Annotated in this window: 51 protein-coding genes (1 of these 51 running past the window's edge); 19 read left to right on the top strand and 32 right to left on the bottom strand. The window is 68.8% G+C overall.

The genetic code is table 11. The annotated features are described in order from the left end of the window. The 4 genes from PV766_RS20615 to PV766_RS20600 form a co-directional block, all read left to right on the top strand. Window positions 1-178, top strand: the 3' portion of a protein-coding gene (locus PV766_RS20615; RefSeq protein ID WP_016935504.1) for a DUF3263 domain-containing protein. It extends 173 nt beyond the left edge of the window; only the last 178 of its 351 coding nucleotides appear in the window; its start codon lies off the left edge, out of view; its stop codon occupies window positions 176-178. A gap of 77 nt (window positions 179-255) precedes the next feature. Further along, window positions 256-891 (top strand): LytR C-terminal domain-containing protein, encoded by a 636-nt coding sequence (locus tag PV766_RS20610; protein ID WP_421097762.1) that lies wholly within the window; start codon window positions 256-258, stop codon window positions 889-891. A gap of 91 nt (window positions 892-982) precedes the next feature. After that, on the top strand, window positions 983-1630 hold the full coding sequence (locus tag PV766_RS20605) for a superoxide dismutase family protein (RefSeq protein WP_064062663.1): 648 nt from the start codon (window positions 983-985) through the stop codon (window positions 1628-1630). Between the two features lie 99 nt (window positions 1631-1729). Next, entirely contained in the window at window positions 1730-2851 is a 1122-nt protein-coding gene (locus tag PV766_RS20600; RefSeq protein WP_026002921.1) for a glutamate--cysteine ligase, read from the top strand. A gap of 25 nt (window positions 2852-2876) precedes the next feature. On the opposite strand, the gene mnhG is transcribed toward PV766_RS20600, so the two are convergent. The 13 genes from mnhG to PV766_RS20535 form a co-directional block, all read right to left on the bottom strand. Continuing rightward, window positions 2877-3206, bottom strand: a complete 330-nt coding sequence (gene mnhG / locus PV766_RS20595; protein ID WP_421097761.1) for a monovalent cation/H(+) antiporter subunit G — start codon at window positions 3204-3206, stop codon at window positions 2877-2879. Then, entirely contained in the window at window positions 3203-3463 is a 261-nt protein-coding gene (locus PV766_RS20590; protein WP_016932485.1) for a monovalent cation/H+ antiporter complex subunit F, read from the bottom strand. Before PV766_RS20590 ends, mnhG begins: the two co-directional genes overlap by 4 nt. After that, on the bottom strand, window positions 3460-4008 hold the full coding sequence (locus PV766_RS20585) for a Na+/H+ antiporter subunit E (RefSeq protein ID WP_421097778.1): 549 nt from the start codon (window positions 4006-4008) through the stop codon (window positions 3460-3462). Before PV766_RS20585 ends, PV766_RS20590 begins: the two co-directional genes overlap by 4 nt. Further along, window positions 4008-5597 carry a Na+/H+ antiporter subunit D gene (locus PV766_RS20580; RefSeq protein ID WP_016932483.1) on the bottom strand — a complete coding sequence of 530 codons (1590 nt, stop codon included), beginning with the start codon at window positions 5595-5597 and terminating at the stop codon, window positions 4008-4010. Before PV766_RS20580 ends, PV766_RS20585 begins: the two co-directional genes overlap by 1 nt. Continuing rightward, the gene (locus PV766_RS20575; RefSeq protein WP_421097760.1) at window positions 5594-6205 is read right to left on the bottom strand and encodes a Na(+)/H(+) antiporter subunit C; all 612 of its coding nucleotides are present in this window, start codon (window positions 6203-6205) and stop codon (window positions 5594-5596) included. Before PV766_RS20575 ends, PV766_RS20580 begins: the two co-directional genes overlap by 4 nt. Then, window positions 6202-9039 (bottom strand): Na+/H+ antiporter subunit A, encoded by a 2838-nt coding sequence (locus PV766_RS20570; protein WP_255161523.1) that lies wholly within the window; start codon window positions 9037-9039, stop codon window positions 6202-6204. Before PV766_RS20570 ends, PV766_RS20575 begins: the two co-directional genes overlap by 4 nt. A 202-nt stretch (window positions 9040-9241) precedes the next feature. Continuing rightward, window positions 9242-10435 carry a hypothetical protein gene (locus tag PV766_RS20565; RefSeq protein WP_421097759.1) on the bottom strand — a complete coding sequence of 398 codons (1194 nt, stop codon included), beginning with the start codon at window positions 10433-10435 and terminating at the stop codon, window positions 9242-9244. Between the two features lies 1 nt (window position 10436). Continuing rightward, on the bottom strand, window positions 10437-12650 hold the full coding sequence (locus PV766_RS20560) for an AAA family ATPase (RefSeq protein WP_421097758.1): 2214 nt from the start codon (window positions 12648-12650) through the stop codon (window positions 10437-10439). A gap of 46 nt (window positions 12651-12696) precedes the next feature. Further along, on the bottom strand, window positions 12697-13614 hold the full coding sequence (locus PV766_RS20555; protein ID WP_129977483.1) for a CDP-alcohol phosphatidyltransferase family protein: 918 nt from the start codon (window positions 13612-13614) through the stop codon (window positions 12697-12699). Continuing rightward, window positions 13611-14333 carry a phosphatidylserine decarboxylase gene (locus tag PV766_RS20550; RefSeq protein ID WP_026002919.1) on the bottom strand — a complete coding sequence of 241 codons (723 nt, stop codon included), beginning with the start codon at window positions 14331-14333 and terminating at the stop codon, window positions 13611-13613. The genes PV766_RS20555 and PV766_RS20550 overlap by 4 nt, the downstream gene beginning before the upstream one ends. Before the next feature lie 117 nt (window positions 14334-14450). After that, window positions 14451-14915: an SRPBCC family protein gene (locus tag PV766_RS20545; protein ID WP_129977482.1), complete on the bottom strand. Its 465-nt coding sequence runs from the start codon at window positions 14913-14915 to the stop codon at window positions 14451-14453. A 92-nt stretch (window positions 14916-15007) separates the two neighbouring features. After that, entirely contained in the window at window positions 15008-18487 is a 3480-nt protein-coding gene (locus tag PV766_RS20540; protein WP_421097757.1) for a TM0106 family RecB-like putative nuclease, read from the bottom strand. Between the two features lie 55 nt (window positions 18488-18542). Further along, window positions 18543-19061 (bottom strand): DUF1707 SHOCT-like domain-containing protein, encoded by a 519-nt coding sequence (locus PV766_RS20535; protein WP_129977480.1) that lies wholly within the window; start codon window positions 19059-19061, stop codon window positions 18543-18545. A gap of 108 nt (window positions 19062-19169) precedes the next feature. On the opposite strand from PV766_RS20535, the gene PV766_RS20530 reads away from it, so the two are divergent. Continuing rightward, the gene (locus tag PV766_RS20530; protein WP_129977479.1) at window positions 19170-19718 is read left to right on the top strand and encodes a PadR family transcriptional regulator; all 549 of its coding nucleotides are present in this window, start codon (window positions 19170-19172) and stop codon (window positions 19716-19718) included. Here the strand turns inward: PV766_RS20530 and PV766_RS20525 are convergent. Continuing rightward, window positions 19693-20943 carry an NAD(P)/FAD-dependent oxidoreductase gene (locus tag PV766_RS20525; protein ID WP_064062657.1) on the bottom strand — a complete coding sequence of 417 codons (1251 nt, stop codon included), beginning with the start codon at window positions 20941-20943 and terminating at the stop codon, window positions 19693-19695. The two genes, PV766_RS20530 and PV766_RS20525, sit on opposite strands and share 26 nt — an antisense overlap. 122 nt (window positions 20944-21065) lie before the next feature. Between PV766_RS20525 and htpG the strand changes: the two genes are divergently transcribed. The 5 genes from htpG to PV766_RS20500 all read left to right on the top strand — a co-directional run bounded on the left by htpG (window position 21066) and on the right by PV766_RS20500 (window position 27579). Beyond that, window positions 21066-22991 (top strand): molecular chaperone HtpG, encoded by a 1926-nt coding sequence (gene htpG / locus PV766_RS20520; protein WP_421097756.1) that lies wholly within the window; start codon window positions 21066-21068, stop codon window positions 22989-22991. A 44-nt stretch (window positions 22992-23035) separates the two neighbouring features. Next, window positions 23036-23812 (top strand): HAD-IIA family hydrolase, encoded by a 777-nt coding sequence (locus PV766_RS20515; protein ID WP_421097755.1) that lies wholly within the window; start codon window positions 23036-23038, stop codon window positions 23810-23812. 114 nt (window positions 23813-23926) lie between these two features. Next, entirely contained in the window at window positions 23927-24451 is a 525-nt protein-coding gene (locus PV766_RS20510; protein ID WP_129977476.1) for a DUF6764 family protein, read from the top strand. 255 nt (window positions 24452-24706) lie between these two features. Then, complete coding sequence (gene groL, locus PV766_RS20505; RefSeq protein WP_016932760.1) at window positions 24707-26332, top strand: chaperonin GroEL; 1626 nt, start codon at window positions 24707-24709, stop codon at window positions 26330-26332. A gap of 230 nt (window positions 26333-26562) precedes the next feature. Beyond that, window positions 26563-27579 (top strand): alpha/beta hydrolase, encoded by a 1017-nt coding sequence (locus PV766_RS20500; RefSeq protein ID WP_421097754.1) that lies wholly within the window; start codon window positions 26563-26565, stop codon window positions 27577-27579. A 600-nt stretch (window positions 27580-28179) separates the two neighbouring features. Here the strand turns inward: PV766_RS20500 and PV766_RS20495 are convergent. Both PV766_RS20495 and PV766_RS20490 read right to left on the bottom strand, forming a co-directional pair. Then, window positions 28180-28383 (bottom strand): PspC domain-containing protein, encoded by a 204-nt coding sequence (locus PV766_RS20495; protein ID WP_064062654.1) that lies wholly within the window; start codon window positions 28381-28383, stop codon window positions 28180-28182. 210 nt (window positions 28384-28593) lie between these two features. Then, window positions 28594-28935, bottom strand: coding sequence for a PASTA domain-containing protein (locus PV766_RS20490; RefSeq protein ID WP_064062653.1), 342 nt, complete (start codon window positions 28933-28935; stop codon window positions 28594-28596). Between the two features lie 160 nt (window positions 28936-29095). Here PV766_RS20490 and PV766_RS20485 point away from each other — a divergent pair, with 160 nt between their 5' ends. Continuing rightward, window positions 29096-29953: an alpha/beta fold hydrolase gene (locus PV766_RS20485; protein ID WP_421097753.1), complete on the top strand. Its 858-nt coding sequence runs from the start codon at window positions 29096-29098 to the stop codon at window positions 29951-29953. Here the strand turns inward: PV766_RS20485 and PV766_RS20480 are convergent. From PV766_RS20480 to PV766_RS20465, 4 genes are read right to left on the bottom strand one after another with little or no spacing between them, the layout of a single operon-like run. Beyond that, window positions 29939-31768 (bottom strand): TIM barrel protein, encoded by a 1830-nt coding sequence (locus tag PV766_RS20480; RefSeq protein ID WP_421097752.1) that lies wholly within the window; start codon window positions 31766-31768, stop codon window positions 29939-29941. The two genes, PV766_RS20485 and PV766_RS20480, sit on opposite strands and share 15 nt — an antisense overlap. Next, window positions 31768-32634 carry a shikimate dehydrogenase gene (locus PV766_RS20475; protein ID WP_421097751.1) on the bottom strand — a complete coding sequence of 289 codons (867 nt, stop codon included), beginning with the start codon at window positions 32632-32634 and terminating at the stop codon, window positions 31768-31770. The genes PV766_RS20480 and PV766_RS20475 overlap by 1 nt, the downstream gene beginning before the upstream one ends. Beyond that, window positions 32631-33101, bottom strand: a complete 471-nt coding sequence (gene aroQ, locus PV766_RS20470) for a type II 3-dehydroquinate dehydratase (protein ID WP_064062649.1) — start codon at window positions 33099-33101, stop codon at window positions 32631-32633. The genes PV766_RS20475 and aroQ overlap by 4 nt, the downstream gene beginning before the upstream one ends. Continuing rightward, a complete protein-coding gene (locus tag PV766_RS20465) occupies window positions 33098-34456 on the bottom strand; it encodes an MFS transporter (RefSeq protein ID WP_129977472.1) in 1359 nt (452 codons plus the stop codon). Before PV766_RS20465 ends, aroQ begins: the two co-directional genes overlap by 4 nt. 101 nt (window positions 34457-34557) lie before the next feature. Between PV766_RS20465 and PV766_RS20460 the strand changes: the two genes are divergently transcribed. Continuing rightward, on the top strand, window positions 34558-35562 hold the full coding sequence (locus tag PV766_RS20460; protein ID WP_064062647.1) for a LacI family DNA-binding transcriptional regulator: 1005 nt from the start codon (window positions 34558-34560) through the stop codon (window positions 35560-35562). A gap of 52 nt (window positions 35563-35614) precedes the next feature. Here the strand turns inward: PV766_RS20460 and PV766_RS20455 are convergent, their stop codons facing one another. Next, a complete protein-coding gene (locus PV766_RS20455) occupies window positions 35615-37633 on the bottom strand; it encodes a prolyl oligopeptidase family serine peptidase (RefSeq protein WP_421097750.1) in 2019 nt (672 codons plus the stop codon). Here PV766_RS20455 and PV766_RS20450 point away from each other — a divergent pair. Next, complete coding sequence (locus tag PV766_RS20450) at window positions 37632-38966, top strand: wax ester/triacylglycerol synthase domain-containing protein (protein WP_129977470.1); 1335 nt, start codon at window positions 37632-37634, stop codon at window positions 38964-38966. The genes PV766_RS20455 and PV766_RS20450 overlap by 2 nt on opposite strands. 30 nt (window positions 38967-38996) lie before the next feature. Next, window positions 38997-39842, top strand: a complete 846-nt coding sequence (locus PV766_RS20445; protein WP_129977469.1) for an SDR family oxidoreductase — start codon at window positions 38997-38999, stop codon at window positions 39840-39842. Between the two features lie 37 nt (window positions 39843-39879). On the opposite strand, the gene PV766_RS20440 is transcribed toward PV766_RS20445, so the two are convergent. The 3 genes from PV766_RS20440 to PV766_RS20430 form a co-directional block, all read right to left on the bottom strand. Continuing rightward, window positions 39880-40170, bottom strand: coding sequence for a hypothetical protein (locus PV766_RS20440; RefSeq protein WP_421097749.1), 291 nt, complete (start codon window positions 40168-40170; stop codon window positions 39880-39882). A 106-nt stretch (window positions 40171-40276) separates the two neighbouring features. Beyond that, entirely contained in the window at window positions 40277-40960 is a 684-nt protein-coding gene (locus tag PV766_RS20435) for a hemerythrin domain-containing protein (RefSeq protein ID WP_129977467.1), read from the bottom strand. Between the two features lie 211 nt (window positions 40961-41171). Beyond that, entirely contained in the window at window positions 41172-44438 is a 3267-nt protein-coding gene (locus PV766_RS20430; RefSeq protein WP_421097748.1) for a BTAD domain-containing putative transcriptional regulator, read from the bottom strand. 52 nt (window positions 44439-44490) lie between these two features. On the opposite strand from PV766_RS20430, the gene PV766_RS20425 reads away from it, so the two are divergent. The 5 genes from PV766_RS20425 to PV766_RS20405 all read left to right on the top strand — a co-directional run bounded on the left by PV766_RS20425 (window position 44491) and on the right by PV766_RS20405 (window position 49475). Continuing rightward, entirely contained in the window at window positions 44491-44793 is a 303-nt protein-coding gene (locus tag PV766_RS20425; RefSeq protein WP_421097747.1) for a hypothetical protein, read from the top strand. Further along, entirely contained in the window at window positions 44790-46193 is a 1404-nt protein-coding gene (lpdA, locus tag PV766_RS20420; protein WP_421097746.1) for a dihydrolipoyl dehydrogenase, read from the top strand. Before PV766_RS20425 ends, lpdA begins: the two co-directional genes overlap by 4 nt. Before the next feature lie 317 nt (window positions 46194-46510). Next, the gene (locus PV766_RS20415) at window positions 46511-46843 is read left to right on the top strand and encodes a cupin (protein ID WP_129977464.1); all 333 of its coding nucleotides are present in this window, start codon (window positions 46511-46513) and stop codon (window positions 46841-46843) included. Window positions 46844-46912: 69 nt separating this feature from the next. Further along, window positions 46913-48010 carry a ferredoxin reductase gene (locus PV766_RS20410; protein WP_421097745.1) on the top strand — a complete coding sequence of 366 codons (1098 nt, stop codon included), beginning with the start codon at window positions 46913-46915 and terminating at the stop codon, window positions 48008-48010. Window positions 48011-48038: 28 nt separating this feature from the next. Beyond that, the gene (locus tag PV766_RS20405; protein ID WP_421097744.1) at window positions 48039-49475 is read left to right on the top strand and encodes a fatty acid desaturase family protein; all 1437 of its coding nucleotides are present in this window, start codon (window positions 48039-48041) and stop codon (window positions 49473-49475) included. Between the two features lie 13 nt (window positions 49476-49488). Here PV766_RS20405 and atzF read toward each other — a convergent pair whose 3' ends face one another. The 8 genes from atzF to urtA all read right to left on the bottom strand — a co-directional run bounded on the left by atzF (window position 49489) and on the right by urtA (window position 57404). Continuing rightward, complete coding sequence (gene atzF, locus PV766_RS20400) at window positions 49489-51213, bottom strand: allophanate hydrolase (RefSeq protein WP_129977586.1); 1725 nt, start codon at window positions 51211-51213, stop codon at window positions 49489-49491. 112 nt (window positions 51214-51325) lie between these two features. Next, window positions 51326-51856 carry a carboxymuconolactone decarboxylase family protein gene (locus PV766_RS20395; RefSeq protein ID WP_421097743.1) on the bottom strand — a complete coding sequence of 177 codons (531 nt, stop codon included), beginning with the start codon at window positions 51854-51856 and terminating at the stop codon, window positions 51326-51328. A gap of 66 nt (window positions 51857-51922) precedes the next feature. Continuing rightward, window positions 51923-52609: a GntR family transcriptional regulator gene (locus PV766_RS20390; RefSeq protein WP_421097742.1), complete on the bottom strand. Its 687-nt coding sequence runs from the start codon at window positions 52607-52609 to the stop codon at window positions 51923-51925. Continuing rightward, a complete protein-coding gene (gene urtE, locus PV766_RS20385; protein ID WP_371053390.1) occupies window positions 52609-53301 on the bottom strand; it encodes an urea ABC transporter ATP-binding subunit UrtE in 693 nt (230 codons plus the stop codon). The genes PV766_RS20390 and urtE overlap by 1 nt, the downstream gene beginning before the upstream one ends. Further along, window positions 53301-54083: an urea ABC transporter ATP-binding protein UrtD gene (urtD, locus tag PV766_RS20380; RefSeq protein WP_421097741.1), complete on the bottom strand. Its 783-nt coding sequence runs from the start codon at window positions 54081-54083 to the stop codon at window positions 53301-53303. The genes urtE and urtD overlap by 1 nt, the downstream gene beginning before the upstream one ends. Then, entirely contained in the window at window positions 54080-55222 is a 1143-nt protein-coding gene (gene urtC / locus PV766_RS20375; RefSeq protein WP_421097740.1) for an urea ABC transporter permease subunit UrtC, read from the bottom strand. Before urtC ends, urtD begins: the two co-directional genes overlap by 4 nt. After that, on the bottom strand, window positions 55222-56106 hold the full coding sequence (gene urtB / locus PV766_RS20370) for an urea ABC transporter permease subunit UrtB (protein ID WP_421097739.1): 885 nt from the start codon (window positions 56104-56106) through the stop codon (window positions 55222-55224). Before urtB ends, urtC begins: the two co-directional genes overlap by 1 nt. 26 nt (window positions 56107-56132) lie before the next feature. After that, a complete protein-coding gene (gene urtA / locus PV766_RS20365; RefSeq protein ID WP_421097738.1) occupies window positions 56133-57404 on the bottom strand; it encodes an urea ABC transporter substrate-binding protein in 1272 nt (423 codons plus the stop codon). Window positions 57405-57671 lie beyond the last annotated feature (267 nt).

The following is a 57671-nucleotide window of genomic DNA, read 5'->3' as shown; positions in this document are numbered from 1 at the left end:
CGCCATCAAGGAACTCTTCGGTCTCTCCGCCACCCGCTACTACCAGGTGCTCAATGCCCTGGTGGATCGTCCCGAGGCGCTCGCCGCCGATCCCATGCTGGTCAAGCGGCTGCGGCGGTTGCGTGCGAGCCGTCAGAAGGCCCGCGCGGCCCGCCGTCTCGGTTTCGACACCCGTTAGTCCGGGCACCTCGTAGGAGGACACGGCGAAGTCGACACGCACGGCCGGTCGGCAGCGCTGTGTGTGCTCGGGCAACTATGGTCGAGGTCGTGAGCAGAACCCCCGAGATCCCCAGCCGCGCGCCCACACCCTCGGGACCGCCTCTGCGTGCGTTCGCGATGGTCCTGATCGCCCTGGGCATCCTGTTCGCCGGTCTGGGTTTCGCCTCCCTGGGTAATTCGGACGACGAGCCTGCTCCCACGGCCGCACCCACGACCACTGCCGCACCGGCCGCGCCCTCTCCGCGCTCGGCCGCGGTGCCCTCCGCGCCTGCTGCCGGGAACGGGGCTACGTCCGCCCCGGCGCCGGCCGGCGCGAGCACCTCCGCTGCCGTGTCCTCGGTTCCCTCCCTGCCCGCGGCGAGTGGAACCTCGCTCGCCGCCGGCACGTCTCCGGCCGCGACGGCTCCGATACGCGTGTTCAACAACTCGGAGGTCGCGGGCCTCGCCGCGCAGACCGCGGCCTACCTCGAGGACGAGGGATACACCATCAGTGAAACGGGCAACTACAGCGAGGGCCTGCTCCCGCAGACCTCGGTGTTCTACGGGTCGTCTCCCGGAGAGCAGCAGACCGCGACAGCCGTCGCCGAGTCGCTCGGTGTGACCGCGCAACCGCGCTTCGAGGGCATCCGCGACGCCGCCCCCGGAGTGATCGTCATCGTCACTTCGCGTTAGCGCCGGAACCGTGTCGGTCCGCCACCGGGTGGGCGCCGGAGACGCCCGGTTATGATCGGGTGACTTTTCGGCACTTCGAAGGAGCGGTTTGATGGTCTCCAGTTCCACCCGTCGCATGTCCTGGCGTGCTCTGGCCCCGATCGTCGCGATCGCCGCGGTGGGCCTGACTGCGTGCTCGAACAGCGAGGAGGCGAGCACCGAGCCGGGGACGACTCCGCCGGTGTGGACGGGATCCGCCGCGCCCGCTTCCGAGGCCCACGGCGACGACCAGGGCACCGAGGGCGGAAGCGAGTCGCCGGCCGGTGGTGCTGCTGCAGCTTCCGCCGCTGCGCTCACCGCCGAGCTGACCACGGTCGACGGTGCCTCGGCCGGCACCGTGTCGTTCGCCGAGAACGGCGGCGACGTCGAGGTGACCATCGAGGTCGAGGGTCTCGAGCCCGGCTACCACGGTGTCCACATCCACGAGTTCGGCCGGTGCGAGCCCCAGTCCACCGCGCCGAACGGCGGCGAGCCCGGCGCCTTCCTGTCGGCCGGTGCCCACCTGCAGGCCGGTGGCAACACCTCCGTCCCGGAGAGCGGCGACCTGGTCTCGCTCGTCGTCCACGAGGACGGTACCGCCACCGCCACCGTCACCACCTCGGCCTTCGGCCTCGAGGACCTCGAAGGTGAGGACGGCGCCTCTGTGGTCGTGCACCAGGACAACCTCGGCGCCCGCCTCGCATGCGGCGTCATCGGGTGAGCAGGGGCCGAATCCCCTGAAGCTCGGTACCCGGGTAATTCCTGACACAGGGCCCCGCGACGGACATCCGTCGGCGGGGCCCTGTGGTTGGATCGAGACGTGGCAGTCGCGTTTCCGGGATCACCTCGTCCCACGATCGGCGTGGAATGGGAGATCGCTCTGGTGGACAAGACCACCCGCGATCTCTCGAACAGCGCGGCGGTCGTCTTCGACAGGGTGGAGGAGATCGCCGGGGAGACCCCGCGGCTGACCAAGGAGTTCCTGCGCAACACCGTCGAACTCGTCACCGGTGTACACGACACCGTCGCCGAGGCCGTCGACGATCTGTCCGAGTCGCTGTCGTTGCTGCGCCGCGCCGCCGATCCGCTCGGAGTGGACCTGATGTGTGCCGGCACCCATCCGTTCGCGCAGTGGACCGACCAGACCGTCACACCCTCCCCGGACTACGAGGAGATGATCAACCGCACCCGCTGGTGGGGACGGCAGATGCTCATCTGGGGAGTGCACGTCCACGTGGGAGTCTCCTCCGCGGAGAAGATCATCCCGATCCTCAATGCCATGCTCGTGAAATATCCCCACATGCTCGCGTTGTCGGCCTCGTCGCCGATCTGGGCGGGCTACGACACCGGCTACGCGAGCAACCGTGCGCTGATGTTCCAGCAGTTGCCGACTGCCGGCCTGCCCTATCACTTCGCCGACTGGCCGCAGTACGCGGAATTCATCGCCGACCAGCTCGAGTCCGGTGTCATCAGCCATCCCGGAGGCATGCACTGGGACATCAGGCCCGCGCCGAAATGGGGCACCCTCGAGGTCCGGGTCTTCGACGGCATCACCAACCGCGCCGAACTGGCCGCCCTCGTCGCGTTCGTGCATTCACTCGTCGTCTACTTCGACGAACGTCTCGAGCGGGGTGAGGAACTTCCTGTGCTGCAACCGTGGCACGTCAAGGAGAACAAGTGGCGTGCGGCGCGGTACGGACTCGATGCCGAGGTCATCCTCGACCCGGTGTGTACCGAACGGCTCGTCACCGACGACCTGAACGATCTGCTCGAGCAGATCATGCCCACCGCGGTACGGCTCGGATGCGCCGACGAACTCGCGCGGGTCGCGGACATCCCGGTGCGGGGAGCGTCCTACCAGCGTCAGCGGCGGATCGCGGAGCAGACGGACGGCGATCTCGTCGCGGTGGTGGACTCGCTCGTGGAGGAACTCGAGCAGTGATCGGTCGAGAACCGGCCGATCACCGTCAGCCTCCGCCGGGAGCGTCCTCGTCGAGCAGGCCGTCGCGACCGAGCTGCTCCCGGTAGGCGACGCGACCGACGCGGTGCGCGATCACCGGTGCCGTGAGGACCATGAACATGCCCGCCAGCGCCATCATCCAGATGTCGACGGAACTGCGCAGGATGATCATCGCGCCACCCAGCACGAACAACAGACCCACCACCTGCGGCTTGGTGGCCGGATGCATGCGCGACAGGGTGTCGCGGAAACGGACCACGCCGATCGCGGCGGTCAGCGAGATCACCGTGCCGAGGATGATCAGGATGTGGGCGAAGGTGTCGAGGACGGTTGTCATTGTTCGTCACGCACCCGGAATCGAGCCACGGACACCGAACCGATGAAGCCGACCAGCGACAGCGCCACCGTCGCCGGCAGCACCGTGGTGTCGCGCGTGTACACCGCCCAGATCGCGATCCCGCAGATCCCCAGCGCGAGCAGCGCATCGAGGCCGACGAGCCGGTCGAGAGAGTTGGGACCTGCGATGACTCGGTAGGTGATCAGAAGCGCGGAGACGAACAACAGCGCCCCGGCGATCACGAGTGCCACGGTCATGTCAGCTCCTCCGTTCCGCTGCGCCAGGGGCTGGCCTGCCACTCCGACTCGCGTTCGAAAGTCCGGATGAGCAGGTGTTCGATCAACCGGGCGGAACGGTAGAAGTCGGTCACGGCCTTGTCGGTACTCACGTCGAGGACGTGCACGTACATGATCCGCCGTAACTGGTCGATCTCGAGCACCATGGTGCCCGGGATGTTGTTCATGATGTCCGTCCACAAGGTCAGCACGAGGTCGGACTTGATGATGAGCCGGCAGCGCAGCACACCGGTGACCGGCGGCGGTGCCGGCCGGATCGCGAGCCAGGCCACGTTGATCGTCGAGCGGATCGTCTCCACGAAGATCACCGCACCGAGGCGCAGGGCGGCCCCCACGTGCACGCGACCTTCGACGGGCACGCGCGGCAGCGGCAGCACGAACATCACGACGAGCGAGACGACCATGCCACCGAGGATGTTGGCGATGCTGAAGGTGCCCCACAGCAGCACCCAGACCAGGGTCGTCCATCCCAGAACGAACAGCCGCAGGACATTGGCGCGTTTCATCATTCCTGCTCACCCCCCAGTACGGCCTGGATGTACACCGAGCGGTCGCGCAGGTTCTCGGCGGCACGGTTGCTGATGTCGAGCAGCGGACCGGCGAAGACCGTCAACGACACGCCGATCACGACGAGCCCGATCGTGGGGACGAGCATCGCGGCCGGCATCCGACCGACGTCGGGGCGGTCCTCGAAGGAGATGTCCGTGGTGGATTCGTCGATCAGGGCCGACGGACCGATGTCGGCGAGGTCGCCCTCGGGTGCGTCGGCGCGAGCCCGCCAGAATGCCTTCGTCCAGATCCGGGCGACGACGTACAGCGTCAGCAGGCTGGTCAGCACACCGCCACCCACGAGGATCCAGGCGAGGACGGATCCGTTCTGCGCGCCGGCCTGCAACAGGGCCACTTTCCCGATGAATCCGGAGAACGGCGGGATACCGCCCAGGTTGAGCGCCGGGATGAGGAACAGGACCGCCAGCAGCGGACTCATGACCGCGAGACTGCCCAGGCGACGCAGGGACGCCGATCCGGCCTGGCGTTCGATGAGACCCACCACGAGGAACAGTGTGGTCTGCACGAGGATGTGGTGCCCCACATAGAAGACGGCTCCCGCGAGGCCGGTCTGCGACGACAGGGCGACACCGAAGACCATGTACCCGATATGGCTGACGAGAGTGAAGGACAGCAGACGCTTGGTGTCGTTCTGCGCGATCGCACCGAGAATGCCGACGATCATCGTGAGCAGCCCGGCGACGAGCAGGACGTCGTCGAGTTCGCCCCCCGGGAACAGCAGAGTGTGCGCCCGGATGATCGCGTAGACACCGACCTTCGTCAGCAGCCCGGCGAAGACCGCCGTGACCGGGGCCGGGGCGGTGGGATAGGAGTCGGGCAGCCACGACGACAGCGGGAACACCGCGGCCTTGATGCCGAAGGCCACGAGCAGCACGCCGAAGATCGCCGCCCGGGTGCCCGGTGTGATCTCGTCCATCCGCAGCGCCATCTGGGCGAGGTTCAGGGTGCCCGTGGCGGCGTAGGCGAAGGCGATGCCCAGCAGGAAGATCAGCGAGGACACCATCGAGACCATGACGTACGAGACGCCGGCGCGTACGCGGTCGGCGCTCGCACCCAGGGTCAGCAGGACGAACGATGCGGCGAGCAGCACTTCGAAGCCGACGAAGAGGTTGAACAGGTCACCGGCGAGGAAGGCGATGTTGACGCCCGCGGTGAGCGCCAGATAGGTCGGCAGGAAGATCGAGACGGGCTGTTGCTCGTTGCCGTCGTGGATACCCTGACCGACGGCGAACAGCATCACCGCCAGCAGCACGATCGCCGAGACGACCAGCATCAACGCGGACAGACGGTCGACGACCAGCGAGATGCCGATCGGCGCTTCCCACCCGCCGATCTGGAGTACGGCGATGCCGTCGGCGTCGGCGTAGTACAGCAGGGCCGCACACACCACGAGGGAGGCGACCAGCGCGACGACGGTGATCCACCGCTGGGCGCGGGGACGCCGGCCGACGATCAGTGTGGCAGCCGCGGCCAGCAGCGGGACGAGCACGGGAAGGGGAACGAGGTTCGCGACACCGAGGTTCATCGGCGTTCCCCCTTTCCGGTGCTCTCGTGGTTCCGGTCCGTCTCGTCGCGGTTCCGGGCGTAGGCCGAGTCGGTGGGATCGTCGAAATCCCCGTCGTGCAGATCCTCGTACGCCTCGAGATCCTCGATGTTCTTGAGCTGGTCGAGCGGGATGGGATTGCCCTCGGCGTCGAACGCGTCACCGCCCTTGCTCGGGATGCCGGTGAGGGGGTCGTCGGATCGGTCGCGCGAGGGCAGGTCGGCGATGCTGCGTCGCTTCGACACGAGGGTGTCCTCGGGGTCGTTCTCGATCTCGTCACGTGCCCGGAAGGTGTAGGAGCGGTAGGTCAGTGCCAGGACGAAGGCTGCGATACCCATCGTGATCACGATCGCGGTGAGGATCATCGCCTGGGCGAGGGGATCGGCCATGCCCTCGTTCAGGTTGCTCTCGACGCCGACGATCGGGGCATGGCCCGCGGGACCGCCGAGGGTGAGCAACAGCAGGTTGATGCCGTTGCCGGCCAGCAACAGGCCCAGCAGCATCTTGATGATGCTGCGTTCGAGCAGCAGGTACACACCGGACGCGACGAGTACACCGACGACGGCGAGGAGCGTGATGTTCGCGGTCATCGGCTCTCACCCACGGTCTCGGCGTCGAGGCGCGCACCGAGGCTGCGCAACACGTCCAGGATCAGGCCGACCACGATGAGATACACCCCCAGGTCGAAGAACAACGCGGTCACGAGTTTGATGTCACCGAGCACCGGCAGGGTCAACTCGACCGTGGCGGACGACAGCGCCGGGGCGCCGAGGAACATCGATACCAGTGCCGTTCCGGCGGCGAAGGTGAGTCCGAGGCCGAGGATCTTGCCGGCGTCGATGGGAACCGCCTCTCCGAGCTCGTAGCGTCCGCCGGCCAGGTACCTCAGGACGAGCGCGAGACCGGCGACGAGACCGCCCGCGAAGCCGCCACCGGGAGCGTTGTGCCCGGAGAAGAAGAAGTACACCGACAGAATCATCAGGGTGGGGAAGACCAGCCGGGTGGTGACCTCGAGGACCAGCGAGCGGTAGCGCGGATCGATGAGATCGCCGCCGAGCAGCCAGGTCGTCTCGTTGCTGGCGGAAACCGCGTCGAGCTGCGCTGCGGGAGCATCCGCCACACGCGGGGCGGTGCCGAAGCGGCGGGTGCGGAACACCAGGCTGGCCACGCCGGTCGCGGCGACCAGCAGCACCGAGATCTCGCCCAGGGTGTCCCAGGCGCGGATGTCGACGAGCAGGACGTTGACGACGTTCTTGCCGTCGCCACCGTAGTAGGCGGCATCGGGCAGCAGCAGCGAGATCGGATCGGTGGTGCGTGCCGCGACCGCGTAGGCGCCGATGCCGACGACTACCGCACCGACCGCGATGCCGAGCAGGGCGCGGGCGAACTTGCTGCCCATCACCGCAGCCGGGTCGGTCTCGGCGGGCAGCTTGCGCAGGACCAGCACGAACATCACGAGGGTGACGGTCTCGACGAGGAACTGGGTGAGCGCGAGGTCGGGGGCGCCCTGGAGCGCGAACAGCACCCCGAGCCCGTAGCCGGTCACGCCGACGACCAGCAGGGCGGCGAGGCGGTTGCGCAGTATCGTCGTCGTGATCGCGGCGACGATCATGAGCAGTCCCACGGCGAGCTGCCAGACCGAGTCCCATGCGCGTGTCGCGGGCATCACGCTCGTTCCGAAGAAGAACATCAGCACGGTCGGGAGTGCCACCAGGGTGACGAGGATCGTCGCCTGGGTCAGCGGCAGCGAACCGCGCTGCAGGAAGGCGGTCAGGCGCAGGGACAGGGTGTCCATGCCCTGCAGGGTCGCGTCGTACATCCGGTCGGCGTTGCCGAGCGGGGGATGCTCGAAGCGCAGGCGCGCGATGGTGCGGTGCGCGAGGAACAGCGCCGTGCCACCCGCGATCACCACGACGGTCAGGCCGAGCGGCAGAGTGAATCCGTGCCACAACGCAAGGTGGTACGGCTTCGCGAGGTCGGTGGGCAGTTCGTCGGCGTAGGGGGCGATCAGGTGATCGATCCACGAGCTCGCGAAGCCCGCGGCGAGACCGGCGAACGCGAGGACGCTCGGCGCGGTGAGCAGCAGCGGTCCGGGGGCGTGCAGGTTCTGCACCGAGGGGCTCGGCCGTTTGAGCTGCTTGCGGCCGAAGGCGCCCCAGATGAACCGGATGCTGTACGCGAGGGTGAGGATCGAACCCACCACGATGCCCGCGGTCATGGCGATCCGTGCCCAGTCGGGCAGCACCTCGGCCACCAGAGCCGACTCCAGCGCGGCTTCCTTCGCCACGAAACCGATGAACGGCGGTAGTCCGGCCATGCTCGCCGCCGCGAGTATCGCGATCACCATCAGATAAGGGGCAGCGGAACCGAGATGCGCGAGTTTGCGAATGTCGCGAGTGCCGGTGGAGTGGTCGATGATGCCGACCACCATGAACAGGCACGCTTTGAACAGTGCATGAGCGATGACCATCGCCAGGCCGGCCAGCGCCGCTTCCCGGCTGCCCGTGCCCACCAGGGCCGTGAGGAAACCGAGCTGGCTGACGGTGCCGAATGCGAGGATGAGCTTGAGGTCGAAGGCGCGGAACGCCCGCCAGCCGGCGAGGATCATCGACGCGAGACCGAGACCGATGACGATGGGGCGCCAGGCTGCGCTGTCGGCGAAGCCGGGTGCGAGCCGGGCCACGAGATAGATGCCGGCCTTGACCATCGCAGCGGCGTGAAGATATCCGGAGACCGGGGTGGGAGCGGCCATCGCGCCGGGCAGCCAGAAGTGCAACGGGACGACGGCGGACTTCGACAGTGCGCCGACGAGAACGAGCACCACCGCTACGCCGGCGAGCCACCCGTGGGGTGCCGCGGCGACGACGTCGGAGAGGTTGTAGCTGCCGACCATCTCGCCGAGGATGATGATGCCGACCAGCATCGCCAGGCCACCGGCTGTAGTGACGAGCAGGGCCTGGGTGGCGGCGCGCCGACTCGACGCTCGCTCGGCGTAGTGGCCCACGAGCAGGAACGACAGGACGGTCGTCAGTTCCCAGAAGATGTAGAGCAGCAACATGTTGTCGCTGACGACCAGGCCGAACATCGCGCCCGCGAAGGCGACCATCTCGGCGGCGAAGATTCCCAGGCGGGGCTCGTCGTCCTCGAAATAACGCGAACAGTAGAGCAGGATCAGCGAGCCGATGCCCAGGACGAGCACGCACATGATCGCCGCGAGCGTGTCGAAGCGCAGATCGATGTTCATCGACAGAGTCGAAGCCCACGCGATCTGCAGTTTCTGCTCGGTTCCCCAATTGGTGACGACCCAGCCGAGACTCGCGAGGGGCACCAGCGCGAGCGGCAGGAATGCGTTTCTCCCCATGACTCTGACCAGAAGCGGCGCCAGAAGAGCAGCAACCGCATGGGCGACGAGTATGGCGATCAAAAGGCACTCCGTCGGGGTCGGGCCTGTCGGCGGGTGAAACGGACTGCGGGTCGATAGGACTCGCAGTCGTCACAGCGGACGGCACACCGCCGAAACGGGGATCGCCCCGACATGCACGCCGCTCGCCGTCATCGGGCAAAACGGATTGTCCCTATCCTAATGGTTGTCTTCACACGCTTGCGAATCGGGTAGGTGAGAGCATCTAACGCACCTGCCACGCACAGATCACGGCGGCGGCGAACAATGCGAGCGCCGACCACTGTGGCTCCGCCGGCAGCATCCATACCGCTCCCACGACGGCCGTCGCCGGCACCGGCACCGCGAGCCCGAGCGCCGCGACGGAGGCCGAACCCGGCAACGACGCACCGAGCGCGAGACCGGTGCCCAGCGCGACGAGCGCGACCCGCACCGCGAGCGGAATGCCCTCGCCGATCTCCTCCGGCCACCACACCGTCGCCGCCGAGATCGACGCGGCGAGCAGCAGCCCGGGAAGCGCGTACGGCAGGGAGGAGGCGAGCCGGACCCCGGCGACCACCGCGGCCACCGCGACGAGCGACACCCACCACGGCACGCTCGCCGACCGCATGCCCGACCACAACTCCACGAGCACGGGGTATGCCGCGGCCACGGCGCCGGTGACCGCGAGGACGAACCGGTCGTCGCCGGGTGGGACGAGACGCGCGACGATCTCGGCGCCGACGACCGCCACGGCGAGCGCGCCACCGGCGATCAGCCACGGGAGCACACCCGTGCCGGTCGCGCGGGAGCCCACGAATTCACCCAGCAGTCGGTACCCCAGGGAGAGCACCACTGCGGCGGTCACCACGATCGCGAGCAGTCGCGGATCGGCCCGCTGCACGCGCAGGCCGGCGGGCACCGTCAGCGCGGCGGCGACCGTTGCGACGAGTGCGAAGGCCAGTGCCCATTGCGGCACCGTCCAGCGCAGCGCGTGGACGGGAACCTCGGAGCCCACGGCCGCGGCGGTGAGGAAGGCCGCCCACCCGCCGGCGATCAGGGCCCACTGGCCGGTCGCCGAGCCCCACGAGCCCGCGGTCGCCGCCCCGAGCAGCACACCGGTGATCGCCGCGATCACCCATCCGACGACGGTCAGGCTGTCGGCCGAGATACCGGCGGGAACGAGATACCGAACCGAGCCGAGGACCACGACCGACGCGGCGGCCAGCATCCATGCGGTGCGCCGGGAGCCGGTCCGCTGAAGCCCGGCCGCCGAGAGGACGGCCAGCGCGGCGGTGACCACGGGAGCCCACTCGCTGCGGGCACCTTCCGGCAGGACCGACTCACCCGCGGCCGGGACGAGGATCGCGACCGCAGCCGCGAGGAAGGCCGCGAGGACGGCTGCCGGACCGGCGACGCGGACCGCGGTGGAGACGGGCATCTCAACGGCCCTCCGCGTAGGCCTGCAGATGCGCGACCTGTTCGGGATCGAGTGAGGGCCGCACTTTCTCCCGGGCCGTCGCGACGTCCTTCGCGGTGACGACGGCGGCATCGACGTTGCGCCGCATCGCCGCGAGCGCGGCCTCGCGCAGCAGCGCCGAACAGTCCGCGGCCGAATAACCGTCGAGTCCGGCGGCGAGTTCGTCGAGGTCGACGTCGTCGTCGAGCGGCACCGAACGGCCCGCGGTCTTCAGGATCGCGGCGCGGGCGTCGGCGTCCGGCGGCGGCACGAACACGAGCCGTTCGAGCCGGCCTGGACGCAGCAACGCCGGATCGATCAGGTCGGGCCGGTTGGTCGCTCCCACCACCACGACGTCGCGCAGCGGCTCCACACCGTCGAGTTCGGTGAGCAGCGATGCGACGACCCGGTCGGACACCCCGGAATCCGAGCTCTGTCCGCGGCGCGGCGCGAGCGCGTCGATCTCGTCGAGGAACACCAGGGCCGGTGCCGAGTTGCGGGCACGCTCGAACAGTTCGCGCACCGCCTTCTCGGAGGCACCCACCCATTTGTCCATCAGTTCGGCGCCCTTGACGGCGTGGACGCTCAGGCGCCCGGTGCCGGCGAGAGCGCGGACGAGATAGGTCTTGCCGCACCCGGGCGGGCCGTACAGCAGCACGCCGCGCGGCGGATCGACACCGAGACGCTCGAACGAATCCGGGTGCTGGAGGGGCCACAGCACGGCTTCGGTCAGGGCCTGTTTCGTCTCGACCATGTCGCCGACGTCGTCGAGGCTCACGCTGCCGATCGCAAGTTCCTCCGTGCCCGAGCGCGACAGCGGGCGGATCACCTCGAGGGCGCCGATCAGGTCGTCCTGGACGAGCGACGGTTCGTCGTCGTCGCGGTTCGCCCGGGACGCCGCGCGGAGTGCGGCCTCGCGGCACAGCGCCGCGAGGTCGGCGACGACGAAGCCGGGGGTGCGACCCGCGACGGCGGTGAGGTCGAGGTCGGTGGAAGGCACCGACCGCAGCAGCACGTCGAGCAGGGCGCGGCGGGTCGCGCCGTCGGGCAACGGCAGGGACAGTTCGCGGTCGCAGATCTCTGGTGCCCGCAGCCGGGAGTCGACGTCGTCGGGATGTGCGGTGGTCGCGACGAGCACCGCACCCTCGGTGTCGACGACCCGCCGTAATTCGTCGAGGATCAACGTCGCGACGGGTTCGGTGTCGGCCGGCAGCACGGCGTCGACGTCGGTCAGCAGCAGGACACCACCGCCGCGCACCGATTCGGCCGCGGCGGAGATCCGGCGGAGCCGTTCGTCGGCGGCGAGCGCACCGACGCCCGGTCCGTCGACCTCCACCAGACGCCGGCCCGAGACGACCGATCGCACGAAGGTCGCCTTGCCGACTCCGGCGGGACCGGTGACGAGCACGCCGAGATGCGGCGACGCACCGAGAGTGCGCAGCAGTTCGGGTTCGTCGAGCGAGAGGGTGAGCCATTCGGACAGCTTCGCGACCTGGGCCTGCACACCCACGAGATCCTCGACCGGTGGCGCCGGTGGTGCCGGCGGCGGCGTGGCGGCCGGTTCGGGCCGGACGGTCGCGGAGGAGGAGGCGACGAATCCGGAGACGGACGGCACGGAGGTGGACGGCAGGGCACCCGGGCCGCCACCCCACACCACGGCGGTGTTCGGCTGCACGCTCACCGGCCCGGCCGGATCGACCGACGAGACGGTGAGCAGTTCGGTGGTCCATGCGATCGCGAACGTCCGTGAGAGCGCCCGCGTCGTCTCGGCGTTGCTCGTGCCCGGTCCCAGATCGCGCGGCAGCAACGACACCGCGTCGCCGACGGTGAGGACCTTGCCGAGCAGTGCCTGACGCAGCGTGGTCTCGGGGATCGACTGCCTGGCGAGGGCGGATCCGGTGACGGTCACCGTGCGCGCGCCGTACACCGTCACGGGCGCGACGACGACGGTCGCGTCCTCCTTCAGGCCCGTGTTCGACAGCACCACGTCGTCGAGCAGGATCGTGCCGGTGGGGGTGCCGGCCGGTGCGAGACCCGCCACGACCGCTGTGCGACGCGCCCCCACCAGCGCGATCGCGTCCCATTCCCGTAGGCCCAGCGCGGCCAGCGCTTCGGGGTGCAGACGCACGACACCGCGCCGCGCGTCGGCGGCGGAGGTGTTGAGCCGGACGGTGAGTGAGAGTTGTGGGGTGGTCACCCCGCCGAGCCTAGAACGTGACTAGCGTCCTCGCGGGTCGTGCATGTCATCGCCCTCGCGGACGGCGCAGCCCGAGTCGCGCCTGAGATCGTGCCGTCGTGGCGACGCGCCGGGCCGCGACGCGACGCGGACGTTCGGCGCGGTTACGCGCGCGCAGGGCCCGTCGTTCCGAGGGCTTGATGTCCCAGGTCTCGGGCCGGGCCGCAACCCAGCGCCGGGACCGCACCGCGAAGGGGATGTGCGCGAGGTAGACCGCGACCAGCACGAGCATGAGGATGAAGGGGTAGGTGACCAGCGCGGCCGCAGCCACCGCGACCAGCACGAGCAGCACGACTGCGAGTCGTGCGGGCACCGACGCCGACTTCATCGCGAAGGTCGGGAGCCGGCTGACCGCGAGGCCTGCCGTTGCGAGGGTCCACAGCGCGACCAGAGCGTAGGTGGTCCACCAGCCGTCGCCCCACTGGATGTATGCCGCGACCGGCGCGAGCGCGACGAGGGCGGCCGCCGGGGCGGGCACGCCGACGAAGTACTCGCGGGCGTAGGCGGGGACGCTGTCGTCCTCGAGGAGGGTGTTGAAGCGCGCGAGCCGCAGGATCAGGCTCACCGCGTAGAGCAGGGCGACGATCCAGCCGAAGGGGCTGCCGTCGAGCATCGTCACGTACAGCACCAGCGCCGGTGCCACACCGAACGCGACGGCATCGGACAACGAGTCGAGTTCGGCGCCGATCTTGCTGGTCGCGTCGAGCATGCGGGCGATGCGGCCGTCCAGCGAGTCGAGGACCGCCGCGGCGCCGATCATGCCGAGAGCGGTACCGAATTCCCCGTCGAGCGCGAACTTCACCGCCGACAGACCGGCGGAGAACGCGAGGATGGTGATGACGCTCGGCAACAGGCGGACGACATTGGACCGATTGCGGGACCGTGCGGTCGCGGCCGCGCGCGCACCCTGCGTAGGCGGACTCACGACAGCGTGGGCAGCTGAGCGAGAACGGTCTCGGCGCCGATCGTGCGCTGACCGCGTTCGACCAGCACAGTGCTCCCGGCCGGCAGGTAGGTGTCGACCCGGGAACCGAAACGGATCAGGCCGTAGGTGTCGCCGATCGGCAAGGTGTCGCCGATCTGCGCGTCGTTGACGATGCGACGGGCCAGCAGCCCGGCGATCTGGACGACGGCGACCTCGGCGCCGTCGCGGGTCTCGATCAGCATGCTGGTGCGCTCGTTGACCTCGCTCGCGTCGGCGAGATCGGCGGAGAGGAACTTGCCCGGCGTGTGGACCACCGAGCGGACGGTGCCGCCGACGGGGCTGCGCTGTACGTGCACGTCGAGGACGGACAGGAAGATGCTGACCCGGGGGCGCTCCTCGCTGCCGAGCCCGAGTTCGGCGGGCGGCACGGCGTGGTCGACGAGAGCGATCTCGCCGTCGGCGGGCGCGACGACCACACCGGCGCGGTTCGGGGGCACACGGTGCGGATGCCGGAAGAAGGTGGCGCACGCCAGTGCCGATGCGAGACCGGCGCGGCGCAGCCAGGGCTTACGGCGGCCGAGGGTCGCCACGGCCAACGGAGCGGCGACGAAGGGGATGCCGCCCGGATGCATAGGCGGTACGACATGTCTGACCAGGTCGACCATGTGGGCTACCCCGCTGGTGGGGGGTGTTCCGGCGGGCGTCGGCTTACGTGCCACGGGCTCCTCTTATCGCTGGCGATCGGTGTGCTGTGGACCGCAGTGGACCCGCCCGACGAACGGGCGGGTCCTGTCGGTCCACAGGCACTCCAGCGTACGTGAGCCGAGGGTGGAAGGTCAGACCCGCGCGGCCGTCTCGATCTCGTTCTTGAGACGCGCGAGGGTCGCGTTCATCCCCCTCGTCAGTTCGTCGTCGAACGCCTCGGTGCCGCCGAGAACATACTTCACCAGGGTCTGCGAGAGTGTGCTGGTCCCGGTGGGGGCTTCGCGCCGCTGGGTGACGCGGGTGCCGGTCGCGGTGGGTTCGAGGGTGAACGACCAGATCGTGCGGTTCTCGTTGATCCGGAAGCTCAGGTGGCGGCCGGGTTCGAAGGCGACGACCTTCGCGGTGGTGGGCCACACGAGCAGGCCCTTCTTGTTGATGTTGATCGTGGTGGTGCCGGCGGACACCGGCCCGCCGCGCACGATCATCCGGCGGCACTGCGGGCTCCATTCGCCCATCCGCTTCAGATCGGACACCACGCGCCACACCTGCTCGGGGGAGGCGGCGATCTCGATCGTGGCCTCGAGGGTCTTCGACACGTGTACTCCTGTTCTCGGGGGACCGGGTCCCGTGTATCCGCTACCTGAGGTAACAGGATCGCCGCCGATCCTAACGGACGATGTGAGTGCGGTCACGTCCCGGTGGGGCCGGGTTCGGTCAGGCGCAGGAACGCCCCGAGCTCGATCAGACCGTCGGGAGTCGACGGGAGGTGATCGGTCAGCGCACCGGACCGGACGATCACTGCCGTCCATTCGCCGCGCGAGAGTGCCACGTTCGACCGGTTGCGGGACAGCAGGAACGACATCCCCCGTGGCACGTCCTCGACGGCGGAGGCCGTCATCGACACGAACACCATCGCAGCCTGGCGCCCCTGGAACTTGTCGACCGTGCCCACCTGCACCCGGTGCAGACCCGCCGCGGCGAGATCCTGTCGCAGGCGGGTGACCTGAGCGTTGTACGGCGCGACCACCAGGACGTCCTCCTCGCCCAGGGGCCGCGGCGGCGAGTCGGCGTCGTCCGTCCACGCGGAGCCGAGCACGCCCGCGATCCCGTGCACGATCTCGGCGCTCTCCTCGGGCGAGCAGGTCGCGTTGCCCTCGTGGGCCACCTCGATCAGACGGACACCGGGCGGGACGCCGTCGAGCGCGCGACGTGCGGTGACCTCGGTCTTCGAGTGCAGTCGTCCCTCGTAGGACAGGTCGGACACCCGCGCGCACAGATCCGGGTGCATCCGCCATGTCACCGGCAGGAAATAGCCGAGGTCGGCGGGCAGCGCACCGTGCCCTTCGGCGAGCCACCCGAGGGCGGATTCGTCGACCGGCTCGGGGTGGGTGCCCTGGGAGACCTGGGGAAGTTGCCGGGGGTCGCCGAGCAGCAGCAGATTCGACGCGGCCGTGGCCACGGCGATGGTGTGGGCGAGACAGAACTGTCCGGCCTCGTCGATCACCAGCAGGTCGAGGCTGCCGGGAGCGATGCAATTCGGATTCGTGAAGTCCCAGGCCGTTCCGCCCACCACGTAGCCGGCGGTGGATGTACCGATATGTGCCGCAAGCGTCTTCGCGTCCGGGAAGGCGGCCCACGTCGGTTCCGGGTTCTGGCATTTCGCCTTGGCGACCCGCTCGCCCGGCACTCCCGCCGCGACGATGCCGGCCAACATGTTCTCGACCACCGAGTGCGACTGCGCGACCACGCCGACACGCCAACCGTGCTCGTTCACCAGCGACGCCACGACGCGGGCCCCGGTATACGTCTTGCCGGTGCCGGGCGGACCCTGCACCGCCAGATACGAATCGTCCAGGGCGAGAACGGCCGTGACGATGGTGTCCGTCGTATCGTCACCGAGAGGTGGCAACGCGGCGCCGGAGCGCAGACGGGGAGGGATGCGGCGCAGCACATCCACCGCCGCGGTCGACGGCAGCGCCGGCAATCCGCTGCACATCGCCTCGGCGGCGGAAGCGATCGCCGCGTCGATGTTCTTCGCCGCGATGGGCGCGCCGGGCGTGACGGCGACCGGCAGTGCGGAGTACTCCTCGTCCGTCCGCAACAGCTCGTCGACGACGAGCACGTCGGGATGCTCCGTCCCCGTGGTGCGTTCGACGACCTTGCCGCGCGACCACGCGCGCGTCCCGGCGCCGCCGTCGGGCAATCCGTCCGGCCCCGGCGCGTCGTACAGCAGGAAGACGTCCTGATCGGCCCGCAACGCGCTGCCCGGTTCGAGTTCGCCGGCGAGGCGCAACCGGCGCCGGAGCAGTCGCTGCCGGGAGGTGGCCTTGTGCCAGTCGGTCTCGACGGCGGCCGTCGCCGCGACCAGCGTGTCGCGGCCGTCCGCCCATTCGTCCGGCGCCGTGGACAGACGATCGAAGTGCGCCCACCAGAACGGTTTCCGCTCGCGCCGGTGATAGCCCACGGCCGCGGCCACGAGGGCGGCGGCCTGCTGCTCGGGGGTGCGGTGGCCCGCCGGCGCCCCACCGACGAATTCGAGCAGTTTCGTCTCCGCGGGGTGCGCTTCCGCGTCGGGGGCGGCCTCGTCGTGCGTCACCTCGCTCGGGAAGACGCCGTAGTCGCGGGCGTGGGTGAGCAACCAGTCGCGCAGGCGCAGTGTCGAGACGCAGTCGTCCTCGTTGTAGGAGGCGATCGATGCGAGTTCGTGCTCCGCCTCCTCGTGGCGTCCGGCGTCGCGCAGTGCGCAGTAGTCCGCGTACGCGACGATCGAGGCGCCCGCGTCGACGACATCCCCCTCGCGCGCCTCGGCGTCGCCGGTGTAGAGCGGTTCGAGTTCCTTCAGCCCGTACGCCCGGGCACCCACGCGGATCGAGTTGCGCACCACGGGATACAGGTCGACGAGGACACCCTCGCGCAGCAGGTCGTCGACGATCTCCTCGCCGACGCCGTACCGGCCGGCCAGCCGCAGCAGAGCCGTCTTCTCGTAGGGGGCGTAGTGGTAGATGTGCATCTTCGGGTGCCGGCGCCGGCGGTCGGTGACGTAGTCGAGGAAATCCAGCAGCGCCTGTCGCTCCTGCCGGCGGTCGTGCGCCCAGAACGGCCGGAAGACCGGTGCGTCGGCGGTGCCCTCCACGACACCGAACAGGTACTCGAGTCCCCATTCGGAACTGCCGCCCTCGGACCACAGCGGGTCGCCTTCGAAGTCGAAGAAGATGTCGCCTTCGTCGGGGGCGGGCAGGACGCCGAGCGGGGTGGCATCGTAGACCTCGGCGTAGGGGGCGCCCTGCTTCTCCTCCTCGAGCTGGGCCCGTGCCTGCGCCCGCAGGGTGTCGAAGGTGCGGCGCGCCATCCCGCCGACGGGTGTCTCACGTGCGGCGAGATCGTCGATGGTCGACACGCCCGCGTCGATCAGCCGCAGCCGCTGGGTGCTGCGCATCCCGGCGACCAGCAGCAGGTCGCGGTTCCGCTCGATCTCCGGGGCGCACTCGTCGCAGCGACCGCACGCGGTGTGCCCGCCCGATCCCCACCGCGCCGGTCCGGTGGCAGCGCGGTGCGACGTGAGAAGGGTTTCGAGACAGTCGCGTCGGTACCGGTAGACCGGCAGGACCTCCGCGAGCGGGTAGGAGGCGATCGAACCGTTGCCCAGGACGAGATGTACGTGGGAGGACACCGGAGTCCCGGTGCGGGCGAGGGCGTCCGCGTAGGCGGCGAGCTGCAGGAGGGCCTCGACCTTCGCGTGCCGGGACAGTGTGCTGTCGTACACGGCGTAGCCGTCGTCCTCGCGGACGAGGAAGTCGGAGAAGCCGATCATGCCGGCCGGATCCGGGCCGGTCTCGAAGAACGCACCCTGACAGACGACGGGTGCGCCGGCGCGAACGGCCTCGAGGGTGGCCTGCGCGGCTTCCGCGAGGGCCTGCGCGGTGTGGGCGGGCCGGGGGATCTCGACGACCTCGTCCGTGCCCACCTGCGCGCGGAACCGGTCGAGGATGTGCTGTTCGTGGTGTCCGCCGAGTGCGGCGACGCGTTCGAGCATCGCGTCGGGTTCCGCCTCGGGGCGGGGGACGCGGCCCAGTACCGAGTCGAACGTGCGGAGCAGTGCGAATTCGCACGATGCGGCGCGGGTGAGATCTCCGGCGCCGAACATCAGCCTGTCGTCGAGCAGAAACATCGGCGGCTCCGTCTCCGGCGTGCGGGATGCCCGGGATGGGCACGGCTCGTCCCGACTATCGCAGACAGGTCGGACCCGCCGGACCGTTGTTTCCGCGCTTACCGGGCACACTGCGGCGGCCGGGCCCGCCCTCGATCCCGAGCGCGGTGCGCACCGCCAGCACTATGCCCCACGGAACGACGACCCAGATCGGCCAGAAATAGATCGGCGACATGGTGCCCAGCGACACCAGCGCCCACACCGCGAGATTGATCGATCCCACCGCCGCCCAGGCGCCCCACTCGATGCGTTGGTGGAGCGGCAGGCGCAGACGTGTGACTGTGTTCCCGGCGGGCCGGGGCGGGGTGGGAGCAGGCGTGGGCGGCAGGTCGGCGAGGACGGCGCCGGCGTCGTCCCGTGTCGTGGCGCGGTAGACCAGGGCGACGCGCTCGTCGAACTCGGTGATGGTCAACCGTCCGGCGGTGAGGTGGTGCCCCAGTCGCTCGACGATCGTCTCGCGCTCGGCGTCGGAGATGCGGAGCGGTGGGCCCGCGGTGCCGGTACGGGTCGGGGCGGCGGGGGATGTGTGTTCCATGGTGCCCTCCGGGATCTTCCACAATGGAATGTCGCCTGGTTCCAGGGTGGATATGCCACAGTGGAATGTCAAGTGTTTTCGGTGCCCGGATCGAGAAAGGAACCGGCCATGACCGGACGACCCCTCAACGCCACCGCCGCGTCACTGCTCGGGTTCCTCCACGAAGGCCCCAAAACGGGCTGGGACCTGGTATCCACCGCGCAGACCCGCATCGGCAAGTTCTGGTCGCTGACGACGAGCCAGGTCTACCGGGAACTGGCCACGATGGAACGGCAGGGCCTGATCGAGGCGGGTGAGAAGGGGCCGCGCGACCGCAAGCCCTTCCTGTTGACCGACGCCGGGCGCCGGGCCTTCGCCGAATGGATCGACCGCGAACCGGGCGACGAGAACATCAGGCACCCGCTGCTGCTGACCGTCGCCTTCGGCGATCACCTCCCGCCCGAGCGCCTCGCCGCGATGCTCGCCGACCATCGACGCAGACACGAGGAGCAACTCGCCGATTACGAACGGGAGGCGGCTGCGGACATCCTCCCGCCGCACGCCGGAGCGACACTCGATTTCGGCATCCTCTACGAACGGGCGGTCCTCGACTGGTTCGACCGCGTGCGCGACCGGCTCGGAACCGGTCCGGTCAGCGCAGCGGATCGAACGCCTTGAGCAAGGGATCCGGCTCACCGGTCATCGATCCGGCGAGCAGCCTGCCGGTGAGGGGGCCGAGCGCCACGCCCCACATCCCGTGCCCGCCGGCGACGTACACCCGATCCGAGCGGGTACGGCCGATCAGCGGGAGCCCGTCCGCCGTACACGGCCGCGAGCCCACCCACTCCTCGGTACGCCCGTCCCAGTCGACCTCGCGCAGCAGCGGACGTGTCGCGTCGACGATCGCCCGGATGCGCCGCGGGTCGAGTGGGGCGTCGGGGCTGCGGAACTCCATCATTCCCGCAACACGGAACCTGTCGTGGAGGGGTGTGCACGCCACCCGCTGCGCGGGGAAATAGACCGGGTTCTTCGGAATGCTCGGAGGTCGCACGCTGAAGCTGTAGCCGCGACCGGCCTGGACCTGTGTGCGCACACCGAACGACCGGGCGAGCGCTCCCAGCCACGCCCCGTTCGCGAGCACCACGGCATCCGCCGAACGCGGGTCCCCGCCGGCGACGACGACGTCCACCCCGCGACCGGTGTCGCGCACCTCCTCCACGTCGGCGCCCGTGACGATCTCCGCGCCCCGTGCGCGCACGGCGTGCGCCAGCGAGGCAACGAACCGAGGCGGGTCGATGAACCGTTGTCCCCGGATGCGGATACCCACCCGCACCGCGTCCCCGAGCAGCGGTTCGAGCGAATGCAGCGTGTCGGTGTCGAGCAGGTCGAAGTCGATCTCGCTGCCGGCGGTGCGCGCGTGTTCGAACTCCTCGACCAGCACGCGACGGTCGTCGTCCGAGGTGAACGCCGCCAGGAACGGATCGGCCACTCGCGTCGGCTCGGTGACGATCGTGCCCCCGGAACCGCGGGCGAGATCGTCGTAGGCACCCAGGGCGAGGCGATTGGCGCGCGCGAAGATCTCCATCGACGACGTCCAGCGCCGCGTCGTGCAGTGGCGGGCGAAGTCGGCGAGGAAACGCAACAGCCGCAGATCGGTCGTAGGCGGCACGTACACCGGCGACGACGGCCGGAACATCGACCGCAGCCCGTAGCGCAGCACTGCCGGCTCGGGCAGCGGCAAGGTCAGTGCCGGCGCGAGCCACCCGGCGTTGCCCCACGAGGAGTCGCCCGCCACCCCGACCCGGTCGAGCACCGTGACCTCGATGCCGCGCTCCTGCAGGAACCATGCGGTGGACAAGCCCACGATTCCCGCACCGACGACCACCGTCCGACGAACCGTCATCGCAACCTCCTGTGAACGACGAAGCCTGCACCTCCATCATGGACCCGGAAGCGCGAACGGGCCGGGTTCGCGAACGGCTTACTATTTCCGGGGAAGTTCTGCTTGTGGAAAGGGAACCCGGAATGAGTACGAACGTCGAACAGCGTGAATTCCAGGCCGAGACGCGACAGTTGCTGGATCTGATGATCCACTCGATCTACTCGAACAAGGACACCTTCCTGCGCGAGTTGATCTCCAACGCGTCGGACGCCCTGGACAAGCTCCGGCTGGAGTCGTTCCGCGACAAGGATCTCGAGGTCGACACCTCCGACCTGCACATCGAGCTCGAGGTCGACAAGGACGCGCGCACCCTGACCGTGCGCGACAACGGCATCGGCATGAACCGCGAGGAGGTGGTCGATCTCATCGGCACCCTCGCGAAGTCCGGTACCGGCGAACTCCGTCAGAAGTTGCGCGAGGCCAAGGACGCCGCGGCCTCCGAGGAGCTGATCGGTCAGTTCGGTATCGGCTTCTACTCGTCGTTCATGGTCGCCGACAAGGTCACCCTCGTCACGCGCAAGGCGGGGGAGAAGACCGGTACACGCTGGGAGTCCAGCGGCGAATCCACCTACACCATCGCCGAGGTCGACGACGCTCCGCAGGGCACCTCGGTGATCCTGCATCTCAAGCCCGAGGACGCCGAGGACCACCTCTTCGACTACACCTCGCAGTGGAAGCTCGAGGAGATCGTCAAGAAGTACTCGGATTTCATCGCCTGGCCCATCCGCATGGAGGTCTCGCGCACCACGAAGACGGAGGACGGCACCGACGAGGTCACCTTCGAGAACAAGACCCTCAACTCGCAGAAGGCGCTGTGGGCACGCTCGAAGGACGAGGTCTCCGAGGAGGAATACACGGACTTCTACAAGCACATCGCCCACGCCTGGGACGAGCCGCTCGAGGTCATCCCGCTCAAGGCCGAGGGCACCTTCGAGTACCAGGCGCTGCTGTTCATCCCGGAACACGCGCCCTTCGACCTGTTCGCGCGCGAACGGCGGACCGGGGTGCAGCTGTACGTCAAGCGCGTGTTCATCATGGACGACTGCGAGGATCTCGTCCCCGAGTACCTGCGTTTCGTCAAGGGTGTCGTCGACGCGCAGGACCTGTCGCTCAACGTCTCTCGTGAGATCCTGCAGCAGGACCGGCAGATCCGGGCCATCCGGCGCCGCCTGACGAAGAAGGTGCTCTCGACCGTCAAGGACATGGCTGCGAACGACCGGGGCAAGTACCGGACGTTCTGGCGCGAGTTCGGCCGGGTCGTCAAGGAAGGCCTGATCTCCGACACCGACAACCGCGACACGCTGCTGGCGATCTCGTCCTTCGATTCCACCGCGAGCGAGGAGGAGCAGACCACGCTCGCCGAATATGTCGAGCGCATGAAGGACGGCCAGGACGAGATCTACTACCTGACCGGCGAGTCGCGGCACCTGCTCGAGAACTCCCCGCACATGGAGGCGTTCCGGGACAAGGGCATCGAGGTCCTGCTCCTGACCGACCCGGTGGACGAGATGTGGGTGACCTCCGTTCCGGAGTTCGAGGGCAAGCGCTTCCAGTCCATCGCCAAGGGCGACGTCGATCTCGGGACGGAGGACGAGAAGAAGATCGCCGAAGCCGAGCGCGAGGAGAAGGAGAAGGAGTTCGGCGACCTGCTGTCGTGGATGAAGGAGACCCTCGACGAGCACGTCAAGGACGTGCGCCTGTCGTCGCGCCTGACGACCTCCCCGGCGTGCATCGTCGGCGACACCTTCAGCATGTCGCCCGCCCTCGAGCGGATGTACAAGGCGTCGGGCCAGCCGGTGCCGCGGGTCAAGAGGATCCTCGAGCTCAACCCCGGCCATCCGCTCGTGTCGGGTCTGCGCACCGCCCGGGAGCAACGCCCGGACGACGCCACCCTCGCCGACGTCGCCGAACTGCTCCACGGCATGGCGCTGATCGCCGAGGGTGGCGAGGTCGAGGACCCGGCACGCTTCACCCGCCTGCTCGCCGAGCGTCTCGCCGGCAGCGTGTAGGCCGAGCGTTTCTCCGCGAGTCACCGCGCGGATAGGCTCGACGCATGACGCATGTGGACGGGGTGTTGTTCGATATCGAGGGTGTGCTCGTCACCGAGTGGCAGCCCGTCCCGGGCGCGGCGGACGTCCTGGCACGCTTGCGTGCCGACGGCGTCCGCCGCGCCTTCCTCACCAACACCACCTCGCGTACGTGTGCCGAGATCGCGCAGCGGCTCACGGATCTGGGGATGGAAGTGGCGCCGGACGAGATCGTCACGGCGGTGTCCCTCACCGTCGACCATGTCCGGCAGACCTATCCGGGTCTGCGCTGCTGGGTCCTCAACGAGGGCGACATCGCACCGGATCTCGACGGTCTCGTCCTGGACGCGGACGATCCGGAGGTGGTGATCCTCGGTGGAGCGGGAGATGCCTTCACGCATCGGGCGATGAGTCGCGTCGCCGAACTGATGCTCGAGGACGTCCCGGTGGTCGCGATGCACCGGGCGCTCGCCTGGCAGGCGGCCGACGGGCTGCGGATCGACACCGGTGTCTACCTGGCGGGACTCGAGGAACTCACCGGACGGTCGGTGGTGGCGGTGGGCAAGCCGTCGCTGCGCGGCTTCCTCGTGGCGTCGGAGCGGATGGGCGTCGAACCCGATCGGATGGTGGTCGTCGGGGACGATCTCGCCGGGGAGGTCGTGCCCGGTCAGCGCCTCGGGATGACGGGAATCCTGGTGCGCACCGGCAAGTTCCGGCAATCGGTTCTGGACCTGGCCGTCGATCGTCCCGACCACGTCGTCGACTCGGTCGCAGATCTTCCCGGACTTCTCGCCGGCCTGTGACACGTGGTGTCGCGTGAGACGGATGTGATCGGTACCCTACCGCCGGGGCGCTCGCCCCGTTCAGCGCAGACGCAGCCTTTCGCGTAGAGGCACTCCAGTGCAGAGGAGCCGTTCTTGTCCATTCGTTCCTTCCGTTCCGTTCTCACCGCGCGCCGTTCGTTCCGGGCAGGTGTACTCGTCGCCGTCGGTGTGGCCTCGGCCGCGCTCTTCGGTGGCGGTACCGCCACGGCCGCGCCGGTGACCTGCGTGTCGCCTCCGTCTGCCAACGACATCCTCGTGTCCGATACCGCCAGTTGCGGCGCGACGGCCGAGGGTGCGTTCGCTCGGGCGTATGCGGCCGACAGCGGCACCGCGGTGTCCGTGGCCGAGTCGGCCGGCGCAGCCGAAGCCCACGCGACGGGCTTCGGCACGGCGCTCAGCGCTGCCCGAGACGGCGGTCGTTCGTTCGCGTACGCGCTCGGCGGGGGATTGAGCCACTCGTGGGCCCAAGGTCCGGCGACGACCCTGTCGGTGGCCGGCTGGGGTTCGGGCGCGACGGCCGACACCACCGGCGTCACGTGCGTCGGCGCCCAGTCGTTCGCGGTCAACACGGCAACGGGGCAGTGGTGCGCCGTGGGTGTCGGTTCGACACCGCGGTGAGTGAGGGCGTAGTAGCTCTTCCACGGATTTCGTGACGGGGGTGGCGGGTGCCGGTAATCTTGCACTCGCCACCCCCGAGTGCTAAGAATGCACTTAGCACTCGCAACACGTGAGTGCCAGGTCGGTAGGGTGAGACCGGGTTTTCGACACCCCTGGTCGTCCGTCGCGGGCACTGCTTCCGGCCGAAGGCGTACATGGAGCGATCCGACGAGCGATCGCTCCGGTGTCACCCCATACCCGGAGGATCACTTCGCAATGGCCAAGATCATCGCGTTCGACGAAGAGGCCCGTCGCGGCCTCGAGCGTGGCCTCAACAGCCTCGCCGACGCAGTCAAGGTGACGTTGGGCCCCAAGGGTCGCAACGTCGTTCTCGAGAAGAAGTGGGGCGCCCCCACGATCACCAACGACGGTGTCTCCATCGCCAAGGAGATCGAGCTCGAGGATCCGTACGAGAAGATCGGCGCCGAGCTGGTCAAGGAAGTTGCCAAGAAGACCGACGACGTCGCGGGTGACGGCACCACCACCGCTACCGTGCTCGCCCAGGCGCTCGTCCGCGAGGGTCTGCGCAACGTTGCCGCGGGTGCCAACCCCCTCGGCCTGAAGCGCGGCATCGAGAAGGCCGTCGAGGCCGTCACCGCCAAGCTGCTCGACACCGCCAAGGAGGTCGAGACCAAGGAGCAGATCGCTGCCACCGCGGGCATCTCCGCCGGCGATCCCGCGATCGGTGAGCTCATCGCCGAGGCCATCGACAAGGTGGGCAAGGAAGGTGTCATCACCGTCGAGGAGTCGAACACCTTCGGCCTCCAGCTCGAGCTGACCGAGGGTATGCGCTTCGACAAGGGCTACATCTCGCTCTACTTCGCCACCGACGCAGAGCGTCAGGAGGCCGTGCTCGAGGATCCCTACATCCTGCTCGTCAGCTCCAAGATCTCCACGGTCAAGGACCTGCTGCCGCTGCTCGAGAAGGTCATCCAGTCGGGCAAGCCGCTGCTGATCATCGCCGAGGACGTCGAGGGTGAGGCTCTGTCCACCCTGGTCCTCAACAAGATCCGCGGCACCTTCAAGTCGGTCGCCGTCAAGGCCCCGGGCTTCGGCGACCGCCGCAAGGCCCAGCTCGCCGACATCGCCATCCTCACCGGTGGCGAGGTCGTCAGCGAAGAGGTCGGCCTCTCCCTCGAGACCGCCGGCATCGAGCTGCTCGGCCAGGCCCGCAAGGTCGTCGTCACCAAGGACGAGACCACCATCGTCGAGGGCGCGGGCGATCCCGACGCCATCGCCGGTCGCGTCAACCAGATCCGCGCCGAGATCGAGGCGTCGGATTCGGACTACGACCGCGAGAAGCTGCAGGAGCGCCTCGCGAAGCTGGCCGGCGGCGTCGCCGTCATCAAGGCCGGTGCCGCGACCGAGGTCGAGCTCAAGGAGCGCAAGCACCGCATCGAGGACGCCGTCCGCAACGCGAAGGCTGCCGTCGAGGAGGGCATCGTCGCCGGTGGTGGCGTGGCTCTGCTGCAGGCCGCTCCGGTTCTCGACGACCTCAAGCTCGAGGGCGACGAGGCCACGGGTGCCAACATCGTCAAGGTCGCCCTCGAGGCGCCGCTGAAGCAGATCGCCTTCAACGCCGGCCTCGAGCCCGGCGTCGTCGCCGAGAAGGTCCGCAACCTCGAGGCCGGCCACGGCCTCAACGCTGCGACCGGCGACTACGAGGACCTGCTCGAAGCGGGCATCAACGACCCGGTCAAGGTCACCCGCTCGGCGCTGCAGAACGCTGCGTCGATCGCGGCCCTGTTCCTGACCACCGAGGCCGTCGTCGCCGACAAGCCGGAGAAGGCCGCCGCTCCCGCGGGCGACCCCACCGGCGGCATGGGCGGCATGGACTTCTGATCCGCCCGTAGAGCCACGCGAGGCCCGATCCCACTCCGGTGGGGTCGGGCCTCGTGCTCTTCCCCAATCGTTCCGGCCGCTCGTACCGAACGATGACACATCCGTTACGAAACGGACTCGGCACACGATGAATGTCCCGACAGTGCCACTGCATCCGGTTCCCGGCGGTTCGTGCCGATCCGGCGCCGGACGGCAGTGTGCAGGCAGACGGATCCACGAGGGGAGAGAACATGCGGTCGTCCCGGTTGCGACGGGTACTGCTCACGATGGCGGTGGCAACGTCGATGGTGCTCGCGGCTGCTGGAGGCGCCGTCGCGCGGCCGGGAGAGGCCGGCGAACAGCTGGTGGGGGAGTTGACCTCCGTCGAGCGCGAAAGCGACCGCACCGTGATCGCGAACGTCTACTCGCCGTCGATGGACAAGGTGATCCCGCTCCGGGTCCGGACACCCGCCGACGCGAGCGAACCCCGTCCCACGCTCTATCTGCTCAACGGCTCGGGAGGCGGTCAGGGGATCGCCACCTGGGAGAGGCAGACCGACATCGAGGACTTCTTCTCCGACAAGAACATCAACGTCGTCACGCCCCTCCTGGGTGGGTACAGCTACTACACCGACTGGCAGAACGACGATCCCGTGCTCGGCCGCAACAAGTGGACGACCTTCCTGACGCGCGAACTCCCGCCGGTCGTCGACGCGCAGTTCGGGACGTCGGGCCGCAACGCCATCGCAGGCGTGTCCATGTCGGGTACGTCGGTTCTCGGCCTCGCGACGGCAGCGCCCGAGTTGTACGAGGCGGTCGGGGCGTACAGCGGGTGCGCCGAGACGAGCACGCCGCTCGGGCAGTCGTACGTGCAGGCCGTCGTGCGGGTCAAGGGCGGCGATCCCGAGAACATGTGGGGCCCGGTGGGGGACGCGGGATGGATCGAGAACGATCCGTACCTCCACGCGGAGAAACTTCGCGGGATCGACGTGTACATCTCGTCGGGCTCGGGTCTGCCCGGTGAGTACGAGCGGCTCGGGGCCCGGTCGGTGAACAACGACCCGATCGGACTCGTCGGTCAGGTGGTCGTCGGCGGCAGCATCGAGGCAGCCGTCCATCACTGCACGCAGCGGATGGCACAGCGCCTCGGGGAACTGGACATTCCCGCCCACATCGACATCCGCCCGGCGGGCACGCATTCGTGGGACTACTGGGAGGACGATCTGCGCAACTCGTGGCCGGTGCTGTCCGAGGCGGTCGGACTGTAGGGGTCCTTCCGCGACTCGCCGAATGCCCGGTTCGACCTCTGTCGAGCCGGGCATTTCCGTTCGGTGGCATATTTCCGGTGGACCGGGCAACTCGCCCATAACTGTTCGGGAACGGGATGAAACGGGTCGATCGGAAATATCGAATCCGAAGCGAATCGATCGGTACGAACGTTCCATTTTCTTATTCGAGTACTCTGAACTGCTGATTTACGGGGACTCTTCGGGTGAATCTGCGAGTGTGAAAGTCATCACACCAGTTTTTTGCATTCTCGGGTCGCGAAAGCTCGACGAATGTGACCAGAATCTATTCGAGCCCGATGGAATCCGGTCGGATTTCCGGGTGGGCGTAAAGCGATCGGACGAAATCCGTTCGATATGCGATCGGACGAAGGAGATTCTCATGGAGATCATCGAACTCATCGGCTCCGCCCTCGAACTGCTCGGCGGCACCGAACTTCTGGGCACCCTGCTCGACAGCGGCAGCGCTCTGCTGGGCAGCGCCCAGTCGTAGTGGTTCGCGACTGCCGCTGCCACCTGCACAACATGCGACCCCCGATGATGTCCATCGGGGGTCGCATGTTCTTCGGGCCGGGATGTCGATCAGTGTTCGGGGACGATCATCCACAATGCGAGGTAGAGCAGTACGGCGGTGCCACCCGTGACGAAGGCTGTGAGGAGTGCGCCTGCGCGCACGAGGTTGAGGTCGATGCCGAAGTACTCGGCCAGTCCTGCGCACACGCCACCGAGCATGCGCTGGGACGAGGAGCGGGTGAAGGGGCGGGGTGTCCGGTTCTCGAAGTTCATGCATTCATCCTGTCGCCGAGACGATCCCGCCACATCCGGGAACGGCCCGGATCTTCACCCTGATCTTCGACTCGGGGTCGACCGGACTCTCGCCGGGGAGTGCTGGAATCATCCTGGACAACTCGTCGCCCGGCGTGCTCGGAAGCCGCGAGGATACCCGAGATGGTCTGCGGGAGAGTATTTTCGGGCTGGACCGACCTTCGAGGCGGGTCAGCGGCACACGACCGCCAGGCCTACCCCTCGCCACACCTGACGCTCGACACGGTCGAACTCGTTGTCGTCGCTGTCGTATTCGTACTCGACGACGGTCCGGTACCCCCGGTCTCGCTGAGCGGTCACCGTGCAGTCGCCGCCGACGGAACCGGACCGGTTGACGATCGTGTACGGCACATCGTTCGCGGCGAGCATCTCGACCGCGTCCTGCTCGCTCATGCCCACGACGCCGGGCGCGGGTTGTGCTGCGGCAGTGCTTGTTCCGAGAAGGAACGCGGCAGTGCCCATCGACAGGACGGCGGCGGTCGCGAGACGGGAGCGAGCGGAAGGGGTACGCATGGGATCCTCCGAAGGGGTGCTGGATCGGACATTTCGATCGTCCGCCGCGACCGGGCCCGAGCACATCCGGGCACGACCCCCATCCCCACCCTGAATTCCGGACTCGGGGTGGAGGAGGAAACCGGCAACCGCCGCGTCCGGATCGGCCTAGTCTGAGCCGGTGGAGACCGTACCGATCCAGCTTCCCGGCGGCACCACGGCGCCGGTGCGCCTCTTCGCGGGACCCGACCACGAACACGAGACACGCCGCGACGCCTCCCGCGCCGTCGTGGTCGTCGTCCCGGGCCTCGGTATCCCCGCCGGTTACTACGAGCCCTTCGCGCAGGCGATCACCGAGCACGGATTCGACGCGGCTGTCTGTGAGCTCGCCGGTCAGGGCGACAGCCGTCCGAGGCCGGGACCGGACAGCACGTACGGTTACCACGAGATCGTCGCGACGCATTTCCCCGCCGTCTTCGAGGTGGTGCGGGAACGTTTCCCCGACTCGACGCCCTACCTGCTCGGTCACTCCATGGGCGGGCAGCTCGGCGCGCTCTACGCCGCGCGCATCCGCGGACGGCTCGGCGGGCTGATCCTCGTCGCGTCGGGCAAGCCCTACTACCGGCACCACGGCGGCGTCCGCGGCCCGGGGCTGTGGCTCGGATCGACGGCGATGTCGCTGACCGCCGCGGTCGCCGGGTTCTGGCCCGGCGACCGGATCGACGTCGCCGGCTTCGGCCGGCAGTCGCGCGCCCTGATCTCCGACTGGGCACGATTGGCCCGCACCGGCCGGTTCGAACCGGCCGGCGCGGACATCGACTACGAGGAACGGATCGGGCGGCTCACGCTCCCCGTCCTGTCGATCACGATCGACGGCGACGAACTCACCCCCGTCGCGTCCGCGCAGCACCTGCTCGAGAAGCTGCCGTCCACCGAGATCACCCGATGGCACAATCCGCGGCCCCTGGGCCACAACGGCTGGATCCGCGACAACGACGACACCGTCGCGACGATCGTGGCGTGGTTACGTGACCGCTGATCCCGCGCGGGCGGCCGCGGCGAGCCGGACGTGGGCGTTCGGGGAGCCGTATCCGGTGTAGGCGCCGCGCCGTTCGAGGAGTTCGACCTGGAATCCACCCTGCACCGGGAGCGTGTAGGCGTGCAGGAATTCACCTCCGTCGTCGTTGCGGTCGTAGAGCAGGCCGTTGCTCTGCAGGGCGGCGAGCAGCCCGGGGTCGAGCGCGAACCGCGCATCGAGGTCGGCGTAGTAGTTCGCGGGTGGTCGCAGGAACTCCACACCGCGCGCACGCGCGTGGCGCACCGAGTCGACGACGTCTGCCGTGGCGAAGGCCAGCTGGGTCACGCCGTGCGGCTGTGGCGCCGCACCGGTCTCGGAGACGTTCAACGCGACCCGCAGGTCCCCCTTCTCCGCACGCAGGGCGCGGATACGCAGGCGGCCCTGCGGTTGGATGTACTCCTCGGGGTCCTCCGGGCGCAGCCCGAACAGGGTGCGGAAGAATGACAGCTCCTGGTTCAGATCGTCCGCGGCCACCGTCACGTCGACGTGGTCGAGACCGAGCCATCCCTCGTCCGCCGGGGGAGTGACTGCGGCGTCGTCGGCCACGAAGTCGTTGTGCCAGTCGTCGGTCTGCCCTGCCTCGGCACTGACGAAGACGTGCAGGCCGGAGGGGGAGGTGATGCCCGGCAGGCCCGCCTCGCCCTCCCCGCGGGTGCGGTCGACCGCGGGCCACAACAGGCTGGCGGCGCGTTCGGCCACCGCGGCGACGTCGGGCGCGACGAGCCCCAGCGCGGTCGCGGCAGGGCCCGGCGCGGGCGCTTCGTTGAGGACGACGTTCGCGCCGCCGTTGCGCCACCACACGACGGGCTTGCTGCGGTGCCGGCCGGCGATGTGGAATCCGAGTCCGGTGAGCAGTGCCGGGTAGTCGGTGCGGTCGGGGTCGGCGAGTTCGACGAACGCCGCATCGGTGCGCGCCGGCAGCGGCGGCGCGACCGTCACCTTCTCGCGTGCGGGGCCGGTGAGCCGCGCACCGAGCCGGTCCTCGAGGAACAGCAGCGACCGCATCGCGTCGCGCGCGGTCACATGCGGATCCGCTTCGCGCACCACGTCGCTGAAGACCTCGAGCGACAGCGGGCCGTCGTAGCCGGCGTCGAGCACGGCCGCGACGACCCCGGACACGTCGAGCATGCCCTGCCCCGGGAAGCAGCGGAAGTGGCGGCTCCATTCGAGGACGTTCATCTCGAGCACCGGGGCGTCGGCGACCTGCAGGAAACCGATGCGCTCGCCCGGGATTCCGGCCAGGGCGCGTCCGTCGTCGCCGCGCGCGAGCATGTGGAAGGTGTCCACGGCCAGCGTCACCGCCGGGTGGTCGGCGCGGTCGACGAGATTCCACGCCTGTCCGACCCGGTTGACGTGCCGTCCCCAGGCGAGGGCCTCGTAGGCGAAGGTGACCCCGTGCGAGGCGGCGAGCTCGCCGATGATACGCAGCTGCTCGGCGGACAGCTCCGGGTCGTCGATCGCGTTCGGGAGCGCGTTCGAGCACGCCAGGAAGGTCGTCGCGCCGAGTTCGTTCATCACCTCGAGCTTGCGGCGGACGCGGTACAGGACGTCGGGGAACCGCCGCGGGTCGACGCCCTCGATGTCGCGGATCGGCTGGAACAGATCGATCGACAGACCGAGATCGGCGCAGCGGTGGGCCACCTCGGTGGGGGACAGCGGCGACGCGATGAGGTCGTTGTCGAAGATCTCGATTCCGTCGAATCCTGCAGCGGCGATCGCGTCGAGTTTGTCGGCGAGAACACCGGAGAGCGAGACGGTGGCGATTCCGCGGCGCATCAGCTGGTCAGCTCCTCGAAGTGTCGGACCATGCGTTCGGCGTCGGGTTCGACGCCCGTGAAGTACTCGAAGGCACCCACGGCCTGGAAGACGGCCATGCCACCACCGGGCACGACGCGGCAGCCGCGGGAGCGGGCGAGGTGGATCAGTTCGGTCTCGAGTGGGAAGTACACGACGTCGGAGACCCACAGGTCCTCGCGGACGAGTTCGGCGGGAACGGAAAGCCCGGGATGACCGGTCATGCCCGTGGGGGTCGCGTTGACCAGGCCCTGCGCCGAGGCCAGGGCCCCGGCGAGGTCGGTGGTCGCGGCGACCCGGTCGTCGCCGAACCGTTTGGCGAGGCGGGTCGCGCAGGCCTGCGCCTTCTCGACGTCGACGTCGACGATGGACACGTGCGCGGAGCCCTGTTCGAGCAGCGCGTACCCGACGGCCGACCCGGCACCACCGGCCCCGACCAGCACGGCGCGGTCGGAGACGGCGTCGGGCAGGCGCCGGCGGAAGGCGCGTCCCCAACCGGACCAGTCGGTGTTGCGGCCGATCGCGCGCCCGTCTCGGAAGACCACGGTGTTGACGGCCCCGAGATCGTGGGCGTCGTCGGACAACTCGTCGAGCAGCGGGATGACGACCTGCTTGAACGGATGCGTGATGTTGAGCCCGTCGAAACCGAATCGCTGTGCCCAGTCGAGCATCTCGGCCAGGTTGTCGACACCGTAGCCGAGACGCTCGGCGTCGACGAGGCGGTAGGTCAGGTTCACACCCGAGGCGAAGCCCTCTCGTTCCTGCATGGCCGGGGTGAGCGAACCGCTGATCCCGGCGCCGAACAGGCCCAGCAGGAAGGATGTGCGTGCGGGCGCGGCGGTGGTCATCGGGAACGGTCCTTCTGTTCGGTATCGAGTGCAAGCGCGGCCAGGTGACGGATGGCGAACGCGTATCCGTCGGGGCCGCATCCGGCGATCACGGCCTTCGCGACGGGAGCGACGAACGAGCGGTGCCGGAATTCTTCGCGGGCGTGGATGTTGGTCAGGTGCACTTCCACGATCGGTGCCGCGACGATGGCCAGCGCGTCGTGCAGCGCAACCGAGGTGTGCGTGTAGGCCGCGGCGTTGACGACGAAGCCTGCCGCCGATTCGCGTAGGTCGTGGATCGAATCGATCAGGACGCCCTCGTGGTTGGTCTGCCGGAAGTCGATGTCGAAGCCCAGGTCGTCGGCGGTGCGGCGACACGATTTCTCGATGTCCGCCAGTGTCGCGGTGCCGTAGAGACGGGGGTCGCGCGTGCCGAGCAGATCGAGATTGGGCCCGTTGAGCACGGCGATGGTGGGACGTGCACTCATGATGCGGCTCCGGCGGGAACCGGCGCGGTGTTCCGGTCGTGGGGGAGCAGGCCGATCTCACGGGTGGGGACCTTGTGGGTTCCGGACGGTCCGGTGGCCACCGCGACCAGCGAGATGACGACGGCGCCGACGCAGAACAGGGCCACGCGGTACCAGTTGTCGGCGTTGCCGTCCATGAGCGAACCGGCGATGGCCGGGGTGAAACCGGCGAGGGCAAAGCCGAACTGGGTGCCGATCGCCATGCCCGACAGGCGGACGCTGGTGGGGAAGTACTCGGCGTAGGTGGCGGGCCACACCGCGTTCGGCATGCTGTAGATCACGCCGGCGAGCAGGATGCCGGTGACGAGCACGAGCGGCACGTCGCCCCGCGAGATCGACCACAGGAAGGCCGTCACCATCACGGCGCTGCCGATCAGACCGGAGACGAAGACCGGTTTGCGGCCGATGCGGTCGGACAGCACGGCCCACAGGGGGATGGTGCCCACGGCGATGATGTTGGCGACGATCGCCAGCCACAGCATCGTGGTGTCGCTGATGCCGATGCCGTACTCGTCGGCCGTGGCGAAGTTGAGGGCGAAGACCTGGAAGGCCGTGTTCACCATGGCGATGAAGGCCGCGAAGAAGACCCGCAGGACGCTGGTCCAGTGATGGCGGAAGAGCACGGCCAGCGGCGCCTTGGGTGCCTCGTCGTGCGCCTTCTCGGCGTGGAACTCGGGGGTCTCGTCGAGGCTGCGGCGGATGAGGAAGCCGATCAGCACGATCACGGCGCTGATCCAGAAGGGCACGCGCCAGCCCCACGACTGCAGCTGCTCCTCGGACAGCAGGGCGATCACGGGCAGGAACATCAGCGGTGCGAGCACCTGGCCGCCCTGCGTGCCGCTCAGCGTCCAGCTGGTGAAGAAGCCGCGCCTGTCGTCGGGGGCGTGTTCGAACGACATGGAGTTCGCGCCGGCCTGCTCGCCCGCGGCGGACAATCCCTGGAGCAGTCGCAGCACGACCAGCAGGATCGGCGCGATCATGCCGACCTGGCCGTAGGTCGGCAGGCAACCGATGAGGAATGTCGAGACACCCATCAGCAGCAGCGTGCCGACGAGGATCAGTTTGCGGCCGAAGCGGTCGCCGATGTGGCCCATCAGGACGGAACCGAAGGGGCGGGCGACGTAGGCGACGCCGAAGGTCGCGAGCGATGCGACGGTCGCGACCGCCTGGTTCCCCTCGGGGAAGAAGATCTCGGGGAAGACGAGTGCAGCGGCGGTGCCGTAGATCGCCAGGTCGTAGTACTCCAGTGCGCTGCCGCTCCAGGCGGCGAGTGCCGCCTTGCGGGGCGTGCGCTGCACGGTGGTGTTTTCGGTCATCGGGTGCCTCGGGGGGTGGGTCTTCAGTATCGGATACAGGGACGTTAGGGGTGTGGCGCAGCACACGGCAATCGTTTGCCATTTTTTGCCATACTGTCCGCATGTCGGCTGCCCCGCGTTCCCGGAAACGCGCCACCATCACCGATGTGGCCCGCGAGGCAGGGGTCGCGGCGTCCACGGTCTCCCGCGCCTTCACCGACCCGGGCCGGGTCAACGTCGTCACCCGCGATCACATCCTCGAGGTCGCCGACCGGCTCGGCTACGCCCCCAACCCCGCGGCCCGTGCCCTCGAATCGGGACGCACCAACACCCTGGCGCTGCTCGTCCCCGACATCACGAACCCCTTCTTCTCCGGCGTGATCAAGGGGGCCGAGCGCGCCGCCGTCGCCTCCGGCCGGACCCTCGTCCTCGCCGACACGCAGGAGAGCGCGGTCACCGAAGCGCACATCATCCGGCGGTTGGGGCCGGCGGTCGACGGCTTCGTCCTGGCGGCCGCGCGCATGCCCGACGACGAGCTCCGGCGCGTCGCGGAACTCGACGCCGTGACCCTGGTCAACCGCGCGATCCGCGGAATTTCCTGCGTCGTCGCCGATTACGAGACGGGAACACGTCAGATCGTCGACCATCTCGCGTCGCTCGGGCATCGCTCGCTGCTGTTCCTCGGCGGCCCGCCCGAGTCGTGGTCGGGAGCGCGACGGTGGGCCGGTCTGCAGGCGGCGGCACAAGCCCACGACATCGTGGTGCGTCGCTTCGGCCCGTACTCGCCGACGCTCGGAGGCGGTGCCGCCGCGGCCGACGCCGCCGTGGCAGCCGGCGTCACCGCGGTGGTGTGCCACAACGACATGCTCGCGATCGGGGTGCTGCGCCGGCTGCGCGAACGCGGGGTGTCCGTGCCCGGGCACGTGAGCGTGGTCGGTTTCGACAACATCTTCGGGTCCGACCTGTGTCAGCCGTCGCTCACGACGCTCGCCGAACGCACCGAGGACGCCGGGGCGCGAGCCATGGAGATGCTCGCCCGGCAGGCCTACGAGCGGGTCGCGGTGGCCGACGGACTCGTACTCCCGACCCAGCTCGTCGTCCGCGAGTCCACCGGCCCCGCGAGATGAGGGAGGTCGTGTGCGTCTTTTTCGACGAAAACGCACACGACCTCCCCGCAGGTCACCGGTTCGCGAGCTTGTCGGCCAGGAAGGTGAACGTCAGCGCCGACTTGAACGCCGCCTGGGCGTTGTCGGCCGCGCCGCCGTGACCACCTTCGATGTTCTCGTAGTACGAGACGTCGTGTCCCTGTTCCTCCAAACGCGCGACCATCTTGCGCGCGTGCCCGGGATGCACCCGGTCGTCCCGCGTCGACGTGGTGACGAGGATCGGCGGGTAGGCGGCGTCGGGATCGGTGTTCTGGTACGGCGAGTACTTCGACAGGAACTCCCACTCCGCGGGGTTGTCGGGGTCGCCGTACTCGGCCATCCACGATGCTCCGGCGAGCAGCAGGTGATAACGCTTCATGTCGAGCAGCGGCACCTGGCACACGATCGCCCCGAACAGTTCGGGATAGCGCGTGAGCATCACGCCCATGAGCAACCCGCCGTTGCTGCCGCCCTGGGTGCCGAGCTGCGCCGCTGTCGTGATCCCGCGCGCGACGAGATCCTTCGCGACCGCGGCGAAGTCCTCGAAGACCTTGTAACGGTTCTCCTTCAGTGCCTGGGTGTGCCAGGTGGGGCCGTACTCGCCACCGCCGCGGATGTTGGCGATGACGTAGGTGTAGCCCTTCTCGAGCCATGCCCGCCCCACGCCACCGCTGTAGGCCGGCACCATCGAGTTCTCGAACCCGCCGTATCCGTACAACAGTGTGGGCGAAGGGGTTCCGGTGTTGCTGCCGACCACGAAGTAGGGCACCTGTGTGCCGTCGTCGGACGTCGCGAAGTGCTGCTCGACCGTGATGCCCTCGGCGTCGAAGAACGACGGCGCCTGCTTGATCGCCTCCACCGCGCCGCCGACCGTCCCGGACAACAGGGTCGCCGGGATCGTGAATCCGCTGGAGTTGAGGAAGAAGTCGTCGCCGGTGCGCGGATCGACGTCGATGATCGAGGTCGACGTGGCGTCGGGGACGCCCGGCAGTTCCTCGTCGGCCCAGCCGTCGTCACCGGGCGTGAGCACCCGCACGCGGGTCTGCACGTCGCGCAGTGTGACGACGAGCAGGTGGTTCTTCGTCCACGCGTACTGCTCGAGCGAGGTGTGCTCGTCCGGGGCGAACAGCACCGTCATCTCGCGCGAACCGGCGAGGAATGCCGGATAGTCCGCCGCGAGCAGCGTGCCGGCGGGATATCCGAGCCAGTCGGATCGGGTACGCACGAGCAGGTGGTCGCGGTAGACGCTCACCCGCGCGTCGTCGGGAACGTCGAGCCGGACGAGTCCGCCGTCCGCGGTGAGTTCGAACCGGTGCGCCCGGTAGAAGTCGATCGCGCGGTCGACGAAGGTGCGTTCGTATCCTGGTGTGTCGTCGTACCACGCGGAGACGGCGACATCGCTGCGCTCACCCTCGAAGACCGTCTCGGCCTGCTCGATCGGCGTGCCGCGACGCCATTTCTTCGCGAGACGCGGGTAGCCCGAGTCGGTGAGCGACCCGTCGCCGAAATCGCTTCCGACGTAGACGGTGTCGGCATCGATCCACCCGATGTCGGTCTTCGCCTCGGGCAGTTCGAAACTGTCCGGGCCCGAGAGGAATCGCCGCTCGACGAGGTCGAACTCGCGGATCACGCTCGCATCGGCACCACCGCGCGACAGGCTGATGAGCGCGCGGGTCTGGTCGGGCCGCAGCACCTGGGCTCCCGACCACACCCAGTTCTCACCCTCCTCCCCGGCGACGGCGTCGAGGTCGACGAGGACGTCCCAGTCGGGTTCGTCGCGCAGATACTGCTCCATCGTCGTGCGACGCCACAGGCCGCGCACATGCTCGGCGTCCCGCCAGTAGTTGTAGAGGTACTCACCCCGCCGACGGGCGTACGGAATGCGGGCGTCGGTGTCGAGCACCTCGCGGATGCGGGATTCGAGGTCGGTGAAGCCGCCGGTGCGGGTGTACGTCTCGACCGTTCGGTCGTTCCGGGCACGCACCCAGTCGAGTTGTTTCTCGCCGGTGACGTCCTCGAGCCACAGGTACGGATCGGTCGTGTCGTCGCTCATGACCCATTCATACCCGCCCCGCACCTGCCGCGGGCGGCAGGCAGACTGTGACCTCGTGCAGATGCATCCGTCGGACGCGCGCCGAGAATGGCTCGGCGACCGAATCCCGGGCGACCTGTTCGCCCTCTACTGTTTCGACGCCCCCGCGGTTCCGGTCGCCGAGGTGCTCGCCGACCTCCGGTCACGGGTGGCGGCGATGGGGGAGCTCCAGGTGCGGATGGTCGAGGTACCCGCGGGTCTCGACTATCCCTACTGGACAGCGCACGCGCCCACCGAGGATCGGTTCGTCGTCCACGAATCCGGCAGCTACGGGCAGGTGCTCGACGTGCTGTCCGGGCTCGTCGCGACCCGCGTCGACGTCACCGTCTCACCGTGGCGCTTGCACATCTTCCAGCAGGTCGCCGATGCTCCGCGCGGAAACGGTCCCGCGCTCGTCGTCGTCCTGCAGATGTCGCACGCCTTCGCCGACGGGGTGCGCACGTCCGCGCTGGCCCGGGACCTGTTGTCGGGCATCGCCACACCCACGACCCCGCCGCGTGCCCCCTCGCCGGCCGGGATGCTCGCGCGCGCTCTCCTGCGGCTGCCTCTGTCGATCCCGCGGGTGATCGCCGACGGGCGACGGGCGGTCGAAGCGCAACGGCAACTCGCCGACCCGTCGGTTCCGCAACCCGCCCCGGGGAGGCCGCTGGTGGCCGTGAACACCGCGCCCGGACCGCGCCGGGCGGTGCGCACAGTCGTGGTCGACACCGCAGACCTGCGCCGCGTCGGCACCGTCACCGTCGGTGCGCTCACCGTGATCGGTGCCGCCCTGTCGGACTTCCTCGGTGTCGGCGAACTGTCCGCGGAAGTACCGGTCGCGGTGCCCACCGCGACCTCCCGCAACAGTTACCGCAACGTCGGAGTCGACCTGCACTGCACCATCCGCGACCCGCACGAGCGTGCCGTGGCGATCGCCGCCGACCTGGCGTCGCAGCGGATCCGCGCGCGCCACCCCGCGATGGCGGTACGCGCCCGCACCGACGATCACGTCCCGGCACCGCTGCTGCGCTTCGGCACCGACCGCCTCGACCTGTCCGTCGTCCCGCCCACCGTCACCGGCAACACCGTCGTCTCGAGTGTGGACCGCGGCCGGGCCGACCTGGAACTCGGTGGCGGCCGGGTGCGGTTCACCTCCGGCTTCCCCGGCTTGTCGCCGGTGCAGGCCCTCACGCACGGCGTGCACGGGATCGGCGAGGCGGTGACCCTCTCGGTGACGACCTCCCCGGAGGTGGTCGATGCGACCGGTCTCGCTCGGTACGTCACCCTGCTGCGCGAGGCGGTCGCCGCGCTGTAGCGTGCCCCGAATCGAACGATGGAGGGGTACATGGCGGTATATGCGGTGACGGGTGCCGCGTCGGGAATGGGCAGGGCGAGCGCGGAACGGTTACGGGCTGCCGGGCACACGGTGATCGGCATCGACCTGAAGGACACCGAGGTCACGGCGGATCTGTCCACCCCCCAGGGCCGCTCCGATGCAGTCCGCACGACGCTCGAGCTGGCGGGCGGCCGTCTCGACGGCGCCGTACTCGCCGCGGGGCTGGGTCCCACCCCGGGCAAGGAGAAGATCGTCGCGCAGGTCAACGTGCGGGGCGTGATCGACCTGCTCGTCGGCTGGCGGCCGGCGCTGGTCGCCTCCGGCAACAGCAAGGTCGTGGTGTTCGGGTCCAACTCGACGACGACGACGCCCGGCGTGCCGAACTCGGCGGTGAAGGCGTTCCTCGCCGGCGACATGGACAAGGGCGTCGCCCGCGCCACGCGCATCCCGCAGACGGGTCCGCCGTTCACCTACGCGGCGTCGAAGATCGCCGTGACCCGGTGGGCGCGCCGGGCTGCGGTAACCCCCGAGTGGGCAGGAGCGGGTATCCGCCTCAACGTCCTCGCACCGGGAGCGATCTCCACCCCACTGCTCGACGCGCAGCTCGACAGTCCCCTCGGGAAGGCGGTCGAAAGCTTCCCCGTTCCGCTCGGCGGCTTCGGGAAGCCCGAGGAGATCGCGCAGTGGGTCGAGTTCATGCTGTCCCCGGCGGCGGACTTCATGACGGGCAGCGTCGTGGTGGTCGACGGCGGCACGGAGGCCTACTTCCGCCCCGACGACTGGCCGGTGCGGGTTCCGCTCCGGTCGATCCCCCGGTACCTGCTCGCCATGCGGAGGTTCGGACGCCGGAAGTGAGGGTCCGCGCGGCGCGGACCCTCACCGGGCTCTCACGTCAGGCGAAACAGTCGCCGAATCCGTAGAACGCGTCGAACGCCCCGGTGGGCATCACGTCCACCGCGTTCACGCGGTAGGACGGGTACGAGGCCTGCATCAGGTCGCGCACGAACCGCAGGGCGTGGATCGCGTCGACGGCGTCGACGGTGATGACGAGCTGGGCGCGGCCGTTGTCGCTGCGCCCCACCGCCCCGTGGTGCGGGACGATCGGTTCGATGAGGTCGACGGTCTCGGCGTCGGTCAGGCGATCGAGGTCGGCGTCGAGTTCGATCATCGCGTTGTATTCCATGTGGGTTCTCCCGTGTCGAACACCCGAGCGGCCTCGCGCCGCGCGGGTTGATCTCGACGGGGAACACGCACGGCGACATCATGCCCGAACCGGATGACCCACGCCATCATCCGATCGGGGAACGGTCGGGCCGGCCGAACACCGCGCGCTCACGCCGTCGTTGCCGGCGGGAGAACACGGCGGCCATCAACCGCACCGCGAGAGGCAGTTCCCCGCGTACCCGTGCGGTCTCCTCCTCGGTCATCACGGCGAAGAAGCGGGTGAGGTCGAAGTCTGCCCTACCGCCGCGCTGGGCGTCCTTCTCGAACCGCTGCCACGCCTCGGACGGGACATGCCCGGTGATGAGCGGGAAGACGGACCGCTCCTCGTCCGCGATGTGCTCGTGGAGCAGGTCGCTCAGTATGCGGAAGGTACGCGCGAAACCGGCCACCGCCGCCGGTTCGGGGAGCCCGCGGGTGAACTCGCCGAGCTCGTCGAGGAGCGGGTCGAGTTCGTCGTGGTCGTCGGTGAGTTCGGTGAAGTCGACGTGGGGTCCGGCCGAGGCGGTGATCAACGGCCAGAGCGCGAGGTCCTCCACGTTGTGATGGTGGTGGAGACTCGCGACGAACAGGCCGACGTAGTCGGCGGTCGCCGCGTAGCGGGCCCTGTCGAAGCTCGACGGATCTGCGAGCATCCGGTCGGCCAGTTCGCTGAGCCGGGTGACGTCACGGAGGATCACGCGGTGCGCCAGGCGCATTCCGAGCAGCTCGTCGTCGGTGGTGAGGCGCGGGGTGAGGGATGCGGAAGTCATGCCGGTAGCGTGCGCGGCCGGACTTGGAACCCACTTGGCGCCGAGCACACGCCAGGGGTCGGTGCGCACCAAGTGGTCACCGAGAACGTCTCCGCGTGCTCGGTCCGTGAGCATCACTCCACGCTTTCCGTACCGTCCCAGCGCCGGCGGTGTCGTCGTCGCATTCGCACTCGATTGCCGCGCGGACTCCCGTTCGCCGCGGTCGGCGTGCTCATCCCGCGGGCGACCGATCGCTCTCGGCGGGATGCGGCGCCGCCGACCGCCCGGCGCGCAGACGCTCCGCTGTTCGTGTGACGAGTTCCGACGCGGCGGCCTGCCACCGGGTCGCCGCATCGGTGTCTCCCGTGACCTCCGCGGTCTCGGCGAGCGCGAGATCCACGGGACCCGCATAGAACGAGCCCGAATCCAGCCCTGCGATCCGGCCCGAGAACGGGAGGAGTTCGGTGTGCAGTGCGCGCGCTGCGTCGACCTCCCCGAGACGAGCGGCCGCACGGGCGCGGAAGGTCGTCATGGCGAGCCAGTAGTAGTCGCGCGCATACGGTCTGCTCGTCTCCCACAGCCGGCGGGCGCGGTCGTCGTCGCCCCGGTCGAGCAGTGCAAGGATCAAGGGGAACCGGATGGCGTGGGGCCGGACCGTCTCGATGGTGTCCAGTTCCTCCACGAGGGAGGAGAAGTCGTCGCGTACCACGGCGACGCCGATGCGACCGAGCGTGCCGATCCACTGTGCCACCGTCATGCCCTGGGCGTGCAGCGCCGCCGAGATCTCGTCGTAGCGGCACAATCCGTTCTCGAGGCGGCCCGCCATCGTCTCGATCAGCGCCTCGAAGATGGCGAGGACCCCGAGCATCTGTGCCAGCTGGTGGCCGGCCGCGGATCGTGTTGCCAGGGCGGCGCTCTCGTAGGCCTGTCCGAAGTCGGTCAAGGCGGTCGCGGCGAGGAACCGCTGGAAGTGCGCCACCGAGACGAATCCCTCGTCGCCCACCGCGGTCGCGATCTCGAGCAGTCGGGCGGCGTTGCCCAGCCGCTCGTGGACGAGGTCGGGGCCGAAGGCGACATAGCCGACGGCGTTGAGTGCGCGCACGAGAATTACCGGGTCGCCGCATTCCTCTGCTGCCGAGCGTGCTTCGAGCGCCGCGGCGAGGCATTCCGCGTCATCGAGTCCTTCGAGTTCGAAGACGCGGGTCACGAGGAGCAGGGCGCGGTCGCTCGCGGTGACGCCGCCTCGGGCCAGCGCGACGTCGATCGCGTCGAGTATCTCGGAGTCGGGCACGCTGTCGGTCCGGATCGTCCACACCACCGGTGCCGACCACGATACGAGAGCACGTACGAGGGCGTCACCGTCACCGAGCGAGCGGGCGATCCTCACCGCGCGCAATCGCGTCTCCCGAGCGCCGACGATGTCTCCGGTACGGGCCTGAGGGCCCACCCGGCCGACGAGAATCCCGAGCAACAGCCGGTCGTGGGGGTCGACTGCGTCCTCCCACAGCGACAGCGCGGCACTCCACAGTTCGAAGGCGTCCCGGAAGGAGTACTGCCGCTCGGCGGCACGCGCCCCCTCGACGACGTACCCCGCGCATCGTTCGGCGGTCGCGGGCGTGGCCGCACCGATCGCGTGATGCGCGAGTGCCGTGGGGTCCGGTGGGTTCCGGCGCGCCAACGCGTCCAAGGCTGCGGCGTGGATCCTCCTGCGCCGCATGGCGGGTATCGCGTCGTAGAGGGTCTCCCGTACGAGATCGTGGCCGAAGCGGAGGCGATCGGGTCCCGGTTCGGCGAGGATTCCGGTGACCACGGCGGGTTCGAGCGCATCGATCATGCTCTCCTCGTCGTCGTCACCGACCTCGCACAGGATGGACAGGTCGAAGTCGCGTCCGAGCACCGCACCGCGGCGCAGAGTGACGACGGTCCGTTCGGGGAGCCGGGAGATGCGGCGCGCGAGGATGTTCCGCACACCCTCGGGGACGTTGCCCCGCAGCGCGCCGACCCCTTCCGACGCGATCAGGCGGCAGTACTCCTCGACGAAGAGCGGGTTCCCGTCCGTCTGCCCGAGGAGGTCCGTGAGGGTGGTCTCGTCGAGTTCGGGCGCACCTAGGCGTCGCGCGATCGTGCGTGCCTCGTCGCGGCCCACGCCCCCGAGGACGATCCGGGTTCCCGGTGTCCCCGCGGTCGCGGCCCAGGTGGCGTGCAGATCGTCGGTGGTCTCGCCGGGACGGAAGGTGGCCACGACAAGGGTCGCCGACCTGCGGGCGGAGGCCGCGATGTGCCGTAGGACCTGCAGCGTGGGTTCGTCCGCGCGGTGGAGGTCGTCGAGGACGAGCACGGTTCGTCGGTCCGGCAGCGACAGCTGTCGTTCGAGTGCCCGGCTCAGTTCGAACGGCGATACGGGTGGCTCCGGAAGCCCGAGCTCGCGCAGGATCTCGGTCCACGGCCAGGCCGGCGGCGCTCCGTCGATCTCGGGGCACGATCCCCAGGCCGGGGAGCGGCCCGAATCCGCGATCCGTCGCACGAACGCCCCGGCGAGGGCGCTCTTGCCTTCGCCGGCATCGCCGGAGATCCACACCAGCTGCAGACCGTCGGTGTCGGATCGCCGGGCCGCCTGCACGAGGAGGTCGAGTTCGTTTCCACGACCGACGATCTCGTCGTCCGGTTCCGGATCGTCCCGCAGCGGAACGGTCGCCGGGGTGTCGGTGCGCGCCGGTGACAGCGACGCCCGCTGGTTCAGGATGTCGTGTTCGAGTTGTCGTAGTTCGGGCGAGGGATCGATGCCCAGCTCGTCGAGCAGGTACTCGCGGGTGCGGTGCAGGGCGGCCAGTGCCTCGGCCTGTCGGCCGCAGCGGTACCGGGCCAGTGCCAGCACACGGACGGCGAACTCGCGTCCGGGATTGTTCTGGACGTGGTGTTCGAGTCCGTCGGCCGCGAGTTCGGCGCGACCGTCGTCGAGGTGGGCGTGGGCGCGTGCCTCCAGGGCGGTGGCGTGGACCTGCGCGAGCCGGTCACTCTCGTTGCGCGCCCAGTCGGCGTCGAGGTGCTCGTGGTACGGCACTCCCTTCCACAGGTCCAGTGCCTGCGACAGCATCCCGATGCGCGAGCTGTTGTCGTCGACGGTCAGCGCCTCGGTGACGAGCCGGTCGAAATGCCACGCGTCGACGGCCCGGTGCGGCAACCGCAGTGCGTAACCGGGTGGTGCGGTGACGATCACCGACGACGGTGTGCGCGGAGCTCGCGACGGTTCGAGCAGGCGCCGCAGATTCGAGACATGGACCTGGAGCGCGGCCAGAGCCTTCGGGGGAGGACTGCCGGACCACAGATCTTCGATCAGCAGGTCGGTCGAGACGACATGACCTGCCGCGACGAGCAGTCGCGCGAGCACCGCCCGGGCCCCGGGACCACCGGTGGGCACCGTCCGGTCGCCGACCGTCACGACGGTCGGACCCAGCACGCTGATGTGCACGGGCTCGGCGGCTGTCGCGGTCGCAGTCATGATCGCGCCAGATTAGCGGTGGTGCAGGCGCGAACGCGAGAGTCGGCGGCCGATGTCGGTGGGTCGGCGCGATGCCGAACAGGAGCGCGTCGACGCCGGCGCGGAACGCACGATCGTTCGCCTCGGTACCGCTGTCAGTGCCGTCGTGGGGGCGTTTCGCGAGCTGCTCTCGGCCTCCGCGCCTGTACCCGCGTATGCGGCGTGGCCGCTGCACCGTCCGGTGCGGTCGGCGCTCGGCTGGTGCGTCGTGCTGCTCGCCGTGACGGTCCCGCTCGCCGGATCCGGGAGCTACCGGACGGTAACCGGACCATCGGCAGACACCGGAATCGGGCGGGACTACCCTGTATATCCGTGACCTCACACTATGACGTCGTTGTCCTCGGAGCCGGTCCCGGTGGGTACGTCGCTGCTATCCGCGCGGCACAGCTGGGACTGAGCACCGCCATCATCGAGCAGAAGTACTGGGGTGGTGTCTGCCTGAACGTGGGCTGTATCCCCTCCAAGGCGCTTCTCCGCAATGCCGAGTTGGCGCATCTCTTCAAAAAAGAGGCCAAGACCTTCGGCATCTCGGGAGATGTGTCCTTCGACTTCGGTGCCGCCTACGACCGCAGCCGCAAGGTCGCGGACGGCCGCACCAAGGGCGTGCACTTCCTCATGAAGAAGAACAAGATCACCGAATACGACGGTAAGGGCTCGTTCGTCGACGCCAAGACCATCGAGGTGGCCCTCACCAAGGGTGGCACCGAACAGGTGACCTTCGACAACGTCATCATCGCCACCGGCTCGGTCACCAAGCTGCTGCCGGGCACCGAGCTCAGCGACAACGTCGTCACCTACGAGGAGCAGATCCTCACCCGCGACCTTCCCGAGTCCATCGTCATCGTCGGTGCCGGTGCCATCGGCATGGAGTTCGGCTACGTCCTGAAGAACTACGGGGTCGACGTCACCATCGTCGAGTTCCTCGACCGCGCACTGCCCAACGAGGACGCCGACGTCTCCAAGGAGATCGCCAAGGCGTACAAGAAGCTCGGCATCACCATCAAGACCGGTGCCGCCGTGCAGAAGATCTCGGACGACGGTTCGAAGGTGACCGTCGAGATCAAGGACAACAAGTCCGGCAACGTCGAGACCGTCACGGTCGACAAGGTGCTGCAGTCGGTCGGCTTCGCGCCGCGCGTCGAGGGCTACGGTCTCGAGAACACCGGCGTCGAGCTCACCGACCGCGGTGCCATCGCGATCGACGAGCGCATGCGCACCAATGTCGAGGGCATCTATGCCATCGGCGACGTCACCGCGAAGCTGCAGCTCGCGCACGTCGCGGAGGCGCAGGCCGTGGTCGCGGCCGAGACCATCGGCGGTGCCGAGACCCTCGAGCTCGGCGACTACCGCATGATGCCGCGCGCGACCTTCTGCCAGCCGCAGGTCGCCTCCTTCGGTCTCACCGAGGAGCAGGCGAAGGCCGAGGGCTACGACGTGAAGGTCGCGACCTTCCCGTTCACCGCCAACGGCAAGGCACACGGTCTGGGCGATCCCACCGGCTTCGTCAAGCTCATCGCCGACAAGACCCACGGTGAACTCATCGGTGGCCATCTCATCGGCCCCGACGTCTCGGAGCTGCTGCCCGAGCTGACCCTGGCCCAGAAGTGGGACCTCACGGTCAACGAGCTCGCGCGCAACGTCCACACGCACCCGACGCTCAGCGAGGCGCTGCAGGAGGCCATCCACGGTCTCGCAGGACACATGATCAACTTCTGAGGATGCGGGGCCGACCCGAGGCCCCGCGTTCACCCTTCTTCCGTGTGGGCGGATCCCCGCTCGGATGTACCGGCTCAGCCCGTGACGACTCGACCGTCGTCGCGGGCTGACGTCGTTCCGGACTCCTGCCGGGGAATTCTCGGATGAAGGTGCCCTTACTGCCGGGTGGGAATCCTCTATAGTCGTCGCAAGGACGCCACGGCCGGCCCCTGATCCGCGCAGCGGCCGACCGGATCGTCTCCGTACTCGGAAGTCCGACGCCCGCCGCCGGGCGCTTCGGATGCGATCGGCATCGTCGCCACGAAGAAGGAAGCGTGATGAGTGCACAGCAGGTCGAGGGCAGGCTCACCCGTATCGAGGGCCTCGCGCAGCCGAACCCGGGCGAGGGGAGCGGCCCGCGGATCGAGAAGCTGGCGGCGGTCACCGGCGCCACCGTCGTGCGTCTGTCCTTCACCGCCGGGCAGACGATGGACGACCACAAGGCCGGCGCCCCGATCCTCGTGCAGACCGTCACCGGGGACATCGCGTTCAGCACCGCCGACGAGACCGTGTCGCTGCTGCCGGGTACCGCGGTCCACGTCGACGCGGGCATCGTGCACCGCCTCGTCGCGAACGCCGATTCTGTGGTGCAGCTGACGATCCTGCGCTGACGATTGTCCCCGCTTCCACACGGAAGCGAATCCGCACGTGCGGCGTGTATGCACGCGTAGTGTGTCGCCATGGCGGAACGCGGCGCTCGCCCACACGTGCACCCGGTTCGGAGATGGTTGCTGCGCACGGTGCGGCACCTGTTCACACCTCTGCGGCCCGACGACTATCTCGAGATGATCAACCCGCTCTGGACGACCCGCGAACTGCGCGGCCGTGTCGAGCGGGTCGTCCCCGAGGGCGCCGACGCCGCGTCGGTGCTCATCCGCCCGGCCTACGAGTGGCGGGGGCATGAGCCCGGCCAGTACGTGCGGCTCGGCGTGATCATCGACGGCGTCTACCACTGGCGGGCGTATTCGCTCACCTCCGACCCGGATCCGGTCGACGGCCTCATCAGCGTCACGCCCAAGCTCGTCGAGAACGGTGTGGTCTCGCCGTATCTGGTCCGCAAGCTCGAACCGGGCGACATCGTCCGGCTCGGCGAGGTGGAGGGCGTGTTCACACTGCCCGACCCGCTGCCCCGGAAGATGCTGTTCGTCAGCGCAGGCAGCGGGATCACGCCGATCATGAGCATGCTGCGCAGCCTCGACCACCGCGACCGCGTCGACGACGTCGTGGTCGTGCATTCCGCCCGCACCCCCGACGAGGTGATCTTCTCGTCGGCCCTGCGCGAGCTCGACGACCGCCATCCCGGGCTGCGCCTCGAAGTGTGGCTCAGCGGTGAACGCGGCCGCATCACTCCCGGCGACCTCGACGAACTGTGCCCCGATTGGCGCGAGCGCGACGCCTTCTGTTCGGGTCCGCGCGACCTGCTCGACGCCCTCGAAGAACACTGGGACGAACACGGCGATCCCGAAAGATTCCACCTCGAACGTTTCCAGCCGATCATCGGCGGGAATGCCGGGAGCGGTGAAGGCGGCACCATCCACTTCCTCGACAGCGAGAAGGAGGTGGAGTGCGACGGCGGAACACCCATCCTGGTCGCAGGGGAGAACGCCGGCCTGAAGTTGCCGTACGGCTGTCGTATCGGCATCTGCCACACATGCGTCGGAACACTGAGATCCGGACAACTCCGGGACCTGCGAACCGACGAGGTGAGCGAGCCCACCGGGGCGGCGGTGCGTACCTGCATCCACACCGCGGAGGGCGACATCGAAATCGAACTGTGAAGCAACCGGCTTCGAAGCAGGGGGCGTCGTGACGAGAAGCATCGACAGGGCCGATACCGGGTCGCGGGAACTGCAGAGTCCGCTCGCGCATCTGAGCGACGACGATCTCGAGCAGATCGCGAAGGAATTCGACGCCATCCACGACGAGGTGTACTCGAGCCTCGGCGACAAGGACCGGCAGTACATCAAGAACGTCATCGCGGCGCAGCGTCAACTGGTCGTGGCGGGGCGGGTGCTGCTGTTCGCGTCGTCGTCGAAGCCCGCATGGGTGGCCGGGACGGCCTGCCTCGGCCTGGCGAAGATCCTCGAGAACATGGAGATCGGCCACAACGTCATGCACGGCCAGTGGGACTGGATGAACGATCCGGACATCCACTCGTCGGTGTGGGACTGGGACACCGCCTCCACCGCGGAAGCGTGGAAGCACTCGCACAACTACATCCACCACACGTTCACCAACATTCGCGGTCTCGACAAGGACCTCGGCTACGAGATCATGCGGATCGACCCACACCAGAAGTGGCACCCCGTCTACCTCGCGCAGCCCGTCTACAACGCGCTGCTCACCGTGCTGTTCGAGTGGGGTGTCGCGCTGCACGACCTCGACCTCGAGGCGCTGTGGGCCGGAGAGAAGTCGGCCGGGCAGGTGCTCGAGGAACTGAAGGGCATCGCCGGTAAGGCCCGGGCCCAGTTCGTCAAGGACTACGTCGGCTGGCCGCTGGTGAGCGCCGCGCTGTTCGGTCTCGCGCAGGTCGCGCTGCAGGGCCGGTTGCCCCAGCCGAAGACCTCACGTCTGGGGCGGCGACTGCGCTCGACGAGCACGGGGCCGATCGGTAAGGGCCGCCCCGGAAAGTTCCGTACCGCAGCCGATCTCGCCGACCGGTATCTGCCCGGTGTCGAGAAGACCTTCCTCGCGACCGTGCTCGCCGACGTCACGGCCAACATCATCCGCAACGTGTGGGCGCACGCGATCATCTTCTGCGGGCACTTCCCCGACCAGACCTACACCTTCTCGAAGAAGGAGGTCGAGAACGAGTCGCGCGGAGGGTGGTACGTGCGGCAGCTCGTCGGCGCCGCGAACATCGAAGGCACCCCGCTGTTCCACGTCATGAGCGGCAATCTCGGCTACCAGGTGGAGCACCATCTGTTCCCCGACATGCCGAGCACCCGCTACGCGGAGGTCGCGCCGAAGGTCAAGGACATCTGCGAACGCTACGAACTGCCCTACAACTCGGGCAGACTGGGCAAGCAGTGGTTCATGGTGCACCGCACCATCGCCCGGCTCGCCTTCCCGGGCGGCAAGCCCCGGCCCAAGCCCGGACCGTACCGACGCTCGCAGGATCCCCAGGGTGGGCCCGCCCCCAGCGAGGCCGCGCGGTTCCGCGACCGCCTACCCGCCGATCATCCCGACGCCGGACCCGAACACGACGGTAGCGGCGTGAAGGTCGACCCGCCGCCCCGTTGACCGCTCACCGAGATCACGACGCCCGGTAGGCCTTCCAGCCACCGAACCCGGTGATGTCCACCGCGTCCTTCGCGGCGTCCTGCGTGCATCCGAAACCGACGACCCACCGCCCGTCCGCCAGTTCGACACTCGTCAACGTCATCGGGGCGGGGAGCGCGGCGAGGAAGCGTCCGAGGCCGGCCTCCGACAGGCGGAACAGTTCGCCGGCGATCGCGGCGCCCTCGCCCGGTGCGTGCCGCACCAGTCCCGGCTTGGGTGGTGTCGTGTTCAGCGCGGCGAGACGGTACGCGTCGGAGGTGTGCACTTCCTCGACGAACCGCGCCCCGAGCTCCTCGAACTGGAAGTGCAGTGGCTGACCGCGAAGGTGCGCTCCGAAGACCGCGAGTTCCACACCGGACTCGACGACGCGCGGCGCATCCACACCGTTCAGCGCGGCCGCGACGTCCACTGCCACCTGATCGGCGAAGGCCGGGACCACGACCATGACCCCGAACGGATCGCCGTCCGCCGTGGGTGCGCCCGGAACGGCCACCGCCGCCATGTCCAGTAGGTTGCAGAAGTTGGTGTAGGTGCCCATCCGTCGATTGACGGCGATCGGATCGGCCTCCACTGCAGCGATCGTCGGGTGTTCCGTCGTCGTCGGGAGCAGCAGCCCGTCGAACCCGGTGAGCAGTTCAGCTGCGAACGCCTTGACGTGGGTGAGGGTGTCGAGGTCCTCGACGAGTTCGTACGCGGCGGGCTTCTTCGCGTCGGCGACGATCGCGGCGACGGTGGGATCGGCGCCCTCCGGCGCCGTCGACAGGAACTCGCCGACAGCGGCGTAGCGTTGGGCCACCACGGCACCGTCGTACAGCAGCAGCGCCGCGTCGAGCAGCGGAGAGATGTCCACCTCGACGATTTCGGCGCCGGCCTCGCGCGTCGTCGCCACCGTGCGGGCGAAGGCGTCGCGGTAGTCGTCGCACAGAGCCTCGAGATCCTCGGCGCGCGGCACCGCGACACGCAGAGCGTTCGACGCGGCGAGTCGCACGTCCGCGGGCCATGCCCTGCTGCGCGTATCTCGGGATTCGGGTCCGGCCATCACCCGGACCGCGGTCGCCGCGAGGTCGAGCGACGGCGCGAAGACCGTGAGGCAGTCGTAGTCGACGCACGCCGGCACCACGCCGTGCGCCGGGATCACGCCGAGGGTGGCCTTGACACCGACGATTCCGTTCAGCGCGGCCGGGACGCGTCCCGAACCGGCGGTGTCGGTGCCCAGCCCGATGTCGGCGATGCCGAGCGCCACCGCGACCGCCGAACCCGAACTCGAACCGCCCGAGACCTTCTCGGGATCCCAGGCGCACCGCACCGCCCCGTACGGGCTGCGGGTCCCGACGAGACCGGTGGCGAACTGGTCGAGGTTGGTCTTGCCCAGGACGACGGCGCCGGCGGCGATCAGGCGCTCGACACCCGAGGCGGTCTCCTCGGGGACGTACGCGAACTCGGGACATGCAGCGGTGGTGGGGATTCCGGCGACGTCCACGTTGTCCTTGACCGCGACGACCAGACCGGCGAGCGGCAGTGACTCACCGGCGGCGACCCGGGCGTCCACGGCGGCGGCCTCGGCGAGGAGATCGTCGGCGCCGCGCAGCGCGATCCACACTTCGGGGCGCTCCACCTCGCCGATACGGCGCAGCGCGGCACGCACGCGATCGGTGGCGGACACCTTCGCCGGGGAGACGGGCGCCGCAGCTGTATACATCGTCGTGGACATGGCTGTATACGCTATGGACCGGCAATGACGCCGCTGTGACGTTGTGTAACAGCCTTGTTAGGGATGTCCTCTCCGGCCGGGTGCGGCAGGGGCGGACGGATCAGAAGTCGCGTTCGATCTGCAGGACACCGATGGTCGTGGCGAGGGCGTCGTATTGCGTGACCAGCAGACAGAATTCGATGAGCCTGCGGTCGTCGTAGTACTGCGCGAGCGACGACCACGTCTCGTCGGACAGGTGCTTCGTGGTCACGAGCTCGTCGACGGCGGCGAGAAGCGTACGGTGCCTCGGCTGCCAGTCCGGATCGCCGGGTCCGGCGACGATACGGTCGCGCACCTCGTCGGTGATCCCCGCGCGGCGGCCCAGACGGGTGTGATGGTCGAATTCGTAACCGCACTCGCGTAGATGCGCTACCCGCAGGATGACCATCTCCGACTCGAACCGGCCGAGGCGGCCGAACGGCATGAGCATGCCCGCATAGTGCAGCCATCCGCGGAACAGTCGCCCGGTGCGGCCGAGCGTGCTGAACAGGTGGGCGTCCGAGGTACCCCCGGCAGCGGACAGGGCCTTCCATGTCACCCAGTTGAGCGGGCCGAGTTCCTTGAAACGTCCGGGCTGGATGCGGGGTGTCATGAGCGCCAGTGTGCCCGAACGAGCTCGTCGGGTCACGCGGAACGGTCGGGGCTCCACGGATGCGGGTCAGTCGCGGACGGCGCGGGCCATCCGCGCGAAGGTGCGTGCCTCCTCGGCGCGTCGCACGACCACCGATCGCGAGGTGTCGATGTGGGCGAGCAGCAGGTCGTGGGCGTCGTCGAGCTTGTCGGCGAGAACGAGTTCGGCGACCGCGATGTGCTCGTCGACGGTGGCGGCGATGCGATCGGGGGTCAGGTAGTCGAACATCCGCACCGGACGCACCTTGGCGTTCACCGAGGACAGGGCGTCGCACAGGGCGCGATTGCCGGAGGCGGCGAGCAACGTCATGTGGAAGCGTTCGTCCAGCGTGACGAAACCGGCGTCCGGTTCGGGCGGATGGCTGCGAATCTCGTACCAGTGGTCGAGCTCGGGGCCGAGGACGTCGGGGTCGTGCCGTACCGACTCGTCCGCGAGCACCCGGCGGATCCCGCGCAGCTCCAGGATGGTGCGCAGCTCGTACAGGTCGGCGAGGTCGTCGAAACGCGGACGGTAGGGATACAGTCCCTGGTCACGACGCTCGACGAGCCCGTCGGACACCAGCCGGGCGAGGGCCTCGCGCACCGGAGTGCGCGACACCCCGTACTGCTCGGCGAGCCGTTTCTCGCTGAGCCGTTCGTCGGGGGAGAGTGTGCCGGACATCAGACGGGCACGCAGCGCCGTGTAGACGCGTTCGCGGCGGGTGTCGGCGGCCATCAGATCGCCATTGCTGCGCGGACGGTGGCAGCGGCGTCGACACCACCTTCCCCGGTGGAGGTGATACGCCCGGATTCGAGGACGTAGTAGTGCAGGGCGTTGTCGAGAGCGAAACCGATGTGTTGTTCGACGAGCAGCACCCCGAGGTCGCCGCTACGGCCGAGTTCGACGATGGTGTTCTCGATCTCGGCGACCACCGAGGGCTGGATGCCCTCGGTGGGCTCGTCGAGGACGAGCATGCGCGGTTCGGTGATCAGGGCGCGGGCGATGGCGAGTTGCTGGCGCTGGCCGCCGGAGAGCAACCCTGCCCGGCGGTCGAGCAGCGGGACGAGGGCGGGGAACAGGTCGAGCATGTCGGCGACGAGCGCGCGGCCGTTGCGCCTGGTGTCCGCGACGACCTGCAGGTTCTCGCGGCAGGTGAGCTGGCCGAAGGACTGCTGCCCTTGCGGGACGTAGGCCAGACCCCGGGCGACGCGGGCGGACGGTCGCAGCGAGGTGACGTCCTCACCGTCGAAGAGGATCTTTCCTTTCGTGACGGGCAGCAGGCCGACGGCGGCGCGCAGCAGGGTGGTCTTGCCGGCGCCGTTGTGGCCCATGACCGCGACGGACCTGCCGGTCGGGACGGTGAGGGAGAGTCCGTGCAGGATCTCGGTGCGGCCGTAACCGGCGTGGACGTCGACGAGTTCGAGCATCATGCCTCCTGAGGTGCGGTGGCGGTCCCGAGATAGACCTGCTGGACCTGCGGGTCGTTCTGGACCTGGTCGACGGTGCCCTCGGCGATGACCTTGCCGCGGGCGAGGACGGTGACGGAGGTGGCGAAGGCGCGCATGAAGTCCATGTCGTGCTCGACGACGACCACGGTGCGCTGGGCGCCGATGCGGCGCAGCAGTTGCCCGGTCTCCTCGCGTTCGTCGTGGCTCATGCCGGCGACGGGTTCGTCGAGGAGCAGGACGTCGGCGTTCTGGACGAGCAGCATGCCGATCTCGAGCCACTGCTTCTGCCCGTGGGCGAGGATCCCGGCGGGGGTGTCGCGGTGGGCGGTCAGGCCGATCGTTTCGAGGGCTTCCTCGATCTCGGGCAGCACGCCGCTGCGGCGGCGGAGCAGGTGCCAGGGAGAACGACCGGCACCGGCAGCGATGTCGAGGTTCTGCAGGACCGACAGTTCCTCGAAGACCGAGGCGGTCTGGAAGGTGCGGCCGACGCCGAGCCGCGCGATCCTGTGGGTCTTCTTGCCGAGCAGTTCGACGCCGGACTTGGTGATCGAGCCGGTCGCGGGCACCAGGCCGGTGACGGCGTCGACGAGGGTGGTCTTGCCGGCACCGTTGGGGCCGATGAGGAACCGCAGGTCGCCTTGGAGGAGGGTCAGGTCCACGCCGTCGACGGCGGTGAAGCCGTCGAAGGTGACACGCAGGTCGCGGATCTCGAGGTAGTCGCTGCTCATACCGGCGTTGCCGCCGTAGACGGGTGTGCTCATCGGGCGCGCTCCATCGCGGGAAGGTCGGCGGGTTCGGGTTGGGGTTCGGGTTCGGATGTCGGATCCGGAGGGGTGGTGCGGCGGCGCCGGCGCAGCAGGGTGATCACTCCGGCCAGGCCGGCGGGGAAGAAGCCTACGACGACGATGAACAGCAGGCCCTGGGCGTAAGTCCAGGCGGAGGGGAAGTTCTCCGACAGGGCGGTCTGTGCCCAGGCGACGCCGATGGCGCCGAGGACCGGGCCGAGCAGGGTGTTGCGTCCGCCGATGGCCACGCCGATGAGGAACGCGATCGACGGGACGATGCCGACGTCGGCGGGGGAGATGATGCCGACGATGGGCACGAACATCGCCCCGGCGATGCCGGCGAAGAAGGCGGCGACGGTGTAGGCCACGACCTTGATCAGGGCGGGATCGTAGCCCAGGAAACGGACGCGCTCTTCCTGGTCGCGCACCGCGACGAGCAGTTCACCGTAACGGGACTGCATGAGCTGGCGGGTCGCGGCGACGACGAGCAGCAGGATCGCGGCGACGATGAAGAACAGCATCCGCTTGTTCACCGGGTCGGACAGGTCGTAGCCGAAGAAGGTGCGGAACCTGTTGAGACCGTTGGATCCTCCGGTGGATTGCTGACCGACCAGCAGGATCGCGAAGGCGGCGGCCAGGGCCTGGGAGAGGATCGCGAAGTAGGCGCCCTTGACGCGGCGGGCGAACACCCCGAAGCCGAGCAGGGCGGCGACCAGGGCCGGCACGACCAGGATCGCCAGCAGCGTCACGGCGGGCGAAGTGAACGGCACCCAGTAGGCGGGTAGCTCGCGGATGCCGGCGATCTGCATGAAGTCCGGAACCGAATCGCCGCGGAGCTGCGCGTCGGCGATCTTCAGGTGCATCGCCATGATGTAGGCGCCGAGGCCGAAGAACACACCCTGGCCGAGGGTGAGCATGCCGCCTCGGCCCCAGGCCAGACCGATGCCGACGGCGACGATCGCGAAACACAGGAACTTCCCGAGCAGACCGAGACGGAAATCGGAGAGCAGCGCGGGGGCGAGGCCGAACAGGATCAGTGCGGCGAGCGCGAAACCCGCTGCGGTACGGGCGGGTCCGGGGCGGGTGAAGGTGCGGGTCGAGAAGGTCGCGGGCATCAGACCAGGCTCCTCGTCTTGACGGCGAACAGGCCCTGCGGGCGGACCTGCAGGAAGATCACGATGAGCACGAACACGATCACCTTCGCGATCGAGGCGGTCGTGGAGTACTCGATGAACGAAGTGAGCAGGCCCAGTGCGACGGCCGCGAGCACCGCGCCCTCGATCCGGCCGAGACCACCGATGACGACCACGAGGAAGGCGTCGATCAGGTACGACTGCCCGACGGTCGGGCTGGTGGAGCCGATCAGGGTCAGGGCGACACCGGCGAGACCGGCCAGGCCGGAGCCGAGGAAGAAGGTGGTGATGTCGGTGCGGCGGGAGGAGATGCCCACGGTCTCGGCGAGATCGCGATTCTGCACCACGGCGCGGATCCGTCGTCCCATCGGGGTGTACTTCATCGACGCGATCAGCGCGATCACACAGATCACGGCCAGGGCGAGGATGAACAGGCGGGTCTTGGGGACCACCGCCCCGAGGATCTCGACCCCGCCGGAGAGCCAGGACGGTGCGACGACGTTGACGGCGGGGGCGCCGAAGATGTCGCGGGCGGCCTGCTGGAGCAGCAGGCCCACACCGAAGGTCACGAGCAGGGTGTCGAGCGGGCGGTGGTACATGCGGCGGATGAGGGTGACCTCGAGCAGCACCCCCATCACACCGCCCACCAGGAAGCCGACGAGCAGGGAGACGAACAGGGACACCCCGGCCGAGGAGATCACCTGCTGCACGACGAACGCCGTGTAACTGCCGGCCATGATGAATTCGCCGTGGGCCATGTTGATCACGCCCATCTGGCCGAACGTCAGCGACAGCCCCAGCGCTGCCAGCAGCAGGATCGATCCGATACTCAATCCTGTGAAGAGCTGTCCTACAAGGACATCCATGTCGTCTCCCTCGTCGGCTCGTGCTGTCAGTTACCGGACAGGCCCGAAGCCCAGTCGTAGGACTCGAGGTACGGGTCGGGTTCGATGGCACCGTCGGACTCCCACACGGTGTGGATCAGCCCGTCGCCGCGGATCTCACCGATGCGGGCGGTCTTGGTGATGTGGTGGTTGTCGCCGTCGATGGTCACGGTGCCCTCGGGGGCCTCGAAGGTCACGCCGTCGGCAGCTTCGACGACGTCGTCGACCTCGAACGACCCGGCCTTCTCGACGGTGTTCTTCCACAGGTGGACCGAGGTGTAAGCGGCTTCCATGGGATCGGAGGTCGGCTTGTTCGCGCCGTACTTCGCCTTGTACGCCTCGACGAAGGACGTGTTCTCGGGCGAGTCGACGGTCTGGTAGTAGTTCCATGCGGTGAGCTGGCCCTCGATGTTCTGCGCACCGATGCCACCCACCTCCTCCTCGGCGATGGACACCGAGACGACCGGCATGTCCTTCGCGTTCAGGCCGGCGTTGGTGTACTCGCGGAAGAACGCGACGTTGGAATCGCCGTTGAGGGTGTTGAACACCGCGTCGGCGTCGGCGGTGCGCACCTTGTTGACGATGGTGGAGAAGTCGGTGGAGCCGAGCGGGGTGTAGTCCTCACCCTTGATCTCGATGCCGTTGGCCTCGGCATAGGCCTTGATGATGCGGTTGGCGGTCTGCGGGAAGACGTAGTCGCTACCGACGAGGTAGAGCGACTTCACGCCCTGCTCCTTCAGGTAGTCCAGGGCAGGCACGATCTGCTGGTTGGTGGTCGCGCCGGTGTAGAAGATGTTCGACGACGACTCGAGACCCTCGTACTGGACGGGGTAGTACAGCAGCGCGTTGCGGTCCTCGAAGACCGGCAGCATCGCCTTGCGGCTCGACGACGTCCAGCCTCCGAACACCGCTGCGACGCAGTCGGATCCGATGAGCTTCTCGGCCTTCTCCGCGAACACCGTCGGCTCGGACGCGCCGTCCTCGGAGACGATCCGGATCTGCTTGCCGAGGACACCTCCGTCGGCGTTGATCTCCTCGACGGCCAGTGCGATCGAGTCGCGGACCGTGACCTCGGAGATGGCCATCGTGCCCGACAGCGAGTTGAGCGAGCCCACCGTGACGGTGTCGCCCGAGGTGTCGACGCACGACGCAGCACCGGCGGCGGTGCTGCCCTCGTCACCCGCGCGGCTTCCGCAGGCGGACAGGACGAGTCCGACTGCGACGAGTGCGGCGGGGGCCGCGATGGCGCGGGTGGCGAGCCTGGACCTGACAACAGACATGTAGAGCCCTTCCTTCGAAGGTGGCGGGAGAGGTCCCGGTGTATCCGGGCGGCGTATACAGCGCTGTATCCGTGAGGCCACACAGTAGAAGGGAGTTGTTGCGCGGGAATATCTTCCGGTCACGGTCTCGTGACGCAGATTTCGCGCGTGTTACACAGCGCGCACAAGCATCGGCTACGGACTTCGCTATCCGCTACGGCAATTCGGTAGTTGTCAACCTGTCTGAGACAGATGGGTGATGTTGATTCCGGTCGGTCGAGGTAGTGG

Source organism: Rhodococcus sp. As11, assembly GCF_048957735.1.
In the GTDB taxonomy this organism is placed as follows: Bacteria; Actinomycetota; Actinomycetes; order Mycobacteriales; family Mycobacteriaceae; genus Rhodococcus; species Rhodococcus gordoniae.
The sequence above is the reverse complement of the archived record's forward strand: the minus strand, read 5'-3'. Positions and strand labels throughout refer to the sequence as shown.

What these genes read in the sequence shown, in the direction of transcription:
- PV766_RS20530 (WP_129977479.1), top strand. Translation starts at nt 19,170, where the DNA reads ATGACCGGACGACCCCTCAACGCCACCGCCGCGTCACTGCTCGGGTTC.
- PV766_RS20430 (WP_421097748.1), bottom strand. Translation starts at nt 44,438, where the DNA reads ATGACTGCGACCGCGACAGCCGCCGAGCCCGTGCACATCAGCGTGCTG.
- urtA (WP_421097738.1), bottom strand. Translation starts at nt 57,404, where the DNA reads ATGTCTGTTGTCAGGTCCAGGCTCGCCACCCGCGCCATCGCGGCCCCC.
- PV766_RS20490 (WP_064062653.1), bottom strand. Translation starts at nt 28,935, where the DNA reads ATGCGTACCCCTTCCGCTCGCTCCCGTCTCGCGACCGCCGCCGTCCTG.
- PV766_RS20535 (WP_129977480.1), bottom strand. Translation starts at nt 19,061, where the DNA reads ATGGAACACACATCCCCCGCCGCCCCGACCCGTACCGGCACCGCGGGC.
- urtC (WP_421097740.1), bottom strand. Translation starts at nt 55,222, where the DNA reads ATGCCCGCGACCTTCTCGACCCGCACCTTCACCCGCCCCGGACCCGCC.
- htpG (WP_421097756.1), top strand. Translation starts at nt 21,066, where the DNA reads ATGAGTACGAACGTCGAACAGCGTGAATTCCAGGCCGAGACGCGACAG.
- PV766_RS20540 (WP_421097757.1), bottom strand. Translation starts at nt 18,487, where the DNA reads ATGTTTCTGCTCGACGACAGGCTGATGTTCGGCGCCGGAGATCTCACC.
- PV766_RS20445 (WP_129977469.1), top strand. Translation starts at nt 38,997, where the DNA reads ATGGCGGTATATGCGGTGACGGGTGCCGCGTCGGGAATGGGCAGGGCG.
- PV766_RS20565 (WP_421097759.1), bottom strand. Translation starts at nt 10,435, where the DNA reads ATGCCCGTCTCCACCGCGGTCCGCGTCGCCGGTCCGGCAGCCGTCCTC.
- PV766_RS20580 (WP_016932483.1), bottom strand. Translation starts at nt 5,597, where the DNA reads ATGAACCTCGGTGTCGCGAACCTCGTTCCCCTTCCCGTGCTCGTCCCG.
- PV766_RS20590 (WP_016932485.1), bottom strand. Translation starts at nt 3,463, where the DNA reads ATGACCGTGGCACTCGTGATCGCCGGGGCGCTGTTGTTCGTCTCCGCG.
- urtE (WP_371053390.1), bottom strand. Translation starts at nt 53,301, where the DNA reads ATGCTCGAACTCGTCGACGTCCACGCCGGTTACGGCCGCACCGAGATC.
- PV766_RS20475 (WP_421097751.1), bottom strand. Translation starts at nt 32,634, where the DNA reads ATGACCACCGCCGCGCCCGCACGCACATCCTTCCTGCTGGGCCTGTTC.
- urtB (WP_421097739.1), bottom strand. Translation starts at nt 56,106, where the DNA reads ATGGATGTCCTTGTAGGACAGCTCTTCACAGGATTGAGTATCGGATCG.
- PV766_RS20610 (WP_421097762.1), top strand. Translation starts at nt 256, where the DNA reads ATGGTCGAGGTCGTGAGCAGAACCCCCGAGATCCCCAGCCGCGCGCCC.
- PV766_RS20410 (WP_421097745.1), top strand. Translation starts at nt 46,913, where the DNA reads ATGGCGGAACGCGGCGCTCGCCCACACGTGCACCCGGTTCGGAGATGG.
- urtD (WP_421097741.1), bottom strand. Translation starts at nt 54,083, where the DNA reads ATGAGCACACCCGTCTACGGCGGCAACGCCGGTATGAGCAGCGACTAC.
- PV766_RS20500 (WP_421097754.1), top strand. Translation starts at nt 26,563, where the DNA reads ATGCGGTCGTCCCGGTTGCGACGGGTACTGCTCACGATGGCGGTGGCA.
- PV766_RS20390 (WP_421097742.1), bottom strand. Translation starts at nt 52,609, where the DNA reads ATGGCCGCCGACACCCGCCGCGAACGCGTCTACACGGCGCTGCGTGCC.
- PV766_RS20515 (WP_421097755.1), top strand. Translation starts at nt 23,036, where the DNA reads ATGACGCATGTGGACGGGGTGTTGTTCGATATCGAGGGTGTGCTCGTC.
- PV766_RS20435 (WP_129977467.1), bottom strand. Translation starts at nt 40,960, where the DNA reads ATGACTTCCGCATCCCTCACCCCGCGCCTCACCACCGACGACGAGCTG.
- PV766_RS20440 (WP_421097749.1), bottom strand. Translation starts at nt 40,170, where the DNA reads ATGGAATACAACGCGATGATCGAACTCGACGCCGACCTCGATCGCCTG.
- PV766_RS20495 (WP_064062654.1), bottom strand. Translation starts at nt 28,383, where the DNA reads ATGAACTTCGAGAACCGGACACCCCGCCCCTTCACCCGCTCCTCGTCC.
- PV766_RS20480 (WP_421097752.1), bottom strand. Translation starts at nt 31,768, where the DNA reads ATGCGCCGCGGAATCGCCACCGTCTCGCTCTCCGGTGTTCTCGCCGAC.
- PV766_RS20460 (WP_064062647.1), top strand. Translation starts at nt 34,558, where the DNA reads ATGTCGGCTGCCCCGCGTTCCCGGAAACGCGCCACCATCACCGATGTG.
- PV766_RS20575 (WP_421097760.1), bottom strand. Translation starts at nt 6,205, where the DNA reads ATGACCGCGAACATCACGCTCCTCGCCGTCGTCGGTGTACTCGTCGCG.
- PV766_RS20395 (WP_421097743.1), bottom strand. Translation starts at nt 51,856, where the DNA reads ATGACACCCCGCATCCAGCCCGGACGTTTCAAGGAACTCGGCCCGCTC.
- PV766_RS20465 (WP_129977472.1), bottom strand. Translation starts at nt 34,456, where the DNA reads ATGACCGAAAACACCACCGTGCAGCGCACGCCCCGCAAGGCGGCACTC.
- PV766_RS20425 (WP_421097747.1), top strand. Translation starts at nt 44,491, where the DNA reads ATGTCGGTGGGTCGGCGCGATGCCGAACAGGAGCGCGTCGACGCCGGC.
- groL (WP_016932760.1), top strand. Translation starts at nt 24,707, where the DNA reads ATGGCCAAGATCATCGCGTTCGACGAAGAGGCCCGTCGCGGCCTCGAG.
- atzF (WP_129977586.1), bottom strand. Translation starts at nt 51,213, where the DNA reads ATGTATACAGCTGCGGCGCCCGTCTCCCCGGCGAAGGTGTCCGCCACC.
- PV766_RS20450 (WP_129977470.1), top strand. Translation starts at nt 37,632, where the DNA reads ATGACCCATTCATACCCGCCCCGCACCTGCCGCGGGCGGCAGGCAGAC.
- PV766_RS20585 (WP_421097778.1), bottom strand. Translation starts at nt 4,008, where the DNA reads ATGAAACGCGCCAATGTCCTGCGGCTGTTCGTTCTGGGATGGACGACC.
- PV766_RS20415 (WP_129977464.1), top strand. Translation starts at nt 46,511, where the DNA reads ATGAGTGCACAGCAGGTCGAGGGCAGGCTCACCCGTATCGAGGGCCTC.
- PV766_RS20605 (WP_064062663.1), top strand. Translation starts at nt 983, where the DNA reads ATGGTCTCCAGTTCCACCCGTCGCATGTCCTGGCGTGCTCTGGCCCCG.
- aroQ (WP_064062649.1), bottom strand. Translation starts at nt 33,101, where the DNA reads ATGAGTGCACGTCCCACCATCGCCGTGCTCAACGGGCCCAATCTCGAT.
- mnhG (WP_421097761.1), bottom strand. Translation starts at nt 3,206, where the DNA reads ATGACAACCGTCCTCGACACCTTCGCCCACATCCTGATCATCCTCGGC.
- PV766_RS20455 (WP_421097750.1), bottom strand. Translation starts at nt 37,633, where the DNA reads ATGAGCGACGACACGACCGATCCGTACCTGTGGCTCGAGGACGTCACC.
- PV766_RS20525 (WP_064062657.1), bottom strand. Translation starts at nt 20,943, where the DNA reads ATGACGGTTCGTCGGACGGTGGTCGTCGGTGCGGGAATCGTGGGCTTG.